This window comes from Lysobacter sp. KIS68-7 (assembly GCF_021284745.1).
In the GTDB taxonomy this organism is placed as follows: Bacteria; Pseudomonadota; Gammaproteobacteria; order Xanthomonadales; family Xanthomonadaceae; genus Noviluteimonas.
Map to the genome: position 1 here is coordinate 57,672 of NZ_CP089925.1, position 55,782 is coordinate 113,453.

The window sequence follows — 55,782 nt, forward strand, 5'->3', positions numbered from 1 at the left end:
CGAGTGCCGTGCCGCCCGAGTAAGTGAGCGTGCCACCCAGCGTCGCGGTGCCCGCCCCACGCTTGGTCAGTGATTCGAAGTTCACGGTATTCGTGCCGTCGAACGCCAAGTCCTCATCCGCCTGCAGCACGATGCGATCGCTGGTCGAATGCGCACCGCCGTCAACGAGCGCGCCGAGCGTCGCGCCGTCGTGCAGCGTCAGCACGTCGTCGCCCGCGCCCAGGGAGACCGGCGCCGTTCCGGTGAGTGTTCCTGCAATGTCGAACGTGTCCGCACCAGCCGTGCCGTTGTAGGCGCCATCGAGTTGCAGCGTTGCACCTGCAGCGATCGTCGTCGCACGCGCGCCGACGCTTCCGGTCGACGTCACAGCGAGCAATCCCCCATTGACCTGCACGCTGTCGAACGATGCAGCGCCGTTAACCTGCATGGTCCCGCCGCCTGATTTTCCGAGCGACTCGAACCCGGTCAATCCGCCGAACGGCACCGTGAATCCGGTATTCACCACGACATCGAGCATGTCGTTGCCGGCGCCCGCATCCAGGTTGCCGATGACCGCCGTTGTATCGTGTGTGCGGAACACGTCGTCGCCGGCACCGAGCGAAAGCGTGCCGCCACCCGTGTCGAGCGTGCCTGCGAGATCGAGCACGTCCGCGCCGTCGCCGAGATCCCCGGTGGCGCGCAACGTCGATCCGCCCGCCACCACGACCGTGTTGGCGCCTGCGCTGCCCGTGATCGTCGCCTGCAGTCCGCCGGCAGCGCCGAAGGTCCCGTTGACATCGAGCGTGGTGCCATCGCCCATCGCGAGCGTGTTGCTGGTGAAGTCGCCCTGGATGTCGAGCGTGCCACCGTTCAAGGCCGCGGTCTGGAAGGCGTTGGTGCCTTGCAGCGTGGCGACGCCGGTGTTGTCCTTGACCAGCGTTTCGAAGTTGACGACTTTGCCCGCGCCCAACGTCAGCGCGCCGCTGTTGTCCAGCCGCAACATGTCCGCCGTGACATTCGCGCCACCATCGAACACGCCCGCGAATCCGGTGATGTCGGCACCGTCGTCGAGCGTCAGCGAGTCGTCGCCCGCGCCCAACTGGAGCGCACCGCTGCCGAGCAACGTGCCCGACACGGTCATCGCATCGGCGCCGCTCCCCAGGTCGATCCCGCCTGTTGCGACATCGAGCGTTCCCGCCGCGACGATGCTGTCGTTGCCGTCACCGAGCGAGCCCGCGGCGCGCAAGGTGCCGCCGCTGTTGACGCGCAGGACGCTGTCGGTCCCGCCGACATCCACCAGCGTGGCGGCGCCGCCGCTGTTGGATTCCACGGTGCCGTCCACGTTCAAGGTCGCATTGCCCATGCGCAGGGTGTCGCCGCGCAGGCGGTTGTCGATGTCGAGCGTGCCCCCCGTGACCTCGATGGTGCCCACCGCGTCCGTGCCTGCGAGCGTCGTGGTGCCGCTGCCGCGCTGCGCGAGCGTGCCGGTGCCGGAGATCGCCTGTGTCACGGTGTAGGCGTTGTTGCGGTCGAAGGCGAGCGTGGCGGGCGCTGCGATGGTCACGCTGCCGCCGCCGAGCGTGCCGGTTGCGCCACCGTTGCCGACCTTCAGCGTGCCGGCGTCGATCTGCGTCGCGCCTGCGTAGGTGTTGTCCGCGGTGAGCGCGAGCGTGCCGGTGCCGAGCTTCTGCAATCCGCTCGACCCTGCGCCGCTCAGCACGCCGCGCATCTCCGCATCGACCGCGGCGCTCCCGTTGGCAACATCGATCGCGCGCATCACACCGGCCAGCGCGATCGGATTGAGGAACGCCACCATGCTGTCCGCGCTCGCATGGCTGAACATCAGCGCCTGGCTGCCGGGCACGAAGCCACCGGTGTTCCAGGTCATGGTGGCGCCTGCCCCGCCGATGTTCACGATGCGATCGCCGCCGACCGCGGCGAAGCCGCCGCTGCCGGTCCAATGCACGCCGTGGATGAAGCGATCGTCTGCGCGGTTGCCGACGCCGACGGTGCCGTTGTCGTTGAAGGAACGCGTCGCGGTGGTGAGTCCGCGCGTGAAGTCGCCGCTCGCCGCGGTGAGGCCGAGGACGCCGCCGCTGAAGTTGATGAGGCTGCTCATCGGCGTGGGCACGACGTAAGTCGCATGCGAGGCCGCCGTGGACGCCGTGCCGAGGCCGCCTGTGATGGCGCCCGCGCTGCCCGCGTACAGCACGCCGCCCGAGATCGTGGTGTTGCCGGTGTAGTTGGGCGTGGCTGCGGTGATCGTCCACGCGCCAATGCCGGCCTTCGCCAGCCCCGTGCTGAAGATGTTTTCGTTGTTGGCGTTCGAGATGTCGCCGAGCGCGGTGGCGAAGATGTTGTTGCCGGTGTTCGTACCGCCGAGCGTGAAGGTCACGACGCCCTGCCCGCTGCCGCCGGTGTTCTGCATCGCACCCGTGTTGGTGAACGCGATCGCGCCGGAGCCGCTCGACTCGAGCGTCGCACTGTTGTCGAGCGACATCGCACGATCGGTGCTGCCGCCAGAACCGAGATAACGCAATGTGCCGTTGTTGAGGTGGACGTTCGAGGCGGCGTTGCTGCTCTGCCCCAGGCTCGAGACGACGTTGCCGTTCTGCAGGCTGGTGACTTCGAGCGTGCCGCCGTTGATGGTCGTGGTGCCGCTGTAGGTGTTCAGGCCCGACAGGCGCCAGGTGTTGGTGCCGTTCTTCAGCACGTTGAGCGTGCCGCCGCCAGTATTGGAAAGCACGCCGGTGAATTCGTTCGACAGGGCCGTGGCGCTGGTGCCGTTGAGCGTCAACGTGTGCGCCCCCGCCGCGGCGGTTGCGGCGCGCAGGCGGAGCGCGCCGCTGCCGTTGGCCGAGAGGGTCGCATTCGACGTGCCGAGGGTGATGCTGCGATCGCTGGTTTCACCGGCGCCGGTGTAGATGAGCGTGCCACTGTTGAACACAACGTTCGCCGCGGCATTGCTTGCCGCACCGAGGTTGCCTGCGGCGCCACCGTTGCCGATGGTGTCCACCACGACCGTCGTGCCCGAACCGATCGTGGTGATGCCGGCATACGTATTGAGCCCGGAAGCGGTGACCTGCCCGCCGCCCTGGTAGTTGATCCCACCGTTGCTCAGCAAGCCGCTCAGGCGCGCCGTGCCACCCGTGCCGACGTTGACGGTGCGCGAGGCGCCGTTGAAGTCGATGGGGTTGCGGAAATCGATCTCCGCGTTGCCGGCGTTGGTGGCCGCGAGGTTAAGCCAGTTGCCGTTCGGGATGAAGTTGCCGCTGGCCCAGGTCATCGTCGCGCCCGCGCCGCCGATGTTGACGAAGCGATTCGCGAACGCGGCGGAGAAGCCGCCGTTGCCGGCCCAGCGGATCTGGTTCGCGCCCGTGCCGAGCGCGCGGGTGAAGTCACCGCTCGTGGGCGTGAGCGCCAGCGTGTTGCCCGTCGAGGTGGCCGTGCCGGCCAGGACGATCCCGCCGCTCGTCGATGCCGCGGTTGCGTTGTTGAGCAGCACGTTGCCGAAGGCGGTGCCACCTCCGAGCACGAGGTTGCCCGTGTAGGTGTTCGCGCCACTCAGTTCGATGAGACCCGTGGGCGCACCGGCGACGTCGCCGCCGACACGCAGGTTTCCCGCACCCGAGATGACGCCGGAGATCTTCGCGCGCGCGTTGGTACCGCCGACGATGCCGTTGTATGCGGAGAGGTCGTAGGTCGTCCCGGCATTGGGCAGCACGAGCGCATTCTGGAAATCGAGCGTGCCGCTACCCAATGCGTTGTTGCCGGTGCCCAGCTGCAATTGACCGCTGGTCGCGAGGAAGTTGGGCGTAACGCCCCAGGTCAGCGCCGCGCCCGCGCCACCGATGTTGACCACCTGTGTGCCGGTGCCGACGGAGGCGAAGCCGCCGCTGCCCGTCCATCGCACCTCGTTCGCACCGGTGCCGAGTGCACGCGTGAACGAGGCGTTCGCGGACGTGAGCGCGACCACGTCGTTCCACTGCGTGGCCAACGTGCCGGCGATGGCGAGATTGGTGTTGGGCGAAAGCGCGCCGGCGCTGTTGAGCGCGAGCTGGCCGGACGAGAGGGTGGTTGTTCCGGTATAGGTGTTGTTGCCGGCGAACACGGCGCTGCCGCTCACCATGACGGACAAGACATTCGCGCCCGTATCGCTCCATGCGCCGGTCTGCGTGATGCTGGACACTTTCATGTTCGCGCTGGCCGTGAGCGTCGGCGCACCGCTCCACGTGCCGGCGCCCCCGATCGAGAACGAGCCCGAGGCAGTGAGGTTGTGCGCGAATGCCCCGGAGACAAAATCCACTTCCGCGCCGCTGGCGACCAGGAGGTTCGATGCCGCCGTGCCCGCGAGCCCCAATGCTTGCGTGTTGTTGAGGCGCAGGATGCCCTGCTGCACGCTCGTCACGCCGGTGTAGGTGTTGGCGCCGTTGAGTTGCAGGATGCCTGCGCCAGATTTCACCAAGCCCGAAGTGCCGGCAACGATCGACGTGATGCCGGCACTTCCCGTCGCGACCGAAATGGTGGGATTGGTCCCGCCCATGTCAGCGGCCCACCGTTGAGCGTGTAGTTGGCGACGTTGAACGTGACGTTGTGCGCGGTGACGCCGGCGCCCGCGATGATGACGGTGCCGGCCGATCCGCCGAACACCGCGTCCAGGGGAACCGTGCCGTTCCATGCGGTGTTCGCGCCCGCGGTAGCCGCGCTGTCCCAGTTGATGCCGCCTTCGGACCAGCTGCCGTTGCCGCCGTCGGCGTTCGCGGTGGTGTCGTTGCCGTCCCAGAACACGCTTTGCGCATGCGCGGCGGTCCATGGGCCCAGCGCTGCGAGCAATGCAAGCGTAAGGCGATGCTGCGCGATCGCGCTGCGCCCGTCGTGCGCACGCGCACCACGTCGGCGCGCTGCCGATTCCGACACAACGATCCATGCACCGGTCGCATGGGACCAGATCACCTGGAAAACACGATTCATCGCCCAACCCCTCGTCCGCATGCGTGACTGCATGTGCGGCCGAATCTACGAGGCGCGAGGGAATCGTCGTACTGGGAAATGTCCTAGCTCGAAATGCACGCGTTCGAAGCAAGGACGCAGGCGGCGCACACGAATTGATGCGCGCCGCTGTTTTTTCAGGGTTTCATGCGATCCAGCGTGTTCGCGAGCGCGTCTGCCCATTGGGGCAAGGCAAGACCGAAGTCGAGACGAATCGCCGAAGTGTCGAGGACTGAATACGCAGGTCGCGCAGCCGGTGTCGGGTATTCGGACGAAGGAATCGGCACGACACGCGGCGCTTTCGCCAGCAATCCGCGTGCGACGGCACCTTCGAAAATCGCCGTCGCGAAGCCGTGCCAGCTTGTCTGCCCGGTGGCGGTGAGATGCCACAGGCCATTGCGATGTTCTGGACGACGCAGGATCGTCGCCGTCGTGTCGGCGAGCAGCCACGCGGGCGTCGGCGAACCCACCTGGTCGGACACGACGCGCAGTTCGTCGCGCTCGGCTCCCACGCGCAGCATCGTGCGCAGGAAGTTGTGGCCGTGCACGTCGTACACCCACGCCGTGCGGAAAATCATGTGGCGCGCGCCACTGCCCTGCACGGCTTCTTCGCCGGCGCGCTTGGTGCGGCCATAGACGCCGAGCGGCGCAGTGGGATCGACTTCGCGATACGGGCGCGTGCCGTGGCCGTCGAACACGTAATCGGTGGAGTAATGCACGAGCCTTGCGTCGCGCGCAGCGCAGGCCTGCGCGATGCGCGCGGGCGCTTCGGCATTGATGCGATGCGCGAGCTCGGGTTCGCTCTCGGCCTTGTCGACGGCGGTATGCGCGGTGGCGTTCACCACGACGTCGGGCGCGATGCGTTCGATCAGCGGCGCGATGGCGTCGAGGTCGGTAAGGTCGAGGCGTTCGCACGCACTGCCGTCGGCGAGCGCGCCGGTGAGCGTCGTCGGCACGACGTCGCCGAGCGGGGACAACGCGGGCAGGAGGCGTTGCCCGAGCTGGCCGTCGCCGCCGAGGAGCAGCAGCTTCATGGAACGTAGACCGGCAGGCGATCTTCGGGGACGTCGGCGAGGAACGGCGCGATCGCATCCTTCTCGGACAAGGAGGGATGGCCGAGCGGCCAATCGATGGCCAGCTTCGCATCGTTCCAACGGATGCCGGCGTCGGCAGCCTTGTCGTAACCCGCGGTGCACAGATAGCTGAAGATCGCGCGTTCGGACATCACGGCGAATCCGTGTGCGAAGCCTTCGGGCACCCAGAAATGGCGCTTGTTGTCGGCGCTCAGCACGACGGCCGTGGACTTGCCGAAGGTCGGCGAGCCGCGGCGGATGTCCACCGCGACGTCGAACACTTCGCCTTCGAGCACGCTCACCAGCTTGCCCTGCGGATTCGGCCACTGGTAATGCAGGCCGCGCAGCACGCCACGCGCGGACGAGGAGACGTTGCTCTGCACGAACTTCGTCGGCAGCCCGAGCGCACCGAAGCGATCGGCATTCCAGGCTTCATAGAAGAAGCCGCGCGCATCGCCCCACACCGCGGGCTCGATCACCACGCACCCGGGCAATCCGGTTTCGACGACCTTCATTCGACGCGTCCGTGTTCCAGCAGGCTGAGCAGGTACTGGCCGTAGCCGTTCTTCGCGAGCGGCTTGGCCAGCGCTTCGAGCTGCGCGCGATCGATCCACTTGTTGAAGTAGGCGATCTCTTCGGGACAGCACACGCGCAGGCCCTGGCGCTTTTCGATGGTCTCGATGTAGGTCGAGGCTTCCACGAGCGATTCGTGCGTGCCGGTGTCGAGCCAGGCGTAGCCGCGGCCCAGCTTTTCCAGGTGCAGGTTGCCCTGCTCGAGGTACACGCGGTTGAGGTCGGTGATTTCCAGTTCGCCGCGCGCGGAGGGCTTGAGCTTCGCCGCATGGTCGCTCGCGTTGCCGTCGTAGAAATACAGGCCGGTGACGGCGTAGTTCGAACGCGGCTGCGCAGGCTTTTCCTCCAGGCCCACCACGCGGCCTTCGCCGTCGAACTCGGCGACGCCGTAGCGTTCCGGATCGCGGACCCAGTAGCCGAACACCGTGGCTGCATCGGTGCGCGAATCGGCGCGCTGCAGCAGGTCGGTGAGGCCATGGCCGTAGAAGATGTTGTCGCCCAGCACGAGGCAGCTCGGCTGGCCGGCCACGAAGTCGCGGCCGATCAGGTAGGCCTGTGCCAGGCCGTCGGGGCTGGGCTGCACGGCGTACTCGATGCGCATGCCCCACTGCGAACCGTCGCCGATCAGGTTCTGGAACAGCGCCTGCTCGTGCGGCGTGTTGATGATCAGCACTTCGCGGATCCCCGCGAGCATCAGCACGCTCAGCGGGTAATAGATCATCGGCTTGTCGTACACCGGCAGCAGCTGCTTGCTGATCGCCTTGGTGATCGGATACAGGCGCGTGCCGGAACCGCCGGCGAGGATGATGCCCTTGCGCGCGGTGGTGGTCATGCGGCGGTCCCGATGCGTTCGAGGCGATAGCTGCCGTCGGTCACGCGCTTCACCCACTCCTGGTTCGACAGGTACCAGTCGACGGTATCGGCGATGCCTTGTTCGAAGGTGTGCGCGGGCGCCCAGCCGAGTTCGGACTTGAGCTTGCCCGCATCGATGGCGTAACGGCGGTCGTGGCCCGGGCGGTCGGCGACGAAGGTGATCTGCGATTCGCGCGGCTTGCCGTCGGCGCGCGGGCGGCGGGCGTCGAGCAGCGCGCAGATGGTCTTCACCACGTCGATGTTCTGGCGCTCGGCGTCGCCGCCGACGTTGTAGGTCTCGCCGACGCGGCCGCCTTCGAGTACGGCGCGGATCGCCGTGCAGTGGTCGCCCACGTACAACCAGTCGCGCACGTTCTTGCCGTCGCCGTACACGGGCAGCGGTTCACCGGCCAACGCACGCGCGATGATCAGCGGGATGAGCTTTTCCGGGAACTGGTAGGGGCCGTAGTTGTTCGAGCAGTTGGTCGTGAGGACCGGCAACCCGTAGGTGTGGTGGAAGGCGCGGACCAGGTGGTCGGACGCGGCCTTCGACGCGGAGTACGGCGAGTTGGGCGCGAACGGTGTGGTTTCCGTGAACTTCCCGGTGTCGCCGAGCGAGCCGTACACCTCGTCCGTGGACACATGCAGGAAACGGAACGCGTCCTTCGCCTGGCCTTCCAACGACTTCCAGTAATCGCGCGCCGCTTCGAGCAGCGCGAGCGTTCCGACGACGTTGGTGTGGATGAAGGCCGCCGGGCCGTCGATCGAACGATCGACATGGCTTTCCGCCGCGAAATTCACCACGGCGTCGGGGCGGTGTTCGCGCAGCAGGCGTTCGACCAGGGCGCGGTCGCCGATGTCGCCGTGCACGAAGACGTGATCCGGATTGCCGGTCAGCGGCGCCAGCGTATCGAGGTTGCCCGCGTAGGTGAGCGCGTCGAGGTTCACAACGCGCACGCCGCGGCGCACCGCGTCCAGAACGAAATTACCGCCGATGAATCCGGCACCGCCGGTCACCAACCAGGTCGTCACATCAGCCTCCACTGCCAAGTCGTGTCGCCGCCCCTGAACGGCGATGGGAAAAGTGCGCAACCCCTTGCGCACAGCGAGCGGCCCGGGCGAAACCCGGGCCGCGTGCAATCAGAACGGGATGTCGTCGTCGGCGAAGTCGTCGCCGAAATCGCGCGCTGCCGGCGCGGTGTCGCGCGGCGCGCTGGCCGGACGCTCCTGGCGCTGCGGTGCCGAACGCGCCGGGCGTTCACCGCCGCCGCTGCGTTCCTGTCGTGCGCCGCCGCCACCGCCACCGCCGCCATCACCGCGGCCGCCGAGCATCTGCATCTGGTCGACGACGATGTCGGTGAAGTAGCGCTCCTGCCCGTCCTGGCCGGTGAACTTGTCGTAGCGGATCGAGCCTTCGACGTAGACCTGCGAACCCTTGCGCAGGTACTCGCCGGCGATTTCAGCGACCTTGCCGAAGAACTTCAGGCGGTGCCACTCGGTGCGTTCCTGGCTGTTGCCGTCCTTGTCCTTGCGCACGGAGGTCGTGGCGAGGCTGGCGGACGTCACGGCCATGCCGCCCTGGGTGTACTTGGTCTCGGGGTCGTCGCCGAGATTGCCGACCAGGATCACCTTGTTGATGCCACGTGCCATGGAGTGCGTGTCCTCGAATGCGGGTGGGGCACGGCCGGTCGGGTGGACCGGCGGGCCAGTCGGCACATGGTACCAGCGGGGCGCGCGTGCGCTTGCCGACCGGGTCGTCGGATCGGCGATCCGGCCACCAGGCCCGCACCGGGCCCACGCATTCATTGCCCCTCCCCGGGCGGTCCCCTTCGGCTTCGGCGCCCCCGGCCGCAGATCGCTTGGCTCAGACCGGCGCCTCGGTCTCGCGGGACAGCTCGATGAGGTCGCGGATGTTGCGCGCCCCGAGCTTGCGCATGATCTTCATCTTGTAGGCGCTGACCGTCTTGTTGCTCAGGCGCATGTGATTGCCGATGTCGCGGTTGGACTGGCCTGCCACGAGGCAACGGAACACTTCGAACTCGCGCTCGGTCAGGCGCGACACCGGCCGACCGTCGGCCTGCCCGTCCCCCGACAACGCGAGCAGCTCCTGGTTGAAGTAGGACTTGCCGCGGGCCACGACCAGGGCCGCCATCGAGATCTCGGACATGGCGTCGGTCTTGTGGATGAAGCCGTTGGCGCCGGCACGCAGCGCGCGCAGGCCGCTTTCGTGGGACTCGCCGCCAGACACCACGAGGATGCCGAACTGCGCGCCGCCCGCGCGCAGGCGGGAGATGACTTCGACGCCTCCGAGCACCGGGACGCCGAGGTCGATGATGAGCAGGTCCGGTTGCAGCATCCGTGCCGCGGAAAGCGCGGAGCCACCGTTGTCGTGCACGGCGACGACTTCGAAGTGCTCCTGGGTTTCCAGCAGGTCTTTGAGTGCAGCTGCGACCATCGGATGGTCGTCGACGATGATGACTCGAAACATGGAGGATCCTGGTGTTGGGCGGAATGCGCGAAAACGCCTCATGGATGCTGTGCCGATTCTAGGCAGCGCTGAATCGGAAGCGACGCCTGTTTGCAGCGAATTGCACCAAGAGGCAGACCGTCGTTTCCGCGGAGCGGGCAAGCGGCCGGTGCGGATTAGAGGCGAAACGCCGGCCGCGCGATATGCACGCGCGGGCGTTTTCGGGGTCGAGAGATTTTTCTACCGGACATCCGCGCGCATTCGCGCGGAACTGGGGCGCTCAATGCACGGCGCCGGCCGCTTCCATCAGGCGTTCGATTTCCGCCGATTGATCTGCCGCGAAGCGCAGGCCCATGTGGTCGACGGCGACCCATGCCACCTCGGTCTGCAGCGTGATCGCTTCGCTGTCGGGCAGGTCGAAGAACATGCGCAGTTCGGTGCCCATGGCGGGGGTCCAGCCGGGCGTGAGGTCCACGCGCGCACCGCCCTCGGACAGGTCGAGGATGAAGCCTTCATGGGGATGGCCGTTGGGTGCGACGACGACGGCGCACAGCACGTTGTGTCGGTAGTGCCTGCGCTTCTCGAGGACGGCAGTCTCCATGGCGCGAAATGCTAGCGCGCCGGGCGTTGGCGTCGTGCAAGCGGGGGCGCCCCGGCCATGAGGACGCCCTGCGGCTGACCAACGGCAGGCCGCGGCCGAAGGACGGTCCGCTGGCCGGGTCGGACGGAGGCCGCGTTGCGCAGTGCAGCAACGCGGCCCGTCGGGGTCTTACTCGGCGTACGCCTCCAGGGGCGGGCACGCGCAGACCAGGTTGCGGTCGCCGTAAACGTTGTCCACGCGCGCCACCGGCGGCCAGTACTTGCCGGCGACCAGCGAGGCGAGCGGATACACCGCGGCTTCGCGCGAGTACGGATGCGTCCACTCGCCCACGACTTCCTGCGCCGTGTGCGGCGCGTTGCGCAGCGGGTTGTCCTCGCGGTCGAGCGTGCCGTTCTCCACGGCGCGGATCTCGTTGCGGATCGCGATCATCGCGTCGCAGAAGCGATCGAGTTCTTCCTTCGACTCGCTTTCCGTCGGCTCGATCATCAGCGTGCCCGCCACCGGGAACGACATCGTCGGCGCGTGGAAGCCGAAGTCGATGAGGCGCTTGGCCACGTCTTCGACGCTGATGCCGCTGCTGTCCTTGATCGGGCGCAGGTCGAGGATGCACTCGTGCGCGACGAGGCCTTCGTGGCCCGCGTACAGCACCGGGTAATGCTCTTCCAGGCGACGCGCGACGTAGTTCGCGTTGAGGATGGCCAGCTGCGTCGCGCGACGCAGGCCGGTGCCGCCCATCATGCGCATGTACATCCACGTGATCGGCAGGATGCTCGCGCTGCCGTACGGCGCAGCGGACACCGCGCCTTCCTTGCGCGAAAGTCCCGTGCGATGCCCCGGCAGGAACGGCGCGAGGTGCGCCTTGACGCCGATCGGGCCGACGCCCGGACCGCCGCCGCCGTGCGGGATGCAGAAGGTCTTGTGCAGGTTGAGGTGCGAGACGTCGCCACCGAACTGGCCCGGTGCGCACAGGCCCACCATGGCGTTCATGTTCGCGCCGTCGATGTACACCTGGCCGCCATGGCCATGCACGATCTCGCAGATCTCGCGCACGCCTTCCTCGAACACGCCGTGCGTGGAGGGATACGTGATCATGATCGCCGCGAGCTTGTCGGCGTGCAGTTCGGCCTTCGCGCGCAGGTCGCCGAGGTCGACGTTGCCGCGCGCATCGCACGCGGTGACGACCACGCGCATGCCGGCCATGTTCGCCGTCGCCGGGTTGGTGCCGTGCGCGGACGAGGGAATCAGGCAGATGTCGCGATGCCCTTCGCCGCGGCTCGCATGGTAGGCGCGGATCGCGAGCAGACCCGCGTACTCGCCCTGCGAGCCGGCGTTGGGCTGCAGCGAAACGGCGTCGTAACCGGTCGCTTCGCACAGCCACTGTTCGAGGTCGCCGGTCATGCGCGCATAGCCCTGCGCCTGGTCCGACGGCGCAAAGGGATGCAGCGCGCCGAACTCGGCCCAGGTGACCGGGATCATCTCGCTTGCCGCATTGAGCTTCATCGTGCACGAGCCCAGCGGGATCATCGTGCGATCCAGCGCGAGGTCGTAGTCGGCCAGGCGGCGCAGGTAACGCATCAGCTCGGTTTCGGAGCGATAGCGGTTGAAGACGGCGTGCTGCAGGAACTTCGAAGTGCGGCGCAGCGCCTTCGGCAACGTGGCATCGGTGTTGCGCAGCGCGTCGAAGCCCGGGATCGCGGCGCCGTCGGCGGCGAACACCGACCACAGCGCTTCCACGTCGGCCTGCGTCGTGGTTTCGTCGAGCGACACGCCGAGGCGTGCGTCGTCGATCTCGCGCAGGTTGATGCCGGCCTTGCGCGCCTTCGCGTGCAATTCCGCGGTGCGCGCACCGGTGGCGACGGTGACTGTGTCGAAGAAGGTGCCCTGTTCCACCGGCAGGCCGAGCTGCTTCAGGCCCGCGGCGAGGATCGCCGTCATCGCATGCGTGCGCTCGGCGATCGCCTTCAGCCCTTCGGGGCCGTGGTAGACCGCGTACATGCTCGCGATGTTGGCGAGCAGCACCTGCGCGGTGCAGATGTTGGACGTCGCCTTCTCGCGGCGGATGTGCTGTTCGCGCGTCTGCATCGCCAGGCGGTAGGCCGGCTTGCCGTGGCGATCGATCGAGATGCCCACGACGCGGCCCGGCATGTCGCGCTTGAACGCATCCTTGGTCGCGAAGTACGCCGCGTGCGGGCCGCCGAAGCCCAGCGGCACGCCGAAGCGCTGCGCGCTGCCGATGGCGAGGTCCGCACCGAATTCGGCGGGCGGCGTGAGCAGCGTCAGCGCCAGCAGGTCGGCGGCGACGGCGACCAGCGCATTCGCGGCGTGGAAGCGTTCGACGATCGCCTTGTAGTCGTGCACGTCGCCGTTCGTCGCCGGGTACTGCAGCACGGCGCCGAAGAACTTCGCCACGTCGTCCAGCGCGAATTCGTCGCCGACGACGATGTCGTAACCCAGCGGTTCGGCGCGCGTGCGCACCACGTCGATCGTCTGCGGATGGCAATGCCGTGAAACGAAGAATGCGTTGGCGCCCTTGTTCTTCGACAGGCGCTTGCAGAACGTCATCGCTTCGGCGACGGCGGTGCCTTCGTCGAGCAGCGAGGCGTTGGCGATTTCCATGCCGGTCAGGTCGCCGACCAGCGTCTGGAAGTTGAGCAGCGCTTCCAGGCGGCCCTGCGAGATCTCCGGCTGGTACGGCGTGTAGGCCGTGTACCACGCGGGGTTCTCGAGCAGGTTGCGCAGGATCGGCGCGGGCGTGTGCGTGTTGTAGTAGCCCTGGCCGATGAACGAGCGCATCACGCGGTTCTTGTCGGCGATGGCGCGCAGTTCGGCGAGCGCTTCGGCTTCGCCCAGGCCGTCGCCGGCCGGCAGCACGCTGGTGCCCTGGATGCTGGTGGGCACCACGCTGTCGGTGAGGGCCTCGAGCGAGGCGTAGCCGAGCACGTCGAGCATCGCCTTGGTATCGGCGTCGCGCGGGCCGATATGGCGCGCGATGAATTCGTTGCGGGTATTCAGAGGGGTGGACATCGGGGGCGCCTTCGTAGGATTCGAGAGCGCCCCATCTGTCTATTCGCCTGAGAGCGTTACTCCTTCGGCGGGCCGAAAGCGGTGTCGCTGGCAGGTGCCGCGCTACCGGAGGGGGAGGAGCCCGGGAGGCACGGCGGTGCGAGACCGTCGGTCACTTTTCAGATTGTGTGCGCCGCGAGGTCCTTTTGCCTGAGAGTTTCCGGGGCGGTTGCTCCTTCGGCGCCGGCGTCGGCCGGTCTCTCCCAAGCGGCGATGCTGCAGGAAAGCGCGCAAATGGTCTCATGCGCGCCCCGGCCGGGCAAACCGACGCGGCGGTCCCCACGCACGGCCGCCTATAATCCCGCCCTCTTCAGCCCACACACGCCTCCCACACGTGAACGCAGCCCCCAGCCACGTCCTGCCCGACCTGCCCACCATCCAGGCCCTGGCGCGCGAGGACATGGCGGCGGTCGATGCGCTCATCCGGCGCCGGCTCGCGTCCGATGTGGTCCTCATCAACCAGGTCAGCGAATACATCATCGGGGCCGGCGGCAAGCGCCTGCGTCCGATGCTGCTGCTGCTTGCCGCGCAGGCCCTCGGCCATCGCGGGCCGGATGCGCACCAGCTCGCGGCGGTCGTCGAATTCATCCATACGGCGACGTTGCTGCACGACGACGTGGTCGACGAATCCGACCTGCGCCGCGGCCGCCGCACGGCGAATGCGGTGTGGGGCAACGCCGCGAGCGTGCTCGTGGGCGACTTCCTGTACTCGCGCAGCTTCCAGCTGATGGTCGAACTGGATCGCATGGAAGTCATGCGCATCCTCGCCGACACGACCAACCAGATCGCCGAAGGCGAAGTCCTGCAGTTGCTGCACGTGCGCAACCCGGACACCGACGAAGCGGCGTACCTGCGCGTGATCGAGCGCAAGACCGCGGTGCTGTTCGCCGCCGCCACGCGCCTGGGCGCACTGCTCGCCGGCGCCGATGCGAAGACCTGCGACGCGTTGCACGAGTACGGCCTGCAGCTGGGCTACGCCTTCCAGATCGCCGACGACGTGCTCGACTACGCAGCGGATTCCGATGCACTCGGCAAGAACCTCGGCGACGACCTCGCCGAAGGCAAGGCCACCCTACCCCTCATCCACGCGATCCTGCACAGCGATACGGCGACGCAGGCCGCGTTGCGCGCGGCCATCGAACACGGCGACGTCGATGCGATGCCCGCGGTGGTCGCGGCCATCCGCGCGACGGGCGGCCTGGATTACAGCCGTCGCCGCGCGATGGAATTCGCGGAGGCCGCCGAAGCGGCCATCGCAGGCCTTGCGCCGAATGCCGCCGTGGACGCGCTACGCGGGCTCGCGCGCTACTCGGTCACGCGCGACCACTGATCGCGATCACGGCGTCGCAAATCGCTCGGCGAAGAACACCCGCATCATCCGCTCGGAACGGCGCGTCGCCAGTTCGTTGTAGACGCAGCCAGGCGGCTTGTTCGCGGTCGGGATCGCGAAGCAATGCACCGCGCCGCTGAAGTTGACGAACTGCCAGTCCACCTTCGCGGCATTCATTTCGTTTTCGAACGCCGGGATGTCGGGCCGCGTGCCCTGGTCGTCGGCGCCGTTGAGCACCAGCAAGCTCGCCTTCACCGTGCCGGGTTTGGCAGGCATCGTCGTGTTGAGGCCGCCGTGGAAAGTGACGACTGCCGCGAGGTCCGCGCCGCTGCGCGCCATCTCCAGCGCGGTCGCGCCGCCGAAGCAGTAACCGATCGCGCCGATCTTCGTGGTGTCGAGCGGCACGTCCTTTGCGGTCTTCAACACTTCGATCGCCTTGTTCGCTCGCTCGCGCAGCACGGCGCGGTCCGCGTACATCGCCTTGACCTGGGCCTGCGCCTCGGCGTCGTTCTTCGGACGCACGCCCTTGCCGTACACGTCGGCGAGCAGCACGACGTAATCGTCGCCGGCGATGTGCTTGGCCTTCTCCACGGCCGCGTCGCTTACGCCCATCCAGTCCGGGACCATGACCACGCCGGGGCGCTTGATCGCATTGGTGTCGTCGTAGACGAGGTAACCGCTGAAGGTGTCCTTGCCCACCTTCCACTCGACGGGGCGCGCCTGCATTTCCGCATGCGCGGTGGACAGGCCGATGGCGAACAACAGGACGGCGAACAACGTGCGGCGCATGGCGTTCTCTCCCTGGAACCGTGGCGGATGGCGGTGCAACGTTCGCTGCGCGAGCCTACGCAGCGCACGTTGCACGCGCGTGAAGTCAGGCGATGCCCAGGCCCGGGATGGCGCTGATCGCCTCCGGGTCGAACCCCGCCAGTGCTGCGAAATGGCGACCGCGTGCAACGTAATCCTTGTAGGCGCCGAAGCTCGGCGCGCCTGGCGAGAGGAGCACGACGCCCTCGCCGGCCAGCGCGTCGCGCGCCTGGCGCATGGCATCTTCGAGGTCGCGTGCTTCCGTCAGCACGAATCCGGCTTCGCGCGCGATCGGCGCGAGGAGCGCATGGATCTTCGGGCCGTTCTGCCCGACGGTGACGATCGCCGCAGGCGCGCGCGTGCGCATCTGGTCGGCGAAGTCGCTCCAGTCGATGCCGCGATCGTGCCCGCCCGCGATCAGCGCGACGCGCCGGTCGGCGAAACAGGCCAGTGCCGCGAGACTCGCGTGCGGCGTGGTGCTGATCGAATCGTTGACATACGCAATGCCGTCGCGCGTGCCGATCGTCTGCAGGCGATGCGGCAACGGACGGAAGCTCGCGGCATGCGCGGCGAGCGGCGCCGCATCCAGGCCCAGCGCTTCGATCGCCGTGAGCACGGCGCACAGGTTGCCGCGGTTGTGCCGGCCGGGCAGCGGCAGCGACGCGGTGTCGAGCACGCAGGCATCGCCGCGGTACAGCGCATCGCCCCGCAGGTGCCAGCCCGCGGGCACGTTGAATGCGCGCACGTCGCTATCGGGCAGCGCAAGCGCGGAAACCGTCGGATCCTCCGCGTTGACCACTGCGATGCGCGGCTTCGCATCCGTGAGCAGGCGCAGCTTGTCGGCGACGTACTGCGCCTGTCCGCCATGCCAGTCGAGGTGTTCCGGAAACACATTCAGCGCGACTGCGACATCCGGGTGTGCGCCGCTGTCGGCGACATCGCCGGTCTGGTAGCTCGACAACTCGATGGCCCAGAACGCGGGCGGATCTGCGACGTCGAGCAGTTCGAGCAGGGGCAGTCCGATGTTGCCCGCGAGCGCAGTGCGATGGCCGCCGGCGCGCAGCAAGTGCGCGAGCAATGCCGTGGTGGTGCTCTTGCCCTTCGTGCCGGTCACGCAGATCGTGCGGCCGTGGCCTTGCGCGGCGTGTTCGGCGAACCACAACGCGGTGCCGCCGATGAAACGCGTGCCGCGCGCCGCGGCGGCGCGGGCTTCATCGCGATACGGGCTGATGCCCGGCGACTTCACGACGACGTCGAACGCGGCAAGCGCGTCGGCATCCACCTGCGTGTTCGCGACCAGCAGGGAATCGCCGAGCGCTGCGACTTCCTTCGCTTCCTCGCCGTTGCAGAACAGCGTCAGCGGCAACGACGGCAGGCGCGCGCGCAACGCGCGATACGCCGCGCGCCCTTCGCGGCCCCAGCCCCAGAGGGCGACACGCTGGCCGTCAAGTTGCGAAATGCGCACGCAGGCTGTCCCACAGCGCGGGCGGAATGCGGTGCTCGTCGTCGATCTGCAGCAGCGCGGCGAGTTCGAGCTCCGCCGAATCGAGCTGCGGCCGGATCTCGCGCACGAAGCGTTCGACCAATGCGTCCTCGCGCCACTCCGGACGTTCGGCCAGCGCGGCCAGCGCCGCGCGCGATTCGCGACCTTCGCCGACGCATTCGAAGGGCTTGTGGTCCTGGAACTCGAGCAACGCGTCGTAGCCGGGGATCTGCGCCGGATCGTCGAGCAGGTTGCGCCCGAAGATGCCGACCAGGCGCGGCTTCGACATGAAGGGCGCGAGCGCGAGGAACACGAAGTGGCACTTCGGGCAGACGCCGCACCAGCGATTTGCGGGGCGTTCGCCGAGCAGGTGGAAGTTGCGGTTGCAGCTGGAGAAATGCGCGTCGTAGCGGTCGCTCTTCGCGAACTGGCGCGCGACGGCGAGTTCGCTCAGCGGACGCAACAGGGAGTAGTAATACAGGTCCGCGGCGACATGCGATTGCACGTGCGCGGCCAGCGCCTGCTCCCACGCCCAGCCCTTCGACCACTGGTGGTTCACCTCACCCGTGCCCGGGATGAGGCTGCCGTAGCTCGCCGAGCGTTCGTTGGAGAACACGACCTGGTCGTGGCCGAGCACGATCGCGGCGAACAGCATGATCGCCGAGTTCACGCCGGTCACCGGGATGTGTCCGTTCCAGGCGCCCTGTCGATTGAACTCGAACAGTTCCGGCGCGAGCGCGCGGCCGATGTTGAGCGTCGGCAGGCCCGTGCGTTCGGCGCAGGCCTTGATCAGCTGCGAACCGCCGATCCACGTGACGGTCTGCGAGACACCCAGGGTGCGCAGCGCTTCGATGGAAACGAGCGAATCCTTGCCGCCGCCGATGGCGACGAGCGCATGGCGCTCCAGGCCGATCGCGGGCGCCGGTGCTTCGTCGGTCGCCGCATGCGGGAAGTGGATGCGCCCGTGCAGGTGCATGCCGTTGCGATACGCGAATTCGCCGAGGCCGTTGAGGTAGAACGATTCGAGCAACGCTGCGGTTGCGGCGTCGATCGGTGCGCCTTCGATGCGGATCTCGCCCGGCACCGCGGCCTTGTAATAGCTCACGCCTGCAAGCAGGTGCAGCAGGCGCAGTGCGCGTTCGGCTGCCGCCGCACGTTGCCCATCGAGCACGAAGGGCGCGCCCGGCAGCGTGATGGTTTCCACCAGCTCCGGGCCGTCGTCGAACGCATACACCAGGCGCGCGACACCGGTGGTCGCATCGAAGGTGCAACGCACGAAACGGAAGGCGCGGATGGCATCGCGCGAGAAGGTCCAGCTCATTCGATCGTGTCCTGTGCCGGCAAGGCCCGCAGGTTGTAGGTGCTCGCCATGACCATGCCGTAGGCGCCGGCGTCGGCGACGAGCAGCACGTCGCCCTCCGCCGTGGCGCGCGGCAGCAGGCGGCTGCGTCCGAGCACGTCGCCGCTTTCGCAGATGGGGCCGACGACGTCGAACGCCGCCATGTCCGCATCGCCGAAGCGCGAGAGATTGTGGATGCCGTGGTAGGCCTCGTACATCGCCGGGCGCACCAGGGCGTTCATGCCTGCATCGCAACCGACGCGCAGCACGCCGTCCTTCTCGACGACCTGCGTGGCGTGCAGCAGCAGCGCGCCGCATTCGGCGACGAGGTAGCGGCCGGGTTCGACGGCGAGCGCGAAGCGTGGATAAGCCGCGCGGATTTCTTCCAGGCCCTCGCGCCATGCGACGAGGTCGAAGTCTTCCGAATCCGGCGTGTAGGCGACCGGCAGGCCCCCACCGATGTCGATCGTCTCGACCGTGCCGATGGTGTCGGCCAGGCCCGCAAGTTCGGCGTACACGCCGCGCCAGTGGCGCGGATCGTCGATGCCGCTGCCCAGGTGGGCGTGCAGGCCGGAGATGCGGATGTCGAGCTGGCGCGCGTGTGCGATGAACTCGTCGAAGCGGCCCATCGACAGACCGAACTTCGCCGCGACGCCGCCCGTCTTCACCTTCTCGTGGTGGCCTTCGCCATGGCCGAGGTCCAGGCGCAGCCACAGCGTGCGGCCGCGGAACACGTCGGGCCAGCGCTGCAGCGCTTCGACGTTGTCGAGCGTGACGCCGACGCCGCGCGCGAACGCGGCTTCGTATTCGTGCCGCGGCGCGAAGCTCGGCGTGAACAGCACGCGCTGCGGCGAGAGGTCCGGCAACACCGAGAACACGTGTTCCAGTTCGCCGATCGACACGCACTCCAGGCCGAAGCCTTCGTCGACCAGCGTGCGCAGGATCGCCGGATGCGGATTGGCCTTGATCGCGAAGAAGCGGCGGTCGATGGCGTCGATGGCCGTGAGTTCGCGTGCGCGGTCGCGCACGGTGTCGAGGTCGTAGGCGTAACGCGGCGTGCCGCGCGATGCGATGTCCAGCAGCGCAGCCTGCTTGCCTTCCCACCACTTCGCACGACGCGTGCGGCGCCCATGCGCGATTTCGCGCCAGCTCGGACCGAACACGGTGTCTTCGAGGACCGGCATCGCACCGCCGCGGATCAGCTCGGCGTGCAGCTGCGGCAGCATGCCGTCCGCATCGGCTTCGTCGATCACGAAGGTGAGGTTGAGGTCGTTGGACGACTGCGAGATCAGGTGCACGCGCTCCTGGCCGAAGGTCGCCCACACGTCCGACAGCTTGTGCAGCAGCGAACGCATGCCGCGGCCGACGAGCGTGATCGCCGCGCACGGCGCGATGACCTTCACGCGGCACACTTCGGACAGATCGGCCGACAGGCGTTCCAGCACGTTCGTCGTCACCAGGTTCTCGCTGGGATCAAGCGACACGGTGACGTTGGTTTCCGACGAACCGATGAGGTCGACCGACAGGCCATTGCGCTTGAAGCGTTCGAACACATCGGCGAGGAAGCCGACCTGCTGCCACATGCCGATGCTTTCCATCGACACCAGCACGATGCCGTTGCGGCGGCTGATCGCCTTCACGCCCGGGACCGTCGCCGCGCTCGCATCGATGCGCGTGCCCGGCAAGTCGGGGCGTTCGGTGTCGAGGATGGCCATCGCCACGCCGGCATCGCGGCACGGGGCGATCGAACGCGGATGCAGCACCTTCGCACCGGTGGTCGCGATTTCCTGCGCTTCGGCGTAATCCAGGCGCGTGAGCAGGCGTGCGTCGGGCACTTCGCGCGGGTTCGCGCTGAACATGCCGGGGACGTCGGTCCAGATTTCCACGCGCCGCGCATCGAGCAGCGCGCCGAAATAGGCAGCGGAGGTATCCGAACCGCCGCGGCCGAGCACCGCGGTGCCGCCGTCGGCATGGCGCGCGATGAAGCCTTGCGTGACGAGCAATTCGGTCGGCTGCTTCGCGAAGCGTTCCTGCAACGCGGCATCCGACGTGCAACGGCAGTTCACCGACAAACGCTGCGCCCACGCGCTCGCGTTCGGCAGCGACACGGCGTCGAGCCAGTCGCGCGCATCGCACCAGCCGATGTCGCGGCCTTGCGTGCGCAGGTAGGCCACACCGAGCGTGGAGGACAACAGTTCGCCTTGCGCCAGGACTTCGGCCTGCCAGTCGAGCGCGCGCGTCGCAGCGCGGGCGTCGCTGCCGAGCGCGCGCAACCCACCCAGGCGCTCACCCAACACGGCATCCGGATCGAGGTCGAGTTCATGGCAGAAGGCGCGATGGCGATCGACCAGCGCATCGATGCGCGCGCTGAAATCCTCGCCCGCCGCGGAGTACGCGATCGCCTGCAATTCATTGGTCACGCCCGACAGGGCCGAGACCACGACGAGCACGCGTACGCCTTCATCGCGCGCGCGCTCGGCGGCCAGGCGGCCGATCGTGTCCCATCGATTGCGCCGCGACACCGAGGTGCCGCCGAACTTGAGTACCACCCACCGCCGTGACTGCACCACCCTGGATCCCCGAATGCGCCGTAGAATGCGCGGCTCTCGCGCGTTTTCTGCCGTGAAAAGCAGGCGCCGATTCTAGGGTAAAGCGATGGCCTTGCGCCGATACCAGCAAGTGGACGTCTTCGCCGACCGGCCCGGGGCAGGCAACCCGCTCGCGGTCGTCCTGGATGCGGAAGGGCTGGACGATTCGGCGATGCAGGCCATCGCGCGCTGGACGCGCCTGCCCGAAACCACCTTCCTGCTCCCCCCGAATACCCCCCAAACCAGTTACCGCATCCGGATCTTCTCGCCGCGGCGCGAAGTGCCGTTCGCGGGGCATCCGAGCGTGGGCAGCGCCCACGTCGCGCTTGCCACTGGGCTTGCGGTGCCGGTGGACGGCCTGCTCGTGCAGGACGGCATCGCCGGCAAGCTGCCGTTGCGCGTGACCGGCAGCGGGCGCGCGCGGACCATCGCGGTGCGCACGCCACGCTCGCGCGTGCTCGAAATCGTCGATCCGGCCGATCTGCGCCTGGCGCCTGCCCTCGCCGGTCTGCCGCTGGGTGCGTTGCCGCCGGCGCTGGTCGAAGGCGGCCGTCGCTGGTGGCTGGTCGAGTTGGCCAGCGAGGCGCAACTCCGCGCGGCCGAACCCGACTGGAACGCCATCGGCCAACTCGCGCGCGACACCGACAGCATGGGCGTGTGCGTCTTCGCGCGCAGCGCCGATTCGGTCTATTACCTGGCGGTGCGCGCGTGGGTCGGCGCGCCGGCACAGTTCGAGGACGCCGCGTCCGGCGCGGCCAATGCCACGCTCGCTGCCTGGCTGGCCTCGCAGAACGCGCTCCCCGGCGAAAGCGGCTTCTATCGCATCAGCCAGGGGCGCGAAGTCGGGCACGACGCGATCATCGAGCTGGAAGTCGATGCCGACGGAGAAGTCTGGTCCGGCGGACGCGTGTGCACGGTGGTCGACGGCCAGATCGACTGGCCGGGCTGACGAACAAAAAAGGGCCGCATCGCTGCGGCCCTTTTCGTCCCCGCATCACTCCGGATGCACGTCCACGCGAACGCGGATGCGATCGCCCGGGTGGTAGTCGGTGCGCGTCACGAACTGGCGCCCGCCGTATTCGTAGGTCACGTCGTAACCCACCACGCGGCCGTCGTTGACGTTGTTGCTGGCGTAGCCGTTGTTGTAGCCGTTGTTGTTGTAACCGTTGTTGTTGTAGCCGCCCTCGTAGCCCGGATCGCACACCTGCACGGTGTTGCCCTCGTAGCGGCGACGCTGCGTGCTGTCGTAGATCTGCCGCCCGGCGAGGCCGCCGACCATCGAACCGATGGCGCTCGCGGCATACGCGCCGCTGCCGCCACCGACCTTGCTGCCGAGCACCGCACCCGCGATGCCGCCGACGACGGTCGCGACCGTGCGACCGGTCTCGGTGCCGTAACCGGCGGTCTGCTGCGGGTAGTAGCCACCGTTGCGATACGTGCCGTTCTGCGCGTAGCCGTTGTTGCCGTAGCGGTTGTTCGATTCGTAGCAGTGCTGCCCGCTCGTGTTCGAATAGCCGTTGTTCGCGTAGCCGTTGCGGTCGTAGCGCGAATCGATCACCGGATCGACGCGAACCACGCGGGCCCAGTCGTAGATCGCGTTGTCGTCGCGGTTGTACGTATTGCCGTTGCTCCCGCCATACGTGTTGTACCCACCATAGGTCTGCGCCGAGGCCGTCCCGACGACGGCGGTGGCGAGCCCGATCGCAAGCAAAGTGGCGGACAGGCGCTTCATGGTTCTCTCCCGGCGCCGGGAATGGCGCGCGAGTGGATCGTCGGCGCGTTGCGGGCAATGCATCCTGAATCGAATCGACCTGCAAACGCTTCCACCGGAAGGCGTTGCCGCATCGTCAGCAATGTCACGACTCGAGTTCGGCGTCGAGCGAGATCGGCACCGCGCTCAGCGCCTTGGAGATCGGGCAGTTCTGCTTCGCGTCGTCGGCCAGGGCGCGGAACTTCGCGGCATCCAGGCCCGGCACCCTGGCGCGGGTGGTCAGGCGGATCTCGGCAATGGTCGGCGCGCCCTCCAGGGACAGCTCGACCTCGGCCTTGGTGTCGATCGCCGCCGGCGGATGGCCGGCCTCGGTGAGCTTGGCCGACAGCGCCATCGTGAAGCACCCGGCGTGCGAAGCCGCGATCAGCTCCTCGGGGTTGGTCCCTTTCTCGTCCCCGAAGCGCGTGTTGAAGCCATAGCGGGTGCCCACCATCAGGCCGCTCTGCGGGGTATCGAGCTTGCCCTGGCCGGTCTTGAGGTCGCCTTCCCAATGCGCAGTTGCACGCCGCGTGATCGCCATGACGCAGGTCTCCGGTGGGGGATCGCCAGCCTACTCCCGGCCACGTTGGTCGGCGTACACATCGCACCGCTTGACCGCCCCTTGGGTCTGCGGGAGATTGGCCTCCCGGCGGCGACGCCGGTCCCCGCCATGACCGCCCGCCGAGCCAGCCGCTCGGGCGGCAACGCTTCCGACGCGGACAGCCATGACGGCCCTCTGACACCCATCACGGGAGAGACGGCCTCATGTCCTACACCACCGAAAACATCCGCAACGTGGCCTTCGCAGGCCATCCCGGCGCCGGCAAAACAATGCTCTTCGAAGCCCTGCTGCATGCCGGCGGCGCGATCCAGACGGCAGGCACCATCGAGCGCGGCACGACGGTTTCCGATTTCGATCCGATCGAAAAGGAACGCGGGCACTCGGTCGATGCGGCGATCGCGAGCATCGATGCGTTGACCGACAACGCGCCTGTCCACATCAACCTCGTGGACACCCCCGGATATCCCGATTTCCGCGGCCCGACGCTGTCGGCGCTCGCCGCGGTGGAAACGGTCGCGATCGTGGTCGACGCCGATGCCGGCGTCGAATACGGCACGCGCCGAATGATGGAATACGCGAAGGCGCGCAACCTGTGCCGCGTCATCGTCGTCAACAAAATCGACCACCACGACGCCGACGCCGCGCGCGTACTGAACGACCTGCGCGAAATCTTCGGCGCGGAACTGCTGCCGCTCAACCTGCCCGCCGACGGCGGCCAGCGCGTGGTCGATTGTTTCGGCTACAGCGGCAAGATCGCCGAAGGCGATTCCGACGTCGGTCCGGTCGCGGAGTGGCACCAGAAGATCCTCGACCAGGTCGTCGAGGTGAACGAAACGGTGATGGACCATTACCTCGACCTCGGCGAAGAAGGGCTCTCCGGCCAGGAGCTGCACGACGCCTTCGAGCAATGCCTGCGCGAAGGCCACCTGGTGCCGGTGTGTTTCGTCTCCGCGCGCAGCGGGACGGGCCTGCCCGACCTGCTGCAGATCGCCGGGCGCCTGTTGCCGCATCCGGGCGAAGGCAACCCACCGCCCTTCGTCAAAGGCTCGGGCGAGGACGTTGCCTCGATCGACGCCGCGCCGGATCCGAAGGCGCACGTCATCGCCGACGTGTTCAAGATCGTCAACGATCCCTTCGTCGGCAAGCTCGGCGTCTTCCGCGTCTACCAGGGCACGGTGAAGAAGGACACGCAGTTGTTCATCGACGACGGCAAGAAGCCGTTCAAGGTCGGGCACCTGTTCAAGCTGAAAGGCAAGGACCACGTGGAGATCACCGAGGCGATCCCGGGCGACATCGCCGCGGTGGCCAAGGTCGACGACCTGCATTTCGATGCGGTGCTGCACGATTCGCACGACGAGGACCAGATCCACTTGGCGCCGATGGAATTCCCGCGGCCGATGTTCGGGCTCGCGGTGGAGGCGGCGCACAAGGGGCAGGAACAGAAGTTGTCGTCGGCGCTGCACAAGCTGTCGGAAGAAGATCCCGCCTTCGCCATCGAACACCACGGCGAGCTCAACGAAACCGTGGTGCGCGGGCTGTCCGACCTGCACCTGCGCGTCATGCTGCAGCGCCTGAAGGACAAGTACGGCGTGGAAGTCACCACGCGCCCGCCCAGGATCGCCTACCGCGAAACCGTCAGCGCGAAGGCCGAGGGCCACCATCGCCACAAGAAGCAGACCGGCGGTGCGGGCCAGTTCGGCGAAGTGTTCCTGCGCGTCGAGCCGCTGCCGCGCGGCACCGGCTTCGAGTTCGTCGACGAGGTCAAAGGCGGCACGATCCCGGGGCAGTTCATGCCCGCGGTCGAAAAAGGCGTGCGGCAGGTGCTGGCCGGCGGCGCGGTGGCGGGCTATCCGCTGCAGGACGTGCGCGTCATCGTCTACGACGGCAAGCACCACAGCGTGGACAGCAAGGAAGTGGCGTTCGTCGCGGCCGGCAAGAAAGCCTTCCTGGATGCCATCGCCAAGGCGCGCCCGCAGGTGCTGGAACCGATCGTCGACCTGGAGGTCGCCGCGCCCGAACAGCACATGGGCGACATCAGCGGCGGGCTGTCCTCCAAGCGTGCGCGCATCAGCGGGACCGATTCGGTCCGCGGCGGCGAGATCGTCATCAAGGCGCAGGTCCCGCTTTCGGAGCTGGAAGGCTACGCGGCGGAACTCAAGTCGGTGACGGCCGGCCGCGGCCGCTACGCGCTGGATTTCAGCCATTACGAACCGGTTCCGCCGCAGGTGCAGGTCCGCCTGGTCGAAGCCTACAAGCCACGGGTCGACGAGGACTGAGCGCCCAAACGCTGGCCGTTGGTCCGCATCGGCAAAAAAAAGCCTGAAAAACCGGCCTCCGGGGCTTGGCGGCAGAGGTTGCATGCCCTACATTCCGCCTGCCGAGGGGGAAAACCAGGCATTCCATCAACTCACTACGAGTAATCCACAGGATCAATATGGCGAAGAAAAAAGCCGCATCGAAGAAGGCCGCTCCGAAGTCCGCCGCCAAGTCGGCTGCGCCGAAGCCGATCAAGGAAGCGCTGGGCAAGTCGGGCCTGGTCGCGCACATCTCCGAACAGACCGGCGTTGCGCCGCGCGACGTGCGCGCCGTGATGTCCGCCCTGGAAGGCGCCGTGCATGGTTCGGTCAGCAAGAAGGGCGCGGGTGCGTTCACCCTGCCGGGCCTGCTGAAGATCACCGTGGTCAACGTTCCGGCCAAGCCGAAGCGCAAGGGCATCAACCCGTTCACCAAGGAAGAGCAGTGGTTCGCGGCGAAGCCGGCGACCGTCAAGGTCAAGGTGCGCCCGCTGAAGAAGCTCAAGGACGCGGCCGCCTAAGGCGCCTGCCGAAGCTTCGAAGGAACGCCCGGTTCGCCGGGCGTTTTTTTTTGCCCGCGCAGGCGACCTGCGATTCACGCAAGGCGGTGCACGCTGCCGGCCTCCGACACGGAATGCCCACACCATGCGTCGATCCTTGTTCGCGCTGTTCGTCCTCCTGTTCGCGGGTTGCACCACGCTGGGAGCCCTGATGGGCAACCAGGTCAGCTTCTCCGCGGCGCAACTGCAATCGCAGCTCGATCGGCGATTCCCGCGCGACTACGACAAACTCGGCGGCCTGGTGACGCTGCGCGTGATGCATCCGCGCCTGACGATTCCGCAAACCGCATCGCCCCAGGGCAGCGGACGCCTGCAACTCGATTTCGACCTCGGCATCGGCGGCCTGGGAATGACGAACGACCAGGTCGCGGGGCACCTGGCCCTGGAAAGCGGATTGCGCTTCGACCCGAACACGCGCGGCCTGCACATGGTCGATCCGACGATCTTGCGCGCCGACGTGCCCATGCTCGGCGCCATGAACGACACCACGCGCGGCATGCTCAACCAATGGCTCGCCGATTACGCGCGCGAGGAACCCGTCTATCGGTTGGACGATAATGCGTGGCAGCGACTGTCCGGACGCACGATCGGCGACACCACGATCGGCAAGGGCGTCGTGACCCTCCACCTCGACCATTGATGGATTTCCGATGCGCGCCGTCGTTGCTTCCCTGTTTTGCGTTTCCGTCCTCGCCCTGGCCGCCTGCGGCGGCGACAAATCCGGCGTGGCGAAGCGCTCCGACGGCACGGACCTCGCGGCCTTGCCGACGCCCGAGCGTCCCGGCGGTTCGGTCACCGGCATGCCCGACGCACCCGGTCCTGGCCAGCCGGAAGCGGATGCGACGACGCTCCCGCCCGAAGCGGGCTCCGTCGCCATGGACGCGGAGACGACCGACGAACCCGGCGTGCTCGACGACAGCGCGGAACCGAGCGACGAAGAACCGAATCCGTCGGGTCAACCGACCTCCGGCGATGCGGTCAAGGCCATCCAGCAGTACTACGCGGCGCTGCAGTCGCGCGATTACGCCACCGCCTACGCGACGTGGGGCGACAGCGGACGCGCGAGCGGGCAGACGCCCGAGCAGTTCGCCGCGGGCTTCGCGGACGACACGCAGATCGTCGCGACGCTCGACGCGCCGGCCCGCATGGAAGGCGCCGCCGGCACGCGTTACATCGAAGTCCCCGTCGCGGTGGAAATCACCTCGCGCGACGGCAAGGTGAAGCGCTACGTCGGTGCGTACACGCTGCAGCGTTCGGTGGTGGACGGCGCCACCGACGCGCAGCGTGCCTGGCACATCGCATCGGCGGACCTGCGCGAACTCACGCAGTGACCGCCGACGCCGTGCGTCACAGCTCCCAGCGATAGGTGAACTTCACCACCAGCTGTTCGGAATCGCGCAGCGAATAGGCATCGCGCAAGGCGTCGCGCGCTTCGTTGGAGTACTCGTTGAACAGGTCGCCGCCGCGGCCGTACACCACGTACAGGTAGGACAGCGGCTTGTATTCCCAGCGGTAGCGCACCTGGAAGCCGAGGTTGCTCAGCGAGAAGTCGTTGACCGGATCGTTGGTCGGGATCGGCGTGCCGTCGGGCTCCATGCGCCAGGCCTGGCGCAGCTTCGCGTCCAGGCCGAGCGACTGCATCTTCACGCGCAGTTCCTGGTTCGTGCCGATGTTCCAGTTCACGCCCGCGTCGATCTGTTCGGCGTGCTCGTTGAAGGTGCCGAGCAGGTTGTCGTACTGCCAGATCATCCACTGCGGCGTGCGTTCGGCATACAGCGTGACGTAGACGCTGAAGGCATCGCTGATGAAGTAGGTCGGCTGGAATTGCGTGTTCCAGCCGATGGCGCGGCTGTTGTTCGCATCGCCGATGCCGCTGTTGTTCGCGCCGAAGTTGGCATAGAACGACCAGTCGCCCTTGCGCGGCCAGTTGCGTTCGGCGAAGGCGTTGAAGTTGGACGGCGTGCGCAGGATGCCGTTGCCGCGCAGGATGCGGTCGTCGTAGCCGGCAGTGTTGAGGTTGATCTGCGCGTAGGAGTTGCCACCGTCCTTCATCTGGTTCTGGACGCTCAGGCGGAACTGGCGTTGCAGGTCCAGGCCGTGGTCGTTGTCGGTGGCGCTGATGCGCGCGCGCCAGTCGTGCGAGGAAAACTTCGAATCGGCCGGCATGTCGGTGAAGCGCTTCATCACCTGCCAGTGCGCGTAGTTGAGGTTGTTGCGCGACAGGAAGCCGAAGTCGTTGATCTGCAGGCTGTCGCTGAAATGCATGCCCAGCCACTGCTGGCGCCAGCCCTTGTCCATCTCGTAGTCGATGATGGTGGTGAAGCCGTCGCCCTTCTCGCTCTTGCCGATGCTCGGGCTGTTGTCCGCGCCTTCGTCGATGTCACTGAAGATGAGGCGGTTCTGGATGCTGAGGCGTTCGTTCGGGCGCCAGTTCTGGTCGAAGCCGACCACCTGCGCGTCGCGGTCGTAGAACGGACGGTCGACCTTCGTGTACATCATGCCGACGCTTTGCGTGGCGAAGTCGTGGCTCAGGCGCAACGCGCTGAAGGTGCGGCCGGCTTCGTCGGCTTCGTCGGCGACGAGCACGCCGTACTTGGTGGCGCCGAAGCTGCCGTTGGCTTTCACCGCCGCGGTGATGTCGCCGGGGCCGCTACCGTCGTCCGCCGGGCCGCCGACGCGGCGGGTGTAGACGAGCTGGCTGAAGTCGGACGGCGTGGTGAATTCGAACGGGCCCTGGTTCTCGGTGAAGAACGGGCGCTTGTCGCTGAAGAAGGTTTCGTTCGCGCTGAAGTTGACGACGATGTCGTCGCTCTCCACCTGGCCGAAGTCGGGGTTGAGCGTGGCGGTCAGCTGGAACTGGCCGTTGGGCTTCCAGAAAATGTCCGCACCGGTGTCGAAGGTTTCGTCGTGTCCGACGTTGTCGTACAGGCCCGACACGTACGGCGTGATCGCGATCAGCGCCTGGTTGTAGACCGGCACTTCGATCGGCGTGAAGTCCGACAGGAAGCGCGGGCGCTCGAAGCTCGCGGCCGGCCACGCGGCGCGTTCGCCGGTGCTGCCGATCACGCGGTCGAGGTAGATGCGGAACGTGCGCTTGCCGTCCTTGCCCTTGCCCATCGGCGCGATGTACCAGGGGATCAGCATTTCGACGTACCAGGCTTCGGCGTCTTCGCTGACGGCGTGTTTCCAGTTGCCGTCCCAGTCGGTGCTGAAGCTGTTTTCGTTGGTGATCACCGCGTCGTTGATGCCGTCGGTCGAGCTCACCATGAAGTTGTAGCCGGTGCGCCCGTCGCCGAAGTCGATCATCAGGTTGTCGCGGTCCACCTGCGCCTGTTCGTCGCGACGGATGCGCTGCTTGGTGCGCGGCACGCTCGCCGGCTGCGTGTTCTTGAACGCGATCGCCAGGCCTTCGGGCGTGGCGAGGATCCAGGCTTCCGTCGGCTGCGAGGCCGGCGCGCCCGTGAGCGGTTGGGTGATGCGGAAATCGGTGACGTGCTGGGCGCCGGCGTATTCGCCGGGTTCGATCTTGCCGTCGACGTTGACGGCATAGGCCTGGCTGGAAAGCGCGGCAAGGATGGCGAGGGACAGGGTCGCGACGCGGCGGCTGCGCATTGGGGGGGTCCGGGTCCGTGGAGGCGGTGGGGAGGAGGTGGCAAGTTGCGGGCAGCCTATGCGCGGCAACGCCCGCCGCCGACTCCCGTCAGTCATGCAAACCTTTTGCCTAGGCCGCGCATCGCCAAGGGATGCGCGGCTTTGCCCGCCGGGGCAGGACCCGCTGGCTGCCCGGTTTACTTCTTGCTTGTCTTACTTCTTGGGCTTGAGCATCGTGCCTGTGCAGTTCTTCGAACCGCAGTGGCAGGCCCAGATCTTCTTCAGGCGGGCCGTGTGCGGCTCGTCCAGGGTGATGCCGTAGTCGTAGGTGAGCTCTTCGCCCGGCTTGATCGCGCGCGTGGCCTCGATGAACACGCGGTCCTTGCGGGGGTCCCCGCCGTCGTGCTCATCGAGCACCGCTTCGCAGTTCGGATCGCAGCTGTGGTTGATCCAGCGCGCCGTGTTGCCGCCGTGGTTGGCGTCGATCACGTACTCGTCGTTGAGCGTGAACAGGAAGGTATGCCCGCTGTCCACGTCCCCGGTGTCGCCGTTGTCCACCTCTTCGTGGGTGCGGCGCTGGCCTTTGTATTCGACGAGGCGCTCGCCCTTCTTGATGGGGGCGACGGCGAACACGCCGTTGCCGTGGATCTGCGAACGACGGGCAGCGATCTTGCGGGGCATGCGGAATCCGGAGAGGAGGAAAGAAGCGGGATTGTCGCCGTTCGTCGGTGAAGCCGCCATCGGCTTGGCCTCCCTGCGATGCCGGTTCCGTATTCCGGGGTTCCATCCTTGTCGTGACGAACCACCGATGCGCGCACCACGCCTGCTGCTCACTGCCCTCGCCCTTTCCCTGGCCGCCTGCAAGCCTGCGGCGAACGATGCCAAGCCCGTGGCCGATGCGCCGGCCGCGACCCCGGCGACGACCTCGCACGGCATGACCGATGCCGAACTGATCGCGCAGGGCGAATACATCGCGCGCATCGGCGGTTGCAACGATTGCCACACGCCGGGCTACGCCGAAAAGGGCGGCGAGGTGCCGAAGGACCAATGGCTGGTCGGCACCGGGCTCGGCTGGAGCGGCCCGTGGGGCACGACCTATCCGGCCAACATCCGCCTGAAGGCCGCCGACATGGACGACGCGGCATGGCTCGACTACACCGCCAAGCTGCATACGCGCCCGCCGATGCCCGACTTCGCCGTGCGCGACATGAAGGAAAGCGATCGACTGGCCTTCTTCCGCTTCGTGAAGTCGCTCGGCCCGGCCGGCCAGCCGGCGCCGGCCTACCTGCCGCCGGGCCAGCAGCCCCCGATCCCCTACGTCGAGTTCAAGCTGCCGCCCCCGCCGGCGGCCGCTTCCACGGCAGCCAAGCCCGCCGCCGCGGGCTGAGCTGAACCCGCTGCCAGCCCGCACTGGCCCGGGCGATTCCTAAAACGTACAATTTCAGTCCGTTTTAGAGGGTCACCCCGGCCATGTTGCGGGTCACCAAGCTCACCGATTACGCCACCGTCGTCCTGACCGCCCTCGCCGCGGCGCCAGACCGCGTGCACAGCGCGGCCGAGCTCGCCGAACAGGCAGGCCTGGAAGTCACCACGGTCGCCAAGCTGCTCAAGCCGCTTGCGCAGTGCGGCCTCGTCGCCGGGTTCCGCGGCGCGCACGGCGGCTATCGCCTCGCGCGCGACGCACGCGAGATCTCGCTCATCGAAATCGTCGAAGCCATGGAAGGGCCGCTCGGCATGACCGAGTGCAGCGTCCATGCCGGCGCCTGCGGCATCGAATCCTCCTGCGGCGTGCGCGCGAACTGGCGCCGCATCAACGACGTGGTGATCGACGCCCTGCGCGGCGTCTCCCTCGCCGACATGTTGTCCCCCACCTCCATCAAGACGCGCCGCGCCATTCCCGCCACGCTCGCGACGGCGTGAGATCTGCCATGACCCAAGAAAGCAACGTCGAAATCCTGGACCGGCTCGGCCGCCGTTACGAGGCCGGCTTCGTCACGGACATCGAATCCGATTCGCTGCCGCCCGGCTTGTCCGAAGACGTCATCCGCTTCCTCTCCGCCAAGAAGGAAGAGCCTGAGTGGATGACCCAATGGCGCCTGGCCGCGTATCGCCACTGGCTCACCATGCCGATGCCCAACTGGGCGAAGCTCGAACTGGCGCCCATCGATTTCCAGGCGATCAGCTACTACTCCGCACCGAAGGCCAAGTACGCCTCGCTGGATGAAGTGCCGCAGGAACTGCTGGACACCTACGAGAAGCTCGGCGTGCCGCTGCACGAACGCGCCAAGCTCGCGGGCGTGGCGGTGGATGCGGTGTTCGACTCGGTGTCCGTCGGCACCACCTTCCGCAAGGAACTGGCGGAGAAAGGCATCATCTTCTGCTCGATGTCCGAGGCGGTCCGCGAGCATCCCGAGCTCGTGAAGCAGTACCTCGGCAGCGTCGTGCCCACCGGCGACAACTACTTCGCCGCGCTCAACTCCGCCGTGTTCTCCGACGGCAGCTTCGTGTTCATCCCCAAGGGCGTGCGTTGCCCGATGGAGCTGAGCACGTACTTCCGCATCAACGCAACGGGCACGGGCCAGTTCGAGCGCACGCTCATCATCGCGGAGGACAAGAGCCACGTGTCCTACCTTGAAGGCTGCACGGCGCCGATGCGCGACGAGAACCAGCTGCACGCGGCGGTCGTCGAGCTCGTTGCGCTCGAGGATGCGGAGATCAAGTACAGCACCGTGCAGAACTGGTATCCGGGCGACGAGAACGGCGTGGGCGGCATCTACAACTTCGTGACCAAGCGCGGCGAGTGCCGCGGGGCGCGTTCGAAGATTTCGTGGACGCAGGTCGAAACCGGTTCGGCGATCACCTGGAAGTACCCGAGCTGCGTGCTGCTCGGCGACGACTCGGTGGGCGAGTTCCACTCCGTCGCGCTCACGCACCATCGCCAGCAGGCCGATACCGGCACCAAGATGATCCACGTCGGCAAGCGCACCAAGTCGAAGATCGTCAGCAAGGGCATCAGCGCGGGGCGCGGGCAGAATGCGTATCGCGGGCTGGTGAAGGTCGAGCGCAGCGCCGAGGGCGCGCGCAACCATACCCAGTGCGACTCGCTGCTGATCGGCAAGCAGTGCGGCGCGCATACCTATCCCTACGTCGAAGTGAAGCACCCGACGGCGATCGTCGAACACGAAGCCACCACCTCGAAGATCAGCGACGACCAGATGTTCTATTGCCGCAGTCGCGGCATCAGCGAGGAAGACGCGGTCTCGATGATCGTCGACGGCTTCTGCAAGAGCGTCTTCCGCGAGCTGCCGATGGAGTTCGCGGTGGAAGCGAAGAAGCTGCTCGAGGTGTCGCTGGAAGGCGCGGTGGGCTGAACAATGGAAAAGAACATGCTGAAGATCGACAACCTCCGCGTCCGCGTCGCCGGCCGCGAAATCCTCAAGGGCCTCTCGCTCGAAGTCGCACCGGGGCAGGTGCACGCGATCATGGGCCCCAACGGCGCGGGCAAGTCCACGCTGGGCAACATCCTCGCCGGGCGCGACGGTTATGAAGTCGTCGAAGGCACCGTGACCTTCGAAGGCCGCGACCTGCTCGCGCAGGAACCGGAAGCGCGCGCCGCCGAAGGCGTCTTCCTCGCCTTCCAGTACCCGGTCGAAATCCCGGGCGTGAACAACACCTATTTCCTGCGTTCGGCGCTCAATGCGCAACGCAAGGCGCGTGGGCAGCAGGAACTGGATTCGATGCAGTTCCTCAAGCTCGTGCGCGAAAAGCTCGCCGTGCTGCACCTGAAGGACGACCTGCTGCATCGCGGCGTCAACGAAGGCTTTAGCGGCGGCGAGAAGAAGCGCAACGAAATCTTCCAGCTCGCGGTGCTCGAACCGAAGCTCGCGATCCTCGATGAAACGGACTCGGGCCTGGACATCGACGCCCTGCGCAACGTCGCCGACGGCGTGAATGCCTTGCGCGCGCCGGACCGCGCCTTCCTGGTGATCACGCATTACCAGCGCCTGCTGGACTACATCAAGCCGGACGTCGTGCACGTGTTGTCCGACGGCCGCATCGTCGAAACCGGCGGGCCGGAACTCGCGCTGGAACTCGAGCAGCACGGCTACGCCTGGCTCGCCGATCGCAAGGCGCCGGAGGCCGCTGCCTGATGAGCGCTTTGCTGGAATCGCTGGCGCAGGGTTTCGACGGCGACGCGGCGCGTCGCGCGATGCTCGATGCGGTGCTGCGCGAAGGCCTCCCGAAGCCACGCAGCGAAGCGTGGAAGTACACGGCGTTGCGTGCGCTGGAACGGCGGACGTTTGCGCCTGCGCAGGGCGCGCCCATCGAGCCGGGACTGCTCGCGACGATGGACGGGCCGCGCATCGTGTTCGTCAATGGCATGTTCGATGCGCAGGCGTCGAAGCTCGATGCATTGCCGGCGGGTGTGTGCTTGCAGGCCGGCGTGGTGGACGGTGAAGCGCCGGCGGCGCATGCCGACCTCGTGTTCGCCGGACTCAATGCGGCACTCTCACGCACCGGCGTGATGTTGCAAGTGGCGGCTGGCGCGCGGATCGACGCACCGCTGCATCTGGTGTTCGTCGGTGCGCCGACCGGGGCCGACCAGGCCTGGCACCTGCGCCATGCGCTCGAAGTGGGCCAACACGCTGAGGTTTGCGTGGTCGAACACCACCTCGCCGCCGGGGCGCACGCGCATCTCGGCACCGTGTCGATGTCGGTGGACCTCGCGCGCGGCGCCCAGCTCGCGCACCTGCGCGTGCAGGATGAATCGGCGGGCGCCACCTTGTTCGTGCGCACGGACGCGAAGCTCGCGGAAGACGCGCGTTATCGCAGGCTGGACCTGGAACTCGGCGGCGCGATGACGCGGCACGAGTTCGGTTGCCGCTTGCTGGGCACGAATGCGGTGGTGCAGGCGGACGGTGCGCTGCTCGGCGCGGGCCGTCGCCACGTCGACACGCGCCTGGACATCGATCACGTCGCCGGCGATACGCGTTGCGACCTCACCTGGCGTGGCCTCGCCGCGGACCGCAGCCGCGTGGTGCTGCACGGCGGCATCCGCATTCGCGCGGGCGCCGACGGCAGCGCGGCCTCCCTGTCAAGCAAGAACCTGTTGCTGTCCGACCAGGCGGAGATCGACGCGCAGCCCGTGCTCGAAATCCATGCCGACGAAGTCCAGGCGGCGCACGGTGCGGCCGTGGGCGGGCTGGATCCGACTGCGCTGTTCTACCTGCGCTCGCGCGGCCTGCCGGCCGATGAGGGGCGCAAGCTGTTGACGCGGGCCTTCGTGCGCGATGTGTTGTCCGGCGTCGATGCGCGCCTGCGCCCGATCGCCGAAGGCGCGCTGGATCGCGCGCTCGCCACCGCACTGGAGCGGACCGCATGAGCACCGTCGCCTCCCCCGCCGGCCTGGACTGGGCGCGCGTGCGCGCCGATTTCCCGTTGCTGCATCGCGAGGTGCACGGCAAGCCGCTGGTGTATTTCGATTCGGCGAACACGGGGCAGAAGCCGGCCGCGGTGATCGAAGCGGTGGATGCGTTCTATCGCCGCCACAACGCCAACGTCAGCCGCGCGGTGCATGCGCTCGGCATGGAAGCGACGGAAGCCTACGAGGGCACGCGCGAGCGCCTCGCACGCCACGTCAACGTCGCGGCCGAAGACCTCGTCCTGACCAGCGGCACGACCTTCGCCCTGAACCTGGTCGCGTATTCGTTCGGCCTGCCGCGCCTGAAGACCGGCGACGTCGTGCTGCTCACGCGCATGGAACACCACGCCAACATCGTGCCCTGGCAGCTGATCTGCGAGCGCACCGGCGCGACGATCCGCGTGGCGGAACTGCTGCCCGACGGCTCGCTCGACCTCGACGCGCTGTACGCGGCGATGACGCCCGAGGTGAAGATCCTCGGCGTGGCGCACGTCTCCAACGTGCTCGGCACGATCAACCCGGTGGCCGCGATCTGCCGCGAGGCGCGCAAGCGCGGCATCGCCACCGTCATCGACGGCTCCCAGGCACTGCCGCACATGGCCGTCGACGTCGCCGCCATCGGTTGCGATTTCTATGCCTTCACCGGCCACAAGATGTGCGGGCCCACGGGCACCGGCGCACTGTGGGGACGGCGCGAACACCTCGCCGCCATGCCGCCGTTCCTCGGCGGCGGCGAGATGATCAAGGAAGTGCGTTACGAGGGGACGATCTTCAACGACCCGCCGCACCGCTTCGAAGCGGGCACGCCGAACATCGCCGGCCACGTCGGCCTCGGCGCGGCCGTGGGTTACCTGGACGGCATCGGCATGGCCGCGATCGCAGCCCGCGAGGCTGCGTTGCTCGCGCACCTGACCGAAGAGATGCAGCAAGTCGACGGCCTGCGCATCCTCGGCACCGCGGCGGACAAGGCGGCGGTCGTGTCCTTCCTGGTGGAAGGCGCGCATGCACACGACCTGGCGACCCTGCTGGACCTGGAGGGCGTGGCCGTGCGCTCGGGCCACCACTGCGCGCATCCGCTCATGCGCTTCTTCGGCGTCCCGGCCACCTGCCGCGCTTCGCTCGCGTTCTACAACACGCACGAGGAAATCGAGGCCTTCGCCGCGGCCCTGCGCAAGGTGCGCCGCCTGCTCGGCTAGACTGGCGACCCTGTCGACCGACGAGGGCTGCCCGGTGAGCGAAGACGTCGCCGCACTGCTGCGGGAGATCCGCGACAACCAACGCCAGGCGATCGCGCTGCAGCGCGAACACATGGCGATGTACGCCAAGCAGCTCGAGCGCGTGGAGCGCATCAACGACAAGGCCGAAGCGCTGCAGTCGCGCGCTGCGCGCACGGTGAAGTACGCCATGTGGTTGTTGCCCGTGGTCCTCGTGCTCCTGCTCATGATCGGTTGGCCTTACCTCCGTTACCTGTGGTGGTGGATCTCGCAATGAGTGCATTGATGTTCCGCGCCGCGACGGCGGCCGACCTGGACGCGCTGGTCGCGCTCGTGACCTCGGCCTATCGCGGCGACGTGAGTAAACAGGGCTGGACGACCGAAGCCGACTTCCTCGAAGGCAACCGCATCGATCGCGACGTGCTGCTGCGCGACATCGAACGTCCGCGCAGCCGCGTACTCATCGCCGAACGCGACGGCGACCTGATCGCCTGCGCGCACGTGTGCGAAGACGATGGCGCCGGTTATTTCGGCATGTTCTCCGTCACGCCCACCCTGCAGGGCGGCGGCATCGGCAAGGCCTTGCTGGCCGAATCCGAGCGCATCGTGCGCGACGAGTGGGCGCTGCCCGCGATGCGCATGACCGTCATCGACATCCGCGACGAACTCATCGCGTTCTACGAACGCCGCGGCTACGCGCTCACCGGCGTCAAGAAGCCCTTCCCCTACGGCGATCCGCGCTTCGGCATTCCCACGCGCGACGACCTGCGCTTCGAAATCATGGAGAAGCCCCTGTGAGCGACGGCTGGGTGCGCGTCTGCGCGACCGCCGAATTGTTGCCGGGCGAATCGAAGGTGGCCTGGGACGGTGACACCGCCATCGTGGTGTTCAACTACGACGGCGATTTCTACGCACTCGAGGATCGTTGCTCGCACGAGGATTTCGATTTGTCCTCGGGGCCCTTCGACGGCGACGAAGCGACGATCGAATGCGTGCTGCACGGTTCCAAGTTCGACGTGCGCGACGGCCGCGCGCTCAATGCGCCCGCCTATGCGCCCGTCCCCAAGTTCCCGGTGAAGGTGGAAGACGGGGCCGTCTGGACCCGCGATGACCGCTGATCGGCGGGTCTCGCCGATCTCGGCGATTGCATTTGCGAATCGTTCTCATTAGCATGGTCTGGCTGCGGCAACTGCCGCCTACGACAACCGCTTTGAGGACGTCATGCCCCACTCCCCCCTGCGCGCAGCCCCCCTCGCGCTCGCACTCGCCATCGCCCTGTCCCCCGCCGCCCACGCCGCCGAGGACCCCGCCGTCCCGCGCAAGCCGACCGAACTCGACAAGGTGGAAGTCATCGGCAAGGCCGACGCCTATGTGGTGCCCGAATCGTCCACGGCGACCAAGACCCCCACGCCGCTGCGCGACACCCCGCAGTCGATCACCGTCGTCACCCAGCAGCTGATCCGCGACCAGGCGATGCAGAACATGGCCGACGTGGTGCGCTACGTGCCGGGCGTGACCATGGCGCAGGGCGAAGGCAACCGCGACACGCCCGTGCTGCGCGGCAACAGCTCGACCTCCGACATGTACGTCGACGGCATGCGCGACGACGTGCAGTACCTGCGCGACCTCTACAACATCGATCGCGTCGAAGCGCTCAAGGGCCCGAACGCGATGATCTTCGGTCGCGGCGGTTCCGGTGGCGTGATCAACCGCGTGACCAAGCAGGCCGACTGGAAGACCGTGCGCGAGGTTTCCGCGCAGTTCGGCTCCTGGAACAAGCGTCGCGTCGCCGCCGACTTCGGCCAGGCCATCAACGACACCGCCGCGTTCCGCGTCACCGGCATGTTCGAGGATTCGGAAAGCTACCGCGACGATTACGACGCGCGTCGCTGGGGCGTGAACCCCACCCTGTCGCTGTCCGTCGGTGAGAACACCGCAGTGACGCTGGGTTACGAACACTTCGAAGACGATCGCGTCGCCGATCGCGGCCAGCCCTCGGAGCCCGCCGTGTTCAACGGGACCCGCATCAAGATCGATGCCGATCCGTCGACGTTCTTCGGCGACCCCGCGCGCAGCGACGTCACCGCCGACGTGGATGCCTTCACCGCCCTGGTCGAACACGACTTCGGCGGGGGCGCGACGCTGCGCAACCGCACGCGCATCGCCGACTACGACAAGTTCTACCAGAACGTGTTCCCGGGTGCGGTCGACCCCACGCGCACGCAGGTGGCCATCTCGGCCTACAACAACGCCACGCAGCGCACCAACGTCTTCAACCAGACCGACCTGATCTGGAACGCGACCACCGGCAGCGTGCACCACACGCTGCTGGCCGGCGCCGAACTCGGCCACCAGAAGAACGACAACCTGCGCTTCACCGGCTTCTTCGGCGCACCGGGTTCGACGGCCACCTCCGTGCTCGTCCCGCTCGGCAACCCGCGTTACACCGGCCCCATCGATTGGCGCCAGTCCGCGACCGACGCGCGCAACCACAGCGTCGCCAACGTCGCCGCGCTGTACGTGCAGGACCAGCTCGAGTTCTCGCCGCACTGGCAGGCCATCGTGGGCCTGCGCTACGACCGGTTCGACGTCGACTTCACCAACAAGCGGCTCGACGAAGGCAATCCGAACCGCAATCTCTCCAGCACCGACAACCTGTGGTCGCCGCGCGCGGGCCTGGTGTACAAGCCGATCGAACCGGTCTCGATCTACGCCAGCTACAGCATCGCCTACCAGCCGCGCGCCGGCGAACAGCTCGCCTCGCTCTCGCCGACCAACAAGGCCTTCGATCCGGAGAAGTTCACCAACTACGAAATCGGCGCGAAGTGGGACATCAGGCCGACGCTCGCGCTGACCGCGGCCGTCTACCAGCTGGACCGCACCAACGTCGTCGTGCCGAGCGCGGTCGATCCCACCGTCTCGGTGCTCGTCGACGGCCAGCGCGCCAAGGGCGTCGAAATCGGCCTCGCCGGCTCGCTCACGCAGTGGTGGCACGTCATGGGCGGCTACGCCTGGCAGGACGGCGAAGTGCTCGCCGGCGCCGACAAGGGCAAGCGCCTGGCGCAGCTGCCGGAGAACACGTTCTCGCTGTGGAATCGTTTCGATATCGCCGAGAACTGGGGCGTCGGCTTCGGTGCGCAGTACCGCGACGACATCTTCGCGCAGCTCACCAACGCGGTGACGGCGAAGAGCTACACCCGTTACGATGCCGCCGTGTTCTTCGACGCGAACGACCACCTGTCGCTGCAGCTGAACCTCGAAAACCTGTTCGACAAGGAATACGTCGTCTCGGCGAACTCCGACAACAACATCATGCCCGGCTCGCCCCGCGCAGCGTCGGTCAGCCTGCGCTACAAGTTCTGAGCCCCAACCTCCACGCCTGGACCCACCGATGCAAGCCACCGTCGCCACCACGCCCCGACGTTCCGCCGCCACTTACCGATGGATCCGCCAGATCCACCTGTGGATCGGCGCATGGGGTGCATTGGCGGCGGTGATCTACGGCTTCACCGGGCTGGTGATGAACCATCGCTTCGGCGACAGCGCATGGTTCCAGGGCGACAGCGAAGATCGGGCGAAAGTGGCATTGGAAATTCCGGCGCAGGCGCAGGCCTCGCCGGAGGCCCTGTCCTTGTGGCTGCGCGATACGCAGAAGCTCGACGCGCAGGTCATCCGCAAGAATCCGCAGACCTCGAAGTGGTCCCTCAGCGGCGGCAGCGCCACCGACGCGTGGTCGCTCGACTACACGCCCGGCAGCGCAAGTGCAGAGGTCAAGCACACGCGCCACGACACGCTCGCCGCGTTCAACCGCCTGCACAAAGGCGTCGGCGGCGGCATCGGCTGGAAGATCCTCTCCGACAGCTTCGCCATCTGCATGTTGCTGCTCGGTCTGTCGGGCATCTGGATGTGGGCACGCGGCCGCAGCGCAAAGGACCTGGTGGTCAGCGTGCTCGGGGTTTCGCTGACGGCGATGCTCGTGGTGTTGCTGCCCGCGTTGCTGTAACGCGCTTACTTCGGGCGAAGCTGCACCAGCAACACTTCGCCGCCGCCATCGAGCACGTGCCGCAGGCGCGTATCGCCTGCGCGCAGCAAGGCGGTGTCGCCCGCCTGCAGCGACGGCAATCCCGAATCGTCCGCGAAGCGCGCCTGCCCCGCGAGAAGGTGCACCGCCCACGTCGTGCCGGCCTCTGCGAAGATCACCATCGGCCCCACCAGCGGGCGATGCCAGAGTTGCGCGTCGATCAGGTCGCGCCGCCACATCAGGTTGAAGTCCTGCGTAGCGCCGTCGATCAGTTCGCCGTGAACGCTGGCTTCGCCTGCGAAGCGCAATCGCCCGTGCGGCGGTTCCAGCGAATGCACGCCGCCTTCGTCGAAGCGCAGGCGCACGCCATTCCCCGAGAGCAGCACGATCTCGCGATCGATGCCGGGGAAACGCGAGAACGGCGCGTCCTGCTCGATCTCCGCGATCGACAGGCGCCACGCCCACTCACCGCCTTCGGGCTCCGCCGCGATCTCGCGCGTCCAGCCGGCGCCATTGCGCCAGCGCTCGCGGCGATATTCGTTCGCCGGAACGACGCGGGACAGCGCGGGCGCGAGCGTGCTCATGCCCAAAAGGTTACGCGCGAAGCGAGGCAAAAGGGCAAGGGCCGGCACCGTCCTTTGCGACGGCCCCTGCACGACGTCCCGCCCAACGACCGCCCGCGGCCGCCGGGACGTCACCTGGTGCTTCGGTCAGGGCGTGGCCGACGCCGCCGCGGCCGGCTTCTTCGCCGCCCCGCCTCCCGCCCCGAGGTCGATGCGGTCGCGGTTCTTCTCGACCGTCTTGAGCCCGATGCCCTTGACCTGCGCGAGCTGTTCGAGGCTCTTATACGGCCCGTTCGCCGTGCGGTGCGCCACGATGGCCTCGGCCTTCGACGGGCCGATGTTGACCAGCACGCGGTCGATGGTCGCCGCGTCGGCGGTGTTGATGTCCACCTTGTCCGAGGTGGCCGCCTGGGCCGCGAAGGCCACGGCGAGCACGAGCGACTGCAGGACGAGGGCGGTGTGTTTGACGAACGAACGCATGTGGGGGCTCTCCCTGGAAATGGCCTGCGCGGCGGGATGCCGGCGGCAAGACCATGGTCCGATCCGGCCCGCCGCCGCCCCATCGGGCTTTCCCGCCCGCCCGCTTCGGTGTTCCTCGCGCCCGCGTGTAAGGAATGTCTGAAGCCGACCGCCGCCGGGGCGGTAGAATCGCGGGTCTTTCCCGCACGCCAGGATCCACGCATGGACCGCCCCTTCGACGCCCCCGCCATCGAAAAATACGTCGACGGCAAGTGGGACGACGACATCGTTCCCCGCCTCGTCGAGTACATCCGCATCCCCAACAAGTCGCCGATGTTCGACGCCGACTGGGTCAAGAACGGGTACATGGAAGACGCGGTCAAGCTGATGGAAGGCTGGGCGAAAGCGCAGACCATCCCCGGCATGGTGGTGGAGGTCGTGCGCCTGGAAGGCCGCACGCCGCTGATCTTCCTCGAGATCCCCGCGGCGAACGGCGGCAGCGACGACGACTGCGTGCTGCTCTACGGCCACCTCGACAAGCAGCCGGAGATGACCGGCTGGGATCCGGACCTCGGCCCGTGGAAGCCGGTGATCAAGGGCGACCGCCTGTACGGTCGCGGCGGTGCCGACGATGGCTACGCGATCTTCGGTTCGCTCGCCGCCATCCTCGCGCTGCAGGAACAGAAGGCGCCGCATGCGCGCTGCGTAATCCTGATCGAAGCCTGCGAGGAGTCCGGCAGCTACGACCTGCCCGCCTACGTCGACCACCTCGCCGATCGCATCGGCAAGCCCTCGCTCGTGGTCTGCCTCGACTCGGGCTGCGCGAACTACGAACAACTCTGGTGCACCACCTCGCTGCGCGGCCTGGCCGGCGGCAACCTCACCGTCAAGGTGCTGTCCGAAGGCGTGCACTCCGGCGATGCGTCCGGCATCGTGCCCTCCAGCTTCCGCATCCTGCGCGACCTGCTCTCGCGCATCGAAGACGAAGACACGGGCCGCATCCTGCTCGATGGCCTGTATTCGCAGATTCCGGCCGAGCGCCTCGCGCAGGCGAAGGAAGCGGCGAAGGTCGTCGGCACCGCGGTCTACGACAAGTTCCCGTTCCTGCCCGGCATGGTGCCGATGGCCGAGGACCTCTCCGAGCTCGTGCTCAATCGCACCTGGCGCCCGGCGCTCTCGGTCACCGGCGTCGACGGCATGCCGCCGCTCTCCTCGGCCGGCAACGTGCTGCGTCCCTTCACGGCGGTGAAGCTCTCGCTGCGGCTGCCGCCCACCCTCGACGGCAAGCGCGCGGGTGAGCTGCTCAAGCAGACGCTCGAACGCGACCCGCCCTACGGCGCGCAGGTCTCCCTGGACCTCGAAAAGGCCTCGACGGGCTGGAACGCCCCGGCGCAAGCGCCGTGGCTGACCCAGGCCATCGAAGACGCGAGCAAGGAGTTTTTCGGCCAGCCCGCGATGTACATGGGCGAAGGCGGCACGATCCCCTTCATGGGCATGCTCGGCGAGAAGTACCCCGACGCGCAGTTCATGATCACCGGCGTGCTCGGCCCGCATTCGAACGCGCACGGCCCCAACGAATTCCTGCACATCCCGATGGGCAAGCGCGTCACCTCCTGCGTCGCGCGCGTGATCGCCCGCCACCACGAGGCGAGCCAGCGCGGCGAGACCGCGGGCAGCGCGGCGAAGGCCGGCGGCGAGCACCACGGCGAGCACGGTTGCTGCTGACCCCGGCTCCTGGATCGCCCCGGAACACCCCCGGGGCACGGGGCCGGGCCCGGCCCCCAATGCTGCGCCGCACACCCCGTTAGCATCCCCTCCCGGCGCCATCCGGCGCCCCTAGTGGAGGGGAACCATGTTCGACGGACTCCTGATGTACATCGTGGGTGGTGCGGTCATCGGCATCCTGGCGCGCTTCTTCAAGCCCGGCGCGGATCCGATGGGCTGGATCATGACCATCGTGCTCGGCGCGCTGGGTGCGGCGGCGGGTGGTTACATCGCAGGGATGCTCGCCATCACCAACACGATGATGGTCTGGGGCATCGCGATCCTTGCCGCGATCGTGCTGCTGTTCCTCTGGGAAGCGATCCGCGGCAAACGCCCGCGCACGGCCTGAGCCCTCGCCCCTGTTCCGGAGAACGCCCCGCCCCCGCGGGGCGTTTCTTTTTTGCGTCAGCCCGTCCGGCCGTAGGCGTCCTCGTAGCGGACGATGTCGTCTTCGCCGAGGTAGTCGCCGGACTGCACTTCGATCAGCTCCAGCATCTGCTCGCCGGGATTCTGCAGGCGATGGCGCTCGCCGATCGGGATGTAGGTGGATTCGTTCGCGCGCAGGTCGAAGACATCGTCGCCGCGCGTCACGCGCGCGATGCCGCGCACGACGATCCAATGTTCGGCGCGGTGTTTGTGCGATTGGAGCGAAAGTGTCGCGCCCGGCTTCACCTTGATGCGCTTGACCTGGAAGCCTTCGCCGACGTCCACGGAGTCGTAGCTGCCCCACGGGCGATGCACTTCGCGATGCAACGACACCTGCGTGCGCTGCGCGGCCTTCAGCTGCGCCACCACGTCCTTGACCTGCTGCACGCGGTCCTTGCGCGCGACGAGGACCGCGTCGTCGGTTTCCACCACGACCAGGTCGTCCACGCCGACCAGCGCGACCAGGCGGCGCGCGTAGGCATAACTGTTGCGGCTGTCGACCGAGATGACGTCGCCCTGGTGCGCATTGCCGTCGGCATCGCGCGCCGTCACGTCCCACAGCGCCGACCAGGACCCGACGTCGTTCCAGCCGATGTCCACGGGCAACACCATCGCCGCGTCCGTGCGTTCCATCACCGCGTAGTCGATGGAGTCGGACGGGCAAGCCGCGAAGGCCGCCGCATCCAGGCGCACGAAATCGCCGTCGCGCTTGGCCGCATCCAGCGACGCGCGACAGGCGGCGACGATGTCGGGACGGAAGCGTTCGAGTTCTGCGAGCACCACCGACGCACGGAACAGGAACATGCCGCTGTTCCAGTAATACCCGCCTTCGCGGACGTAATGTTCCGCGGTGGCGTGGTCGGGCTTCTCGACGAAGCGACGCACGTGACGCACGCCGCGCGCGTTGGCGTCCGCTTCGATGTAACCGAATCCGGTTTCCGGCGCCGTCGGCACGATGCCGAAGGTGACGAGCTTGCCTTCGGCCGCTGCCGCGCTCGCGGTATGCACGGCGACGCGGAACGCATCGACGTCGCCGACAACGTGGTCGGACGGCAGCACCAGCAGCAAGGGATCGGCGCCGTCGTCCAGGGCCTGCAACGCGGCGACGGCAATCGCCGGCGCGGTGTTGCGCCCCACGGGTTCGAGCACGATGCGCGGCACGGGCGCGCCGACGAGGCGCAACTGCTCGGCCACGAGGAATCGATGGGCTTCGTTGGCGACCACGATCGGGGGCGTGTCGCCCGCAAGCGGGGCGGCGCGCAGCCACGTGGCCTGGAGCATCGTGTCCTCGCCGACCAGCGGGAGGAACTGCTTCGGATAGGCTTCGCGCGAGAGCGGCCACAGCCGCGTGCCCGAACCGCCCGACAACAACACCGGCTGGAGTGGGATCATCACCGTCTCGCCCGTTTCATTGCCGGCAGTTTAACCTTCGCGCACTTATGACCGATACCGCCGCCACGCCCACGACCCTTCCGCGCGAAACGCAGCGCCTGGACTGGGCCCGACACGCCACGCACGACGCCGACCTCGGCCTCGCGCGCGCTTCCGCCGACGCCGGCTTCCGCAGCTACTGGCGCACGACCGGCACCGAGCCGAGCCGCATCGTCATGGACTCGCCGCCCGACAAGGAAGACGTGAAGCCCTGGCTGCGCATCCGCGCGCTGCTCGAAGGAAACGGCGTGCGCGTGCCGCACCTGCTCGCCGAAGACACCGAACACGGTTTCCTGTTGCTCGAAGACCTCGGCCCGGACACCTACCTGCACGTCCTGCATGCCGACAACGCCGATGCCTTGTTCGACGATGCGATCACGCAACTGCTGCGCATCCAGGCCACGCCGATCCCCGAAGGCATGCCGGTCTACGACGAAGCCTTGCTGCTGCGCGAACTGCGCCTGTTCGACGAGTGGTTCCTCGGCAAGCACCTGGCGATCGTGCCGGACGTGCACGACGAGCAGACGCTCGAGCGCGTGCATCGCGTGCTGATCGACGCGGCCCTGGCGCAACCGCAGGTGTTCGTGCATCGCGATTTCATGCCGCGCAACCTGATGCCCGCCGCCGACGGTCCCGCCGTGCTCGATTTCCAGGATGCGGTGAAGGGCCCGATCGCCTACGACCCGCTGTGCCTGTTCAAGGACGCCTTCGTCAGCTGGCCGCAGGCGCGCATCGATGCATGGCTCGATCGCTACCACGCGCGCGCCGTCGACGCAGGCCTGCCGGTGCCGCCGCTCGAACGCTTCCGCCGCGACGTCGACCTGATCGGCGTGCATCGCCACCTCAAGGTGATCGGGATCTTCGCGCGCCTGCACCATCGCGACAACAAACAGCATTACCTGGAAGACGCGCCGCGCTTCTTCGCCTACCTAGACCACGTGCTGCCGAAGTATCCGGAACTCGCGCCGCTGGCCGAATTGATCGAACGGCGCGTCAAACCGACGCTCGTCGAATACGCGCACTGGACCGACGGAACGGGCGACGAATGAAGGCGCTCGTCCTCGCCGCCGGCCTCGGCGAACGCATGCGGCCGCTGACGAACACGACGCCCAAGCCCCTGCTCGAAGCAGGCGGCAAGCCCTTGATCGCCTGGCATCTCGAACGGCTCGCCGCCATCGGCGTTCGCGACGTCGTCGTCAACACGAGCTGGCTCGCGCCGCGCTTTCCCGAAGTGCTTGGCGATGGCGAACGCTGGGGCCTGAAACTCCATTTCGTGTACGAAGGCCCGACGCCGCTCGAGACCGGCGGCGGCATGCTCAACGCATTGCCCTTGCTCGGCGATGCACCGTTCCTCGCGGTCAACGGCGATGTGTGGACGGACTTCGATTTCGCGCGCTTGCCAAAGGAGCCTCGCGGCGTCGCGCACCTGGTGCTGGTCGACAATCCGCCGCAGCATCCCGCCGGTGATTTCGCACTGCATGCAGGCGGACGTGTCGACGATGCAACCGAAGGGCGCCTGACGTTTTCCGGCATCGGCCTCTATCGCCCGACCTTGTTCGACGGTTGGCGCGAGATCATCGGCAACGCCCTCGGCGCGGACGAAACACCGCCCCGCTTCCGCACACCGCCCTTGCTGCGCGCCGCGATGGCGCGTGGCGAGGTCGACGGCATGCACCACGCGGGGCGATGGACGGATGTCGGCACGCCGCAACGCCTGGCCGAGCTCGACGCTGCGCTGCGCGCCTAAGCCTAGCCTTCGCCCAAGGTCTGCTTGAGGAACGGCACGGTGACGCGTCGCTGCGCTGCGAGCGACGCGCGATCGAGCACGTCGAGCAATCCCGTCAGCGTGACGAGGTCGCGCCCGCGCCGACGCAGCAACCAATCGATCGCCGCATCGTCGAGCGACAAACCGCGCCGACGCGCGCGTTCGCGCAACACTTCGCGCCGCGCATCGTCGTCGAGCGGCGTCAGCACGATGCGCGCGCATTGCGACAGCCGCGAGCGCAGATCGGGCAAGGTGAGGGGCAGCGCGTCAGGCGCCACACTCGCCGTATAGAGCACGCCGGCACCCGCCGCACGCGCACGATTATGGAAATCGAACAGCGCCACTTCGTCGTCGCGATGGCCCGCGATCGCATCCAGGCCGTCGAGCGCAACGAGCGCGCGATCGTCGAACGCCTCAAGCGCATCGCGCAATCGCCCGGCCGCGGCCTTCAAGGGCACGTAGGCCGCAGCGCGCCCCGCCGCTTCCGCAGCCGCGCACGCAGCCAGCGCGAGATGCGTCTTCCCCACACCCGCCGGCCCCGCGACATACACCCAATCCGCCCCCTGCACGCCGGCCAGGGCCTGCAATTGCGCGAGCGCACCAAGCGGTGGTGCGACGAAGGCCTCCAACCGCTGGTCCGGCGGATAGCGCAGGGCCAGCGGCAGCTGCGGAGCAGGCGACATCGTGCGTGGGATCAGACGTGGTCGTCGTTGGGCGCAGGACGATCGATGCCCGCGTCGACGAACTCGTCGAGTTCGATGCCCGGCCGATCGCCCGCGTACAGGCGGCTGTGCGTGTAACGCTCGTGCGCGTAGCGCAACAGCACGTTCGCGATCGCCGCCACCGGCAGTGCAAGCAGCACGCCGAGGAAGCCGAACAACTGCCCGCCCGCCATGATCGCGAAGATCACCGCGACCGGATGCAGGCCGATCTTGTTGCCCACCAGGCGCGGCGTGAGCACGTAGCTTTCGATCACCTGCCCGACGCCGAACACGCCCAACACCAGTGCGACGTGGTACCAGTCACCGAACTGCACGAGCGCCGCGAGCACGCCGAGGAACACACCCGTGGCCGGGCCGAGGTAAGGCACGAAGCTTACGAGCCCCGCGATGAATCCGATCAGCAGGCCGAGGTCCAGCCCCACCGCCCACAAGCCGATCGCATACAGCACGCCCAGCACCAGCATCACGCTGAACTGCCCGCGCAGGAAGGCGCCGAGCACCTGGTCGGATTCCTTCGCCAGGCGCGACACCGTGCCGATGTGGTCGCGCGGCACGAGCGCGGCCACGCGTTCCTTCAGCAGGTCCCAATCGCGCAGGAAGTAGAAGGTCAGGAACGGCACGAGCACCACGTTCGCGATCCACGCCACGAGCGCAAAGCCCGAGGCCGACAGGTACCCGAGCATGGTCGCGGCGATGCCGCCCGCGCGTTCCCAGTGATCGCGGATCAGCGCAAAGACGCGATCCGGATCCAGCCACGACAGCAACTGGAAGCCGGTCTTGCGTTCCACCCACGGCAAGGCAGTGCCGATGAACCAATCGCGATAGGTCGGCAGGGATTCGATCAGTGTGCTCAGTTGCTTTTCGACCAGCGGCAGCAGCAGGACGAGCGTGATGAGCACGGCCAGCGTCATCGCGCCGAACACGAGCACGACCGCGACGTGGCGCGACCAGCCGCGACGCTGCAGGCGATCCACCGTGGGATCGCCGAGCCAGCCGAGCAAGGCCGCGAACACGAAGGGCGTGAGGATCGGTGCGAGCAGCCAGATGACACAGGCCGACGCGACAAGGATCGCAGCCCATTGCCAGCGGCGGGCGATGGGCGATGCGGCGGGCGTGGTGTCCATCAGCGCAGGTGCAGCACGGGCACGGTGGAGCTGGTGGGCAGTTCGCTTTCGTCGGCGTAGAGCACTTCACCCGTGCCGAGCATGCGCTTGAGCCCCGGCATGCCCGTGATGAGGTCGAGTTCGACCACGAGCGCATCGGCATTCGCGCGCACCGGCGCGACGCCGCGCACGACGGTCAGGCCCTGCAGGTAGGACACCGCGCGCAGGTAATCCTCGCTGCTGCGGATGCCGTCGATCTGCACGGTGTAGCGGCCCGGTTCGCCGGCGGCCGTGCTGCGCTTGGCGTACTTCTTCGAGAGCGCGTCGGCGGCGCCGTCGGCGCCGGTGGCCATCGCGCGGCGCGCATCGGGCTGCGTGCCTTCCCAACTCGACAGCACCTTGCCGCTGTCGACGAAGGTCCATTCGGCCGTCCAGCCGCCTTCCGGCGCACGGTAGAGCTTGCCGATCAGCTGCATCGGCGGGGCATAACGCGAGGACAGGCGCGCGATCGCGGCGGTATCGCCGCGCCAGATCGCACCGACGGCCGCTTGTTCCGCGGCGCTGCCCGCCGGCAGGCCGAGGCGATAGCCGCGTTCGACCGCCCGGTCGAGCACCGCGCGCGCGGCGTTGGTCTGCGCCAGCGCGACCAAGCGCGGGCCGCGGCCGTCGTCGATGGCGAGCCACAGCACCGGCTTGGGGCGCGGTTCCGGCCAGATCGGCAGGCCCAGCGTGGCGGCCATGCCGTCCACCTGGTCCTGGTCGAAGCGGACGATCAGCGTCGTGGTGAAGGTCGGCGCGCCGGAGGGCGAGCGGCCTTCGTCCTGGCGGTAGTCGTAGCTTTCGACGTAATCGCGGGCGTGGCGCATTTCCTGGCCCACGCCGGGCAGGCCGGCGGCATTCTTGGTCCCGGTGAGCTTGCCCAGCACCTGCGACAGCGCGCGCGCGAACCCGGCATTGCGCTCGGCCTCGCCCTGCCCGTTGACGTTGATCTCGGACTGGTACGCCCCTTGCGCACCCGCACGATCGCCTTCCACGCGCTGCGCGAAGGCCGTGCCCAGCGCCAGCCACAACGCGAGCGCACCCACCAAGCGAATTGCCAGCCGCATCCTTCGTCCCTGCATGCCGATTCCGCGGTCATGGTGCCGCAGGCCCGCCCGTCGCGTCCAACCCGGGCTAAAATCGCGGCCCTTGCCGCATACCGGCGTTGCACGGCGATCCCCCGCAGTGACCACCCCCACTCCGCTCACCTACCGGGACGCCGGCGTCGACATCGACGCGGGCAACGCCGTCGTCGAACGCATCAAACCGCTGGTCAAGCGCAGCTTCCGGCCGGAAGTGATGGGCGGCCTCGGCGGCTTCGGCGCGATGTTCGACCTCTCCGGCAAGTACAAGGAACCGGTGCTCGTCTCCGGCACCGACGGCGTCGGCACCAAGCTCAAGCTCGCGCAGCAGCTCAACCGCCACGACACCATCGGCATCGACCTGGTCGCGATGTGCGTCAACGACGTGCTCGTGCAGGGCGCCGAGCCGCTGTTCTTCCTCGATTACTTCGCCACCGGCAAGCTCGACGTCGACACGACGGTCGCGGTCGTCGGCGGCATCGCGCGCGGCTGCGAACTCTCCGGCTGCGCGCTGATCGGCGGCGAGACCGCCGAGATGCCCGACATGTATCCGCCGGGCGAATACGACCTCGCCGGCTTCTGCGTCGCCGCGGTGGAAAAATCGAAAATCCTCGATGGCGCCAAGGTGCGCGCCGGCGACGTGCTGCTCGGCATCGCGTCCTCGGGTCCGCATTCCAACGGTTACTCGCTGGTCCGCCGCATCTACGACCGCGCCGGCCGCCCGGCCGATCTCGACATCGGCGGTCGCAAGCTCGTCGACGCGCTGATGGAACCCACGCAGCTGTACGTCAAGCCGATCCTCGAACTGATTGGCAAGCATGACGTACACGCGATGGCGCACATCACCGGCGGCGGCCTCACCGAAAACATCATCCGCGTGATCCCCGACGGCCTCGGCCTCGACATCGAAGCCTCTTCGATCGTGCTGCCGCCCGTGTTCGATTGGCTGCAGCGCGAAGGCGCGGTGCCGAACGAGGAGATGTGGCGCACGTTCAACTGCGGCGTCGGCTTCGTGCTGGTGCTCGCGCCGGGCGATGTCGCCGCAGTGTCTTCGGAGCTGGAACGTCTCGGCCTCGCGCATCGCCCGATCGGCGCGGTCGTGGCGGCCAGCGGCGACGAACGCGTGCGCATCGGCTGACGATGCGCCGCCTGGCGGTCCTCGTCTCCGGCCGCGGCAGCAACCTGCAGGCCCTCCTCGATGCCATCGCATCGGGCGCGCTCGATGCACAGGTCGTGGGCGTGTTCTCCGACAAGCTGCAGGCACCCGCGCTCGAACGCGTGATGCCTGCCTTGCGCTGGAGCCGCGATGCCAGGTCGTACGTGCATCGCGAGGAATTCGATGCCGAACTCGCCGATGCGATCGATGCCGTGCAACCCGATTGGGTGGTCTGCGCCGGCTACCTGCGCATGCTGGGCGATGCCTTCGTCGCGCGTTTCCGCGGCCGCCTGTTGAACATCCATCCGTCGCTGCTGCCGGCCTATCGCGGCCTGCGAACGCATGCGCGCGCCATCGCCGACGGCGCGACGGAGCACGGCGCCAGCGTCCACTTCGTCAGCCCGGAGCTCGATGCCGGCGCCGTCGTGGCCCAGGCCCGCGTCCCCGTGCTGCCGGGCGATACGCCCGACGCGCTGGCCCAACGCGTCCTGGGCATCGAACATCCGCTACTCGTGGCCGCCGTGAAGCTGGCCGTCGACGGGCGCGTGAAGGAAGACGGCGACCGGGTCCTGTTCGACGGTCATCCGCTGTTGCGTCCGCTGCGCGTAGATTCCGCCGGACTTTTGGTTCCATGAATACGCCCCGGCCCCTGCCTCGATGAACGCCCGCCCCGCCCTGTGGTCCGCCTGCCTCGCCGTGCTCCTGCCGGCGGCCGTGGCCGTCGCGTGGGCGCAGGAGGCTGCGCAGACCGCACCGCCCGCCCCCGCCACGACCACCACGGCGCCGCCCGCGGTCGAAGCGCCGGTCCGCACGCTCGCGCCCTTCGATGCGCGTTATGCGGTTTTCCGCGACGGCAAGCCCCTGGGCGATGCCACGCTGCAACTCGTGTCCCTGGCGAATGCCCGCTGGCGCGTGGACCTGCACATCGAAGCCACGCACGGCCTGCTCGGTTTCGCCGGGCTGGACCTGCAACAGAGCACCGTGTTCGACGTCAACGGCCCGCACTACCGTCCGTTGAGCCAGAGCACCGTGCGCAAGGCGCTGTTCTCCAAGCGCATGGCGACCGGCGTTTACGATTGGTCGCGCCATGCGGCGCGTTGGACGGGCGACGTGAAGAAAACCCGCCGCGGCGACGTGGCCCTGCGCGAAGGCGACATGAGCGGCCTGCTCATCAACCTTGCCGTGTTGCGCGACGCCACGCCCGGCGCGACGCTGCAGTATCGTTTCGTCGACGATGGCCGCGCACGCGACCAGCAGTACCGCGTCGCGACCGAGCGCGAAACGCAGCAGATCGAAGACCTGAATTACGCCGCGTTGCGCGTGGACCGCGTCCACGCCGGCGCCGATGTCACCACGTTGTGGGTCGTCGAAGACGTCCCGATGCCCATCCGCATCCTGCAGCGCGACGACGAGGGCGGCACCCTCGAATTGCGCCTGATCGATTATCGAGAGGTATGACCATGCGTCGATTGTTCGCCACGCTCCTCCTTGCGGCCGCCGTCGCGCTGCCCGCCTTCGCCGCACCCTCGGACCTCAAGCCCCTGGAAGCCGACTACACCGCCCGCTACATGGGCATGGAGGGCGCGGGGCACATTTCGCTCGCGCCGTCCGGCGGGCAGTGGACGTACACGCTGCGCATCAGCAGCAGCCTGGCCACGCTCAGCCAGAGCACCACGTTCGATGAAAAGGACGGCCACTGGCGTCCGCTGTCGGGGACCGACGCCGCAGCGGTGCTGATCAAGAAATCGAACAAGAACGCGCAGTACGACTGGGCGAAGGGCGAAGCGACCTGGTCGGGCGACGTGAAGCCCGATCGCGCCGGCCCGGTGAAGCTGCAGCCCGGCGACCTCGACGCGATGCTGCTGAACCTGGCCATCGCGCGCGACGTCAACGCGGGCAAGCCGCTGCACTACCGCATGGTGGACGACGGCCGCGCCAAGGACCTCACCTACACGGTGGTCGGCAAGGAAGCGATCAACATCGGCGGCAAGTCGAAGCAGGCGACCAAGGTGTCGCGCACCGACGGCAGGCGCGAGACGGTGTTGTGGATCGTCGACGGCCTGCCCGTGCCCGCGCGCATCCTGCAGCGCAAGGACGGTGCGGACGAGATCGACCTGCAGATCAAGTCGATGCCCTGAGCACCACGACGCACGCAAACAAAAAGCCCCGCGAATGCGGGGCTTTTTTTGTGCCGCCGGGAGCGTCCGTCAGACGCGTTTGATCCGCGCGCCGAGCCCCGACAGCTTCTCCTCGATGTTTTCGTAGCCGCGATCCAGGTGGTAGATGCGGTCGATCACCGTTTCGCCGTCGGCGACGAGGCCCGCGAGGATCAGCGACGCCGACGCGCGCAGGTCGGTCGCCATCACCGGCGCGCCGCTGAGCTGCTCCACGCCGCGCACGATCGCCGTATGCCCTTCCACGCGGATGTCCGCGCCGAGGCGCAGCAGTTCCTGCACGTGCATGAAGCGGTTTTCGAAGATCGTTTCGTTGATCACGCCCACGCCTTCGGCGATGCAGTTGAGCGCCATGAACTGCGCCTGCATGTCGGTCGGGAACGCCGGGTGGGGCGCCGTGGTGAGGTTCACCGCGCGCGGGCGGCGGCCCTGCATGTCCAGGGTGATGCGATCGTCTTCGACATCGATGTGCGCACCGGCTTCCATGAGCTTCTCGACCACCGCATCGAGTGTTTCCGGACGCGTGCGGCGCGCGGTGACGCGCCCGCCCGTCATCGCCGCAGCGACGAGGAAAGTGCCCGTTTCGATGCGATCGGCGACCACCGCGTGCTTCGCGCCATGCAGGCGTTCCACGCCGTGCACGACGATGCGGTTGCTGCCCGCACCTTCGATCTGCGCGCCCATCGCGTTGAGGCAGTCGGCGAGGTCCACGATCTCCGGCTCCATCGCCGCGTTCTCGAGGATGCTCGTGCCCTGCGCCAGCGTGGCGGCCATCAGCACGTTCTCGGTGGCGCCCACGCTCACCAGGTCGAACACCACGCGCCCGCCCTTCAGGCGACCCGCGCGTGCCTTGATGAAGCCGTGGTCGACGCTGATCTCCGCGCCCAGCGCCTGCAGGCCCTTGATGTGCAGGTCGACGGGGCGCGAACCGATCGCGCAACCGCCGGGCAGCGAGACTTCCGCCGCGCCGTATTTCGCGAGCAGCGGGCCGAGCACGAGCACGGATGCGCGCATCGTCTTGACCAGTTCGTAGGGCGCGACGTGGCTGGTGACGTGGCGCGCATCGACGACGATGCCGCTTTCCGTGCCGCGGCCGATGGTGCCCTGGTCGATGGTCAGTTCCGCGCCGAGGCCCGCGAGCAGCTTGGCGGTGGTGACCACGTCGTGGAGGTGCGGGACGTTGCTGATCTCGACGGGTTCGTCGGCCAGCAACGTGGCGCACAGGATGGGGAGCACGGCGTTCTTCGCGCCGGAGATCTGCACGTCGCCCTGCAGCGGCGTGCCGCCTTCGATCTGGATCTTCTGCATGTCAGGCGCTCGCTTCGTCGGGCGTGAGCGTCTTCAGCGCCAGGGCGTGGATTTCCCCGCCCATGCGCTCGCCGAGCGTCGCGTACACCATGCGGTGGCGGGCCAGCGGGAGCTTGCCCGCGAAATCGGCATGCACCACGGTGGCCTCGAAGTGCACGCCATCCTCGCCCTGGACCTGCGCGCGTGCGCCTGGCAGGCCTTGTTCGATCAGGTGGCGGATGGTGTCGGCGTTCATTCGGGGTGGTCCTGTAAACTGCGCCCCTCAGTCTAGCGGAAGGCCCAGCGCCCAGCGCCCCACATGGCGACGATGCCCGCGTCCATCACCGAGTTCGACTTCGCGGCCAGCGGCCGCCGCGTCATCGCCATCGAGGCCCAGGGGCTCGAAGCGGTGGCCGGCCGGCTGGATGGCGCCTTCACCGATGCCTGCCGCCGCATGCTCGACTGCAAGGGCCGCGTGGTCTGCACCGGCATGGGCAAGTCGGGCCATGTCGCGCGCAAGATCGCCGCCACCCTGGCCTCCACCGGAACGCCGAGCTTCTTCGTGCACCCGGGCGAAGCCGGCCACGGCGACCTGGGGATGATCACGGATGCCGACATCGTGCTCGCCCTGTCCTATTCCGGCGAAAGCGACGAGCTGCTCATGCTGCTGCCCGTGCTCAAGCGCCAGGGCAACCTGCTGATCGCGATGACGGGCCGACCGGATTCCTCGCTGGCGCGCGAGGCCGACGTGCACCTGGACGCCAGCGTCCCCGCCGAAGCCTGCCCGCTCGCGCTCGCCCCCACCGCCAGCACCACCGCCGCGCTCGCGCTCGGCGATGCGCTCGCGGTCGCGTTGCTCGAAGCGCGCGGCTTCACCGCCGAAGACTTCGCGCGCTCGCATCCGGCGGGCTCGCTGGGTCGCCGCCTGTTGCTGCACATCCGCGACGTCATGCATTCGGGCGACGAGGTGCCGAAGGTGCGCGAGGCCGCCACGCTCAGCGAAACGCTGGTGGAGATGAGCCGCAAGCGCCTGGGCATGAGTGCGATCGTGGATGCCGACGATCGCCTGCTCGGCCTGTACACCGACGGCGACCTGCGCCGCACGCTCGACGACGCGCGCATCGACGTGCGCGCCACGTCGATCGCCTCGGTGATGACGCGCAACCCGAAGGTCATCGACGCCGACGCGCTCGCGGTGGAAGCCGCGCAGTTGATGGAAGCGCACAAGATCAACGCGCTGATCGTCGTCGACA

Annotated in this window: 52 protein-coding genes and 1 riboswitch (2 of these 53 running past the window's edge); of the genes, 26 read left to right on the top strand and 26 right to left on the bottom strand. The window is 67.9% G+C overall.

Features of this window, described 5'->3' with window-relative positions:
* The 10 genes from LVB87_RS00270 to gcvP all read right to left on the bottom strand — a co-directional run.
* Positions 1–4,441 carry the 5' portion of an autotransporter-associated beta strand repeat-containing protein gene (locus tag LVB87_RS00270; RefSeq protein ID WP_305067747.1) on the bottom strand. 3,890 nt of this gene lie to the left of the window's left edge, so 4,441 of the gene's 8,331 nt are visible here — the first part of the coding sequence; the start codon lies at positions 4,439–4,441; the stop codon falls past the left edge of the window.
* Complete coding sequence (locus LVB87_RS00280; RefSeq protein WP_232898928.1) at positions 4,438–4,950, bottom strand: ESPR-type extended signal peptide-containing protein; 513 nt, start codon at positions 4,948–4,950, stop codon at positions 4,438–4,440. The genes LVB87_RS00270 and LVB87_RS00280 overlap by 4 nt, the downstream gene beginning before the upstream one ends.
* 155 nt (positions 4,951–5,105) lie before the next feature.
* Positions 5,106–6,002, bottom strand: a complete 897-nt coding sequence (gene rfbD, locus LVB87_RS00285; protein ID WP_232898929.1) for a dTDP-4-dehydrorhamnose reductase — start codon at positions 6,000–6,002, stop codon at positions 5,106–5,108.
* On the bottom strand, positions 5,999–6,556 hold the full coding sequence (gene rfbC, locus LVB87_RS00290; protein ID WP_232898930.1) for a dTDP-4-dehydrorhamnose 3,5-epimerase: 558 nt from the start codon (positions 6,554–6,556) through the stop codon (positions 5,999–6,001). Before rfbC ends, rfbD begins: the two co-directional genes overlap by 4 nt.
* Positions 6,553–7,446 carry a glucose-1-phosphate thymidylyltransferase RfbA gene (gene rfbA, locus LVB87_RS00295; RefSeq protein ID WP_232898931.1) on the bottom strand — a complete coding sequence of 298 codons (894 nt, stop codon included), beginning with the start codon at positions 7,444–7,446 and terminating at the stop codon, positions 6,553–6,555. The genes rfbC and rfbA overlap by 4 nt, the downstream gene beginning before the upstream one ends.
* The gene (gene rfbB / locus LVB87_RS00300) at positions 7,443–8,498 is read right to left on the bottom strand and encodes a dTDP-glucose 4,6-dehydratase (protein WP_232898932.1); all 1,056 of its coding nucleotides are present in this window, start codon (positions 8,496–8,498) and stop codon (positions 7,443–7,445) included. Before rfbB ends, rfbA begins: the two co-directional genes overlap by 4 nt.
* Positions 8,499–8,606: 108 nt before the next feature.
* The gene (gene ssb, locus LVB87_RS00305) at positions 8,607–9,116 is read right to left on the bottom strand and encodes a single-stranded DNA-binding protein (protein WP_232898933.1); all 510 of its coding nucleotides are present in this window, start codon (positions 9,114–9,116) and stop codon (positions 8,607–8,609) included.
* Positions 9,117–9,330: 214 nt separating this feature from the next.
* A complete protein-coding gene (locus LVB87_RS00310; RefSeq protein ID WP_232898934.1) occupies positions 9,331–9,954 on the bottom strand; it encodes a response regulator transcription factor in 624 nt (207 codons plus the stop codon).
* A gap of 259 nt (positions 9,955–10,213) precedes the next feature.
* On the bottom strand, positions 10,214–10,534 hold the full coding sequence (locus tag LVB87_RS00315) for a PilZ domain-containing protein (protein WP_232898935.1): 321 nt from the start codon (positions 10,532–10,534) through the stop codon (positions 10,214–10,216).
* Positions 10,535–10,702: 168 nt separating this feature from the next.
* Entirely contained in the window at positions 10,703–13,558 is a 2,856-nt protein-coding gene (gcvP, locus tag LVB87_RS00320; protein WP_232898936.1) for an aminomethyl-transferring glycine dehydrogenase, read from the bottom strand.
* A gap of 167 nt (positions 13,559–13,725) precedes the next feature.
* Positions 13,726–13,813: riboswitch (glycine riboswitch) on the bottom strand.
* 118 nt (positions 13,814–13,931) lie between these two features.
* On the opposite strand from gcvP, the gene LVB87_RS00325 reads away from it, so the two are divergent.
* Positions 13,932–14,927 (top strand): polyprenyl synthetase family protein, encoded by a 996-nt coding sequence (locus tag LVB87_RS00325; protein WP_232898937.1) that lies wholly within the window; start codon positions 13,932–13,934, stop codon positions 14,925–14,927.
* 6 nt (positions 14,928–14,933) lie between these two features.
* On the opposite strand, the gene LVB87_RS00330 is transcribed toward LVB87_RS00325, so the two are convergent.
* From LVB87_RS00330 to LVB87_RS00345, 4 genes are all read right to left on the bottom strand, one after another.
* On the bottom strand, positions 14,934–15,716 hold the full coding sequence (locus tag LVB87_RS00330; protein WP_232898938.1) for a dienelactone hydrolase family protein: 783 nt from the start codon (positions 15,714–15,716) through the stop codon (positions 14,934–14,936).
* Between the two features lie 85 nt (positions 15,717–15,801).
* On the bottom strand, positions 15,802–17,199 hold the full coding sequence (gene murD, locus LVB87_RS00335) for a UDP-N-acetylmuramoyl-L-alanine--D-glutamate ligase (RefSeq protein WP_232898939.1): 1,398 nt from the start codon (positions 17,197–17,199) through the stop codon (positions 15,802–15,804).
* Entirely contained in the window at positions 17,180–18,538 is a 1,359-nt protein-coding gene (gene murL, locus LVB87_RS00340; protein ID WP_232898940.1) for a UDP-N-acetyl-alpha-D-muramoyl-L-alanyl-L-glutamate epimerase, read from the bottom strand. The genes murD and murL overlap by 20 nt, the downstream gene beginning before the upstream one ends.
* Positions 18,535–21,126, bottom strand: coding sequence for a bifunctional aspartate kinase/diaminopimelate decarboxylase (locus tag LVB87_RS00345; protein WP_232898941.1), 2,592 nt, complete (start codon positions 21,124–21,126; stop codon positions 18,535–18,537). Before LVB87_RS00345 ends, murL begins: the two co-directional genes overlap by 4 nt.
* 85 nt (positions 21,127–21,211) lie before the next feature.
* On the opposite strand from LVB87_RS00345, the gene LVB87_RS00350 reads away from it, so the two are divergent.
* The gene (locus LVB87_RS00350; protein ID WP_232898942.1) at positions 21,212–22,093 is read left to right on the top strand and encodes a PhzF family phenazine biosynthesis protein; all 882 of its coding nucleotides are present in this window, start codon (positions 21,212–21,214) and stop codon (positions 22,091–22,093) included.
* Positions 22,094–22,138: 45 nt separating this feature from the next.
* Here the strand turns inward: LVB87_RS00350 and LVB87_RS00355 are convergent, their stop codons facing one another.
* Positions 22,139–22,876 (bottom strand): glycine zipper 2TM domain-containing protein, encoded by a 738-nt coding sequence (locus LVB87_RS00355; RefSeq protein WP_232898943.1) that lies wholly within the window; start codon positions 22,874–22,876, stop codon positions 22,139–22,141.
* Positions 22,877–23,000: 124 nt separating this feature from the next.
* Complete coding sequence (locus LVB87_RS00360) at positions 23,001–23,435, bottom strand: OsmC family protein (protein WP_232898944.1); 435 nt, start codon at positions 23,433–23,435, stop codon at positions 23,001–23,003.
* A gap of 224 nt (positions 23,436–23,659) precedes the next feature.
* Here LVB87_RS00360 and fusA point away from each other — a divergent pair, with 224 nt between their 5' ends.
* From fusA to LVB87_RS00380, 4 genes are all read left to right on the top strand, one after another.
* On the top strand, positions 23,660–25,732 hold the full coding sequence (gene fusA, locus LVB87_RS00365) for an elongation factor G (RefSeq protein WP_232898945.1): 2,073 nt from the start codon (positions 23,660–23,662) through the stop codon (positions 25,730–25,732).
* A 158-nt stretch (positions 25,733–25,890) separates the two neighbouring features.
* Complete coding sequence (locus tag LVB87_RS00370) at positions 25,891–26,271, top strand: HU family DNA-binding protein (RefSeq protein ID WP_232898946.1); 381 nt, start codon at positions 25,891–25,893, stop codon at positions 26,269–26,271.
* Positions 26,272–26,395: 124 nt separating this feature from the next.
* Positions 26,396–26,950, top strand: a complete 555-nt coding sequence (locus LVB87_RS00375) for a DUF1439 domain-containing protein (protein WP_232898947.1) — start codon at positions 26,396–26,398, stop codon at positions 26,948–26,950.
* A 10-nt stretch (positions 26,951–26,960) separates the two neighbouring features.
* The gene (locus LVB87_RS00380) at positions 26,961–27,641 is read left to right on the top strand and encodes a hypothetical protein (protein ID WP_232898948.1); all 681 of its coding nucleotides are present in this window, start codon (positions 26,961–26,963) and stop codon (positions 27,639–27,641) included.
* Between the two features lie 16 nt (positions 27,642–27,657).
* On the opposite strand, the gene LVB87_RS00385 is transcribed toward LVB87_RS00380, so the two are convergent.
* Both LVB87_RS00385 and LVB87_RS00390 read right to left on the bottom strand, forming a co-directional pair.
* Positions 27,658–29,922: a DUF5916 domain-containing protein gene (locus LVB87_RS00385; RefSeq protein WP_232898949.1), complete on the bottom strand. Its 2,265-nt coding sequence runs from the start codon at positions 29,920–29,922 to the stop codon at positions 27,658–27,660.
* Between the two features lie 192 nt (positions 29,923–30,114).
* Entirely contained in the window at positions 30,115–30,582 is a 468-nt protein-coding gene (locus LVB87_RS00390; protein ID WP_232898950.1) for an SET domain-containing protein-lysine N-methyltransferase, read from the bottom strand.
* Positions 30,583–30,709: 127 nt separating this feature from the next.
* Here LVB87_RS00390 and LVB87_RS00395 point away from each other — a divergent pair, with 127 nt between their 5' ends.
* From LVB87_RS00395 to LVB87_RS00445, 11 genes are all read left to right on the top strand, one after another.
* Entirely contained in the window at positions 30,710–31,288 is a 579-nt protein-coding gene (locus tag LVB87_RS00395) for a cytochrome C (RefSeq protein WP_232898951.1), read from the top strand.
* A gap of 83 nt (positions 31,289–31,371) precedes the next feature.
* Entirely contained in the window at positions 31,372–31,821 is a 450-nt protein-coding gene (locus LVB87_RS00400; RefSeq protein ID WP_232898952.1) for an SUF system Fe-S cluster assembly regulator, read from the top strand.
* An 8-nt stretch (positions 31,822–31,829) separates the two neighbouring features.
* Complete coding sequence (gene sufB / locus LVB87_RS00405) at positions 31,830–33,272, top strand: Fe-S cluster assembly protein SufB (RefSeq protein WP_232898953.1); 1,443 nt, start codon at positions 31,830–31,832, stop codon at positions 33,270–33,272.
* A 15-nt stretch (positions 33,273–33,287) separates the two neighbouring features.
* Complete coding sequence (sufC, locus tag LVB87_RS00410) at positions 33,288–34,052, top strand: Fe-S cluster assembly ATPase SufC (RefSeq protein WP_232898954.1); 765 nt, start codon at positions 33,288–33,290, stop codon at positions 34,050–34,052.
* Positions 34,052–35,284 (top strand): Fe-S cluster assembly protein SufD, encoded by a 1,233-nt coding sequence (gene sufD / locus LVB87_RS00415; RefSeq protein ID WP_232898955.1) that lies wholly within the window; start codon positions 34,052–34,054, stop codon positions 35,282–35,284. Before sufC ends, sufD begins: the two co-directional genes overlap by 1 nt.
* Positions 35,281–36,519 carry a cysteine desulfurase gene (locus tag LVB87_RS00420; RefSeq protein ID WP_232898956.1) on the top strand — a complete coding sequence of 413 codons (1,239 nt, stop codon included), beginning with the start codon at positions 35,281–35,283 and terminating at the stop codon, positions 36,517–36,519. Before sufD ends, LVB87_RS00420 begins: the two co-directional genes overlap by 4 nt.
* A gap of 34 nt (positions 36,520–36,553) precedes the next feature.
* Positions 36,554–36,814: a hypothetical protein gene (locus LVB87_RS00425; RefSeq protein WP_232898957.1), complete on the top strand. Its 261-nt coding sequence runs from the start codon at positions 36,554–36,556 to the stop codon at positions 36,812–36,814.
* The gene (locus LVB87_RS00430) at positions 36,811–37,335 is read left to right on the top strand and encodes a GNAT family N-acetyltransferase (protein ID WP_232898958.1); all 525 of its coding nucleotides are present in this window, start codon (positions 36,811–36,813) and stop codon (positions 37,333–37,335) included. The genes LVB87_RS00425 and LVB87_RS00430 overlap by 4 nt, the downstream gene beginning before the upstream one ends.
* A complete protein-coding gene (locus tag LVB87_RS00435) occupies positions 37,332–37,655 on the top strand; it encodes a non-heme iron oxygenase ferredoxin subunit (RefSeq protein WP_232898959.1) in 324 nt (107 codons plus the stop codon). Before LVB87_RS00430 ends, LVB87_RS00435 begins: the two co-directional genes overlap by 4 nt.
* A gap of 103 nt (positions 37,656–37,758) precedes the next feature.
* On the top strand, positions 37,759–39,900 hold the full coding sequence (locus tag LVB87_RS00440; RefSeq protein WP_232898960.1) for a TonB-dependent siderophore receptor: 2,142 nt from the start codon (positions 37,759–37,761) through the stop codon (positions 39,898–39,900).
* 28 nt (positions 39,901–39,928) lie between these two features.
* A complete protein-coding gene (locus LVB87_RS00445; RefSeq protein ID WP_232898961.1) occupies positions 39,929–40,540 on the top strand; it encodes a PepSY-associated TM helix domain-containing protein in 612 nt (203 codons plus the stop codon).
* 5 nt (positions 40,541–40,545) lie between these two features.
* On the opposite strand, the gene LVB87_RS00450 is transcribed toward LVB87_RS00445, so the two are convergent.
* Together LVB87_RS00450 and LVB87_RS00455 are read right to left on the bottom strand one after the other, a co-directional pair.
* Positions 40,546–41,142 (bottom strand): HutD family protein, encoded by a 597-nt coding sequence (locus LVB87_RS00450; RefSeq protein ID WP_232898962.1) that lies wholly within the window; start codon positions 41,140–41,142, stop codon positions 40,546–40,548.
* A gap of 126 nt (positions 41,143–41,268) precedes the next feature.
* Complete coding sequence (locus LVB87_RS00455) at positions 41,269–41,601, bottom strand: ComEA family DNA-binding protein (RefSeq protein ID WP_232898963.1); 333 nt, start codon at positions 41,599–41,601, stop codon at positions 41,269–41,271.
* 201 nt (positions 41,602–41,802) lie between these two features.
* Between LVB87_RS00455 and LVB87_RS00460 the strand changes: the two genes are divergently transcribed.
* Together LVB87_RS00460 and LVB87_RS00465 are read left to right on the top strand one after the other, a co-directional pair.
* On the top strand, positions 41,803–43,305 hold the full coding sequence (locus tag LVB87_RS00460) for a M20 family metallopeptidase (protein WP_232898964.1): 1,503 nt from the start codon (positions 41,803–41,805) through the stop codon (positions 43,303–43,305).
* Between the two features lie 127 nt (positions 43,306–43,432).
* Positions 43,433–43,693: a hypothetical protein gene (locus LVB87_RS00465; RefSeq protein WP_232898965.1), complete on the top strand. Its 261-nt coding sequence runs from the start codon at positions 43,433–43,435 to the stop codon at positions 43,691–43,693.
* 56 nt (positions 43,694–43,749) lie between these two features.
* Here LVB87_RS00465 and LVB87_RS00470 read toward each other — a convergent pair whose 3' ends face one another.
* The gene (locus LVB87_RS00470) at positions 43,750–45,162 is read right to left on the bottom strand and encodes a mannose-1-phosphate guanylyltransferase/mannose-6-phosphate isomerase (protein WP_232898966.1); all 1,413 of its coding nucleotides are present in this window, start codon (positions 45,160–45,162) and stop codon (positions 43,750–43,752) included.
* A 47-nt stretch (positions 45,163–45,209) separates the two neighbouring features.
* Between LVB87_RS00470 and LVB87_RS00475 the strand changes: the two genes are divergently transcribed.
* Entirely contained in the window at positions 45,210–46,250 is a 1,041-nt protein-coding gene (locus LVB87_RS00475; protein ID WP_232898967.1) for a phosphotransferase, read from the top strand.
* Positions 46,247–46,948 (top strand): N-acetylmuramate alpha-1-phosphate uridylyltransferase MurU, encoded by a 702-nt coding sequence (gene murU, locus LVB87_RS00480; protein ID WP_232898968.1) that lies wholly within the window; start codon positions 46,247–46,249, stop codon positions 46,946–46,948. Before LVB87_RS00475 ends, murU begins: the two co-directional genes overlap by 4 nt.
* Before the next feature lie 2 nt (positions 46,949–46,950).
* Here murU and hda read toward each other — a convergent pair whose 3' ends face one another.
* The 3 genes from hda to LVB87_RS00495 are packed head-to-tail and all read right to left on the bottom strand — an operon-like array spanning position 46,951 to position 49,897.
* Complete coding sequence (gene hda / locus LVB87_RS00485) at positions 46,951–47,649, bottom strand: DnaA regulatory inactivator Hda (protein WP_232898969.1); 699 nt, start codon at positions 47,647–47,649, stop codon at positions 46,951–46,953.
* Between the two features lie 11 nt (positions 47,650–47,660).
* Positions 47,661–48,812, bottom strand: coding sequence for an AI-2E family transporter (locus LVB87_RS00490; RefSeq protein WP_232898970.1), 1,152 nt, complete (start codon positions 48,810–48,812; stop codon positions 47,661–47,663).
* Positions 48,812–49,897, bottom strand: a complete 1,086-nt coding sequence (locus LVB87_RS00495; RefSeq protein ID WP_343223401.1) for a DUF2066 domain-containing protein — start codon at positions 49,895–49,897, stop codon at positions 48,812–48,814. Before LVB87_RS00495 ends, LVB87_RS00490 begins: the two co-directional genes overlap by 1 nt.
* Positions 49,898–50,015: 118 nt before the next feature.
* Between LVB87_RS00495 and purM the strand changes: the two genes are divergently transcribed.
* Genes purM through LVB87_RS00515 form a run of 4 tightly spaced genes read left to right on the top strand, consistent with a single transcriptional unit; the run spans position 50,016 to position 53,206 of the window.
* The gene (purM, locus tag LVB87_RS00500; protein ID WP_343223402.1) at positions 50,016–51,050 is read left to right on the top strand and encodes a phosphoribosylformylglycinamidine cyclo-ligase; all 1,035 of its coding nucleotides are present in this window, start codon (positions 50,016–50,018) and stop codon (positions 51,048–51,050) included.
* Positions 51,051–51,052: 2 nt separating this feature from the next.
* Positions 51,053–51,703: a phosphoribosylglycinamide formyltransferase gene (gene purN, locus LVB87_RS00505; protein WP_232898972.1), complete on the top strand. Its 651-nt coding sequence runs from the start codon at positions 51,053–51,055 to the stop codon at positions 51,701–51,703.
* A gap of 22 nt (positions 51,704–51,725) precedes the next feature.
* Positions 51,726–52,526 (top strand): DUF3108 domain-containing protein, encoded by an 801-nt coding sequence (locus tag LVB87_RS00510; protein WP_232898973.1) that lies wholly within the window; start codon positions 51,726–51,728, stop codon positions 52,524–52,526.
* Positions 52,527–52,528: 2 nt separating this feature from the next.
* Positions 52,529–53,206 carry a DUF3108 domain-containing protein gene (locus LVB87_RS00515; RefSeq protein ID WP_232898974.1) on the top strand — a complete coding sequence of 226 codons (678 nt, stop codon included), beginning with the start codon at positions 52,529–52,531 and terminating at the stop codon, positions 53,204–53,206.
* Positions 53,207–53,275: 69 nt separating this feature from the next.
* Here LVB87_RS00515 and murA read toward each other — a convergent pair whose 3' ends face one another.
* Together murA and LVB87_RS00525 are read right to left on the bottom strand one after the other, a co-directional pair.
* Positions 53,276–54,550 carry a UDP-N-acetylglucosamine 1-carboxyvinyltransferase gene (gene murA, locus LVB87_RS00520; protein WP_232898975.1) on the bottom strand — a complete coding sequence of 425 codons (1,275 nt, stop codon included), beginning with the start codon at positions 54,548–54,550 and terminating at the stop codon, positions 53,276–53,278.
* A gap of 1 nt (position 54,551) precedes the next feature.
* Positions 54,552–54,785, bottom strand: coding sequence for a BolA/IbaG family iron-sulfur metabolism protein (locus LVB87_RS00525; protein WP_232898976.1), 234 nt, complete (start codon positions 54,783–54,785; stop codon positions 54,552–54,554).
* Positions 54,786–54,848: 63 nt separating this feature from the next.
* Here LVB87_RS00525 and LVB87_RS00530 point away from each other — a divergent pair, with 63 nt between their 5' ends.
* Positions 54,849–55,782, top strand: partial view of a KpsF/GutQ family sugar-phosphate isomerase gene (locus tag LVB87_RS00530; protein ID WP_232898977.1) — the 5' portion only. Its footprint extends 62 nt past the window's final position; the window shows 934 of its 996 coding nt (coding positions 1–934); its start codon is at positions 54,849–54,851; its stop codon lies beyond the right edge, outside the window.

Excerpts from the sequence above, each read along its gene's own strand:
- LVB87_RS00280 (WP_232898928.1), bottom strand. The coding sequence starts at position 4,950 with ATGAATCGTGTTTTCCAGGTGATCTGGTCCCATGCGACCGGTGCATGG.
- rfbD (WP_232898929.1), bottom strand. The coding sequence starts at position 6,002 with ATGAAGCTGCTGCTCCTCGGCGGCGACGGCCAGCTCGGGCAACGCCTC.
- rfbC (WP_232898930.1), bottom strand. The coding sequence starts at position 6,556 with ATGAAGGTCGTCGAAACCGGATTGCCCGGGTGCGTGGTGATCGAGCCC.
- rfbA (WP_232898931.1), bottom strand. The coding sequence starts at position 7,446 with ATGACCACCACCGCGCGCAAGGGCATCATCCTCGCCGGCGGTTCCGGC.
- ssb (WP_232898933.1), bottom strand. The coding sequence starts at position 9,116 with ATGGCACGTGGCATCAACAAGGTGATCCTGGTCGGCAATCTCGGCGAC.
- LVB87_RS00310 (WP_232898934.1), bottom strand. The coding sequence starts at position 9,954 with ATGTTTCGAGTCATCATCGTCGACGACCATCCGATGGTCGCAGCTGCA.
- LVB87_RS00315 (WP_232898935.1), bottom strand. The coding sequence starts at position 10,534 with ATGGAGACTGCCGTCCTCGAGAAGCGCAGGCACTACCGACACAACGTG.
- gcvP (WP_232898936.1), bottom strand. The coding sequence starts at position 13,558 with ATGTCCACCCCTCTGAATACCCGCAACGAATTCATCGCGCGCCATATC.
- LVB87_RS00330 (WP_232898938.1), bottom strand. The coding sequence starts at position 15,716 with ATGCGCCGCACGTTGTTCGCCGTCCTGTTGTTCGCCATCGGCCTGTCC.
- murL (WP_232898940.1), bottom strand. The coding sequence starts at position 18,538 with ATGAGCTGGACCTTCTCGCGCGATGCCATCCGCGCCTTCCGTTTCGTG.
- LVB87_RS00350 (WP_232898942.1), top strand. The coding sequence starts at position 21,212 with ATGGCCTTGCGCCGATACCAGCAAGTGGACGTCTTCGCCGACCGGCCC.
- LVB87_RS00355 (WP_232898943.1), bottom strand. The coding sequence starts at position 22,876 with ATGAAGCGCCTGTCCGCCACTTTGCTTGCGATCGGGCTCGCCACCGCC.
- LVB87_RS00360 (WP_232898944.1), bottom strand. The coding sequence starts at position 23,435 with ATGGCGATCACGCGGCGTGCAACTGCGCATTGGGAAGGCGACCTCAAG.
- fusA (WP_232898945.1), top strand. The coding sequence starts at position 23,660 with ATGTCCTACACCACCGAAAACATCCGCAACGTGGCCTTCGCAGGCCAT.
- LVB87_RS00370 (WP_232898946.1), top strand. The coding sequence starts at position 25,891 with ATGGCGAAGAAAAAAGCCGCATCGAAGAAGGCCGCTCCGAAGTCCGCC.
- LVB87_RS00375 (WP_232898947.1), top strand. The coding sequence starts at position 26,396 with ATGCGTCGATCCTTGTTCGCGCTGTTCGTCCTCCTGTTCGCGGGTTGC.
- LVB87_RS00380 (WP_232898948.1), top strand. The coding sequence starts at position 26,961 with ATGCGCGCCGTCGTTGCTTCCCTGTTTTGCGTTTCCGTCCTCGCCCTG.
- LVB87_RS00385 (WP_232898949.1), bottom strand. The coding sequence starts at position 29,922 with ATGCGCAGCCGCCGCGTCGCGACCCTGTCCCTCGCCATCCTTGCCGCG.
- LVB87_RS00390 (WP_232898950.1), bottom strand. The coding sequence starts at position 30,582 with ATGCCCCGCAAGATCGCTGCCCGTCGTTCGCAGATCCACGGCAACGGC.
- LVB87_RS00395 (WP_232898951.1), top strand. The coding sequence starts at position 30,710 with ATGCGCGCACCACGCCTGCTGCTCACTGCCCTCGCCCTTTCCCTGGCC.
- LVB87_RS00400 (WP_232898952.1), top strand. The coding sequence starts at position 31,372 with ATGTTGCGGGTCACCAAGCTCACCGATTACGCCACCGTCGTCCTGACC.
- sufB (WP_232898953.1), top strand. The coding sequence starts at position 31,830 with ATGACCCAAGAAAGCAACGTCGAAATCCTGGACCGGCTCGGCCGCCGT.
- sufC (WP_232898954.1), top strand. The coding sequence starts at position 33,288 with ATGCTGAAGATCGACAACCTCCGCGTCCGCGTCGCCGGCCGCGAAATC.
- sufD (WP_232898955.1), top strand. The coding sequence starts at position 34,052 with ATGAGCGCTTTGCTGGAATCGCTGGCGCAGGGTTTCGACGGCGACGCG.
- LVB87_RS00420 (WP_232898956.1), top strand. The coding sequence starts at position 35,281 with ATGAGCACCGTCGCCTCCCCCGCCGGCCTGGACTGGGCGCGCGTGCGC.
- LVB87_RS00430 (WP_232898958.1), top strand. The coding sequence starts at position 36,811 with ATGAGTGCATTGATGTTCCGCGCCGCGACGGCGGCCGACCTGGACGCG.
- LVB87_RS00440 (WP_232898960.1), top strand. The coding sequence starts at position 37,759 with ATGCCCCACTCCCCCCTGCGCGCAGCCCCCCTCGCGCTCGCACTCGCC.
- LVB87_RS00445 (WP_232898961.1), top strand. The coding sequence starts at position 39,929 with ATGCAAGCCACCGTCGCCACCACGCCCCGACGTTCCGCCGCCACTTAC.
- LVB87_RS00450 (WP_232898962.1), bottom strand. The coding sequence starts at position 41,142 with ATGAGCACGCTCGCGCCCGCGCTGTCCCGCGTCGTTCCGGCGAACGAA.
- LVB87_RS00455 (WP_232898963.1), bottom strand. The coding sequence starts at position 41,601 with ATGCGTTCGTTCGTCAAACACACCGCCCTCGTCCTGCAGTCGCTCGTG.
- LVB87_RS00460 (WP_232898964.1), top strand. The coding sequence starts at position 41,803 with ATGGACCGCCCCTTCGACGCCCCCGCCATCGAAAAATACGTCGACGGC.
- LVB87_RS00465 (WP_232898965.1), top strand. The coding sequence starts at position 43,433 with ATGTTCGACGGACTCCTGATGTACATCGTGGGTGGTGCGGTCATCGGC.
- LVB87_RS00470 (WP_232898966.1), bottom strand. The coding sequence starts at position 45,162 with ATGATCCCACTCCAGCCGGTGTTGTTGTCGGGCGGTTCGGGCACGCGG.
- LVB87_RS00475 (WP_232898967.1), top strand. The coding sequence starts at position 45,210 with ATGACCGATACCGCCGCCACGCCCACGACCCTTCCGCGCGAAACGCAG.
- murU (WP_232898968.1), top strand. The coding sequence starts at position 46,247 with ATGAAGGCGCTCGTCCTCGCCGCCGGCCTCGGCGAACGCATGCGGCCG.
- hda (WP_232898969.1), bottom strand. The coding sequence starts at position 47,649 with ATGTCGCCTGCTCCGCAGCTGCCGCTGGCCCTGCGCTATCCGCCGGAC.
- LVB87_RS00490 (WP_232898970.1), bottom strand. The coding sequence starts at position 48,812 with ATGGACACCACGCCCGCCGCATCGCCCATCGCCCGCCGCTGGCAATGG.
- LVB87_RS00495 (WP_343223401.1), bottom strand. The coding sequence starts at position 49,897 with ATGCGGCTGGCAATTCGCTTGGTGGGTGCGCTCGCGTTGTGGCTGGCG.
- purN (WP_232898972.1), top strand. The coding sequence starts at position 51,053 with ATGCGCCGCCTGGCGGTCCTCGTCTCCGGCCGCGGCAGCAACCTGCAG.
- LVB87_RS00510 (WP_232898973.1), top strand. The coding sequence starts at position 51,726 with ATGAACGCCCGCCCCGCCCTGTGGTCCGCCTGCCTCGCCGTGCTCCTG.
- LVB87_RS00515 (WP_232898974.1), top strand. The coding sequence starts at position 52,529 with ATGCGTCGATTGTTCGCCACGCTCCTCCTTGCGGCCGCCGTCGCGCTG.
- murA (WP_232898975.1), bottom strand. The coding sequence starts at position 54,550 with ATGCAGAAGATCCAGATCGAAGGCGGCACGCCGCTGCAGGGCGACGTG.
- LVB87_RS00525 (WP_232898976.1), bottom strand. The coding sequence starts at position 54,785 with ATGAACGCCGACACCATCCGCCACCTGATCGAACAAGGCCTGCCAGGC.